Source organism: Burkholderia sp. PAMC 26561, from assembly GCF_001557535.2.
Lineage (GTDB): Bacteria > Pseudomonadota > Gammaproteobacteria > Burkholderiales > Burkholderiaceae > Caballeronia.
This window is the reverse complement of the sequence record NZ_CP014308.1, coordinates 461,370-519,040: the sequence shown is the minus strand read 5'-3', so window position 1 is coordinate 519,040 and position 57,671 is coordinate 461,370. Positions and strand designations below refer to the sequence as shown.

Sequence of the window (57,671 nt, the reverse complement as noted above, 5' to 3'; positions counted from 1 at the left end):
GTGAGTAAGCGGATTTCATTGGGGGCCGCAGCGGTGTGATCAGCTGTAATAAGCCCGGATATACATCTGCAACCATTCTGTCGAATGCTGAACACCGATACTTGTGCAAACGGGGGGCGCTCATATACGTCGCTCATCAACACCGCGCCGGGTTTGATGCCCGCATAGAGCACGGCGGCCTGCGCCGCGCTGCGTGTGGGACTGTAGCTGAACATTCGCACTGGTGGTCCGGTACCGTTCATCTGTGCCCACATGTAGCTCTTGCGTTGTGCAGCACGGCCTGGCTCTTTTAGTACCTGCACCGTCGTTTCATCGCCGTAGACGATGTCGGCCTCGAGCAAGTGGTCGCGCATCAGGTTAATCAGCGGCTGCACTGCCGTACCGACGCGCACTACGCTTGCTGCAAGCGTGCCGCGCGAGAGATCGCCACCGAAACGGTGCAGCAACGCGGCGATTCGGTACAGCGGCAACGCGTCAGCGAACTTACTCACAACCACCCATGCAAGCGCTGATTCAGTGAGTAAGCCCTTCGGGATAATGCGCGCAGGTGCCGGCGTCACCTTGATTCCAAGGTCGCAGCAAAGGCATGCGTATTTGATTCGCTGGTGCTGAATGACGCGAACCTGCTGCGGCACGATATCGAGTTGTTCGCTGATCTCGGCGCCGATCTCGACCAGTGCATGGCCGTCGTGTGCGCAGACGCGTTCTAATTCGGGCAACTCATGGCGCACGACCTCGCGAGGCAGCATTGGGTCCAACGGTTTGCGCCCACGCTTCTTGCGTTCATGCGCGCCGACTTCGACGCTCTGTTCCGTTTCGGTCTCTTGCACCGGCTCGCATCCCATTGCGAGCGCTTCTGCTTCGTTCAAGAAGAGGTCGCGTTGTTCAGCGCCGCGCACTTCGCTCTTGGAGGCAAACAGCTGCCGCTGATAGGCCTTAAGCTTCTCGCGCAGCAAATCGCGTTCGACTGTCACCACACGCAACTTACCCTTCATGGCAGCGAGTTCTGCGCGCAGCGCCTGCAGTTCGTCGGTAGAGGATGAGGATGGCGGCGGCATCGCTGAGTTAGACCAGCGATGCTGGTTCGCGTTTCAGCTCACGCGCTGATAATAGCGCCTCGGATGCGCGCGCATCGCTTCGATGTCGATGCCCTCGAGTAACCAGTGAAGTTGCTCTGTCGCAGTATGAGCGCCGCTTCCTTGCGCGGCCATACGAAGCGGTCCCGCTCAAGGCGCTTCATTAGAAGCCAGAAGCGGTTACGGTCCCACAGCAGCATCTTGATGCGGTCGCGCCGCTGATTGCTGAACACATAAACCGCGCGCGCGAATGGATCGAGCTTCATTGACTGCTCGACGATGGCTGCGAGCCCATTGATGCTCTTGCGGAAGTCAACGGCGTCGCGATGCACATAGACCTTCAGTTCATCGTCCAGGCGGAACATCGCACCGTTCTAGCGTCTCGATCATGGCCGATAGCAACGACGCGTCATTGCCGCTGCATTCAAACCGGAGTGTGACGCCGTTGGGCATCTGCACTGTCAACCGCGCCGACGCCAACGCGGGCGAAAGCGTCCTTGCTGCAGGGGTGTGCCGTTGTGCCTTCGCGGATTCGGGTACAACCACCGCTTCGTGACTATCGACTTCAACTACCGGAACGAAAGATGTGCCAATTGGCGCTAGGGACGTGCCAGCTAGTCGCTGCTGATGCAGCTTGATCCACTTGCGCAGCAAGTTGGCGTTGACCCCATGCTTGAGTGCGAGCCCGGCGACCGAAGCACTCGGCTCAAGACACGCTTCCACCAACTTCTGTTTGGTTTGCCGGTCATATCTGCGCTTGCCATCCCGACCAACGGTGACGACCTTCAGGCCGGTCGTTTCTGAGTGTTCTTCTGTCATGAAGGGTGTCCACTGATTCGAAAACAGTGGACATAGCCTGCACGCTCAAATCAAAGAGTTCCAGACGTCCATTTCTGCGCGCTTACTTCACATGTCGATGCGTGAGCCTGTCCGGTAAGATCCGCAGCAAAAGAACGTCGCGAGCGGCTGCAGCCGTGTTGGTCGCTGCGGTCACCGTTTGCAGTTGCACGCTTTGGGTAGTCAGCGCACGATCGCACCACTGGCAGAATAGGGTTATCCTTCACGCTAGAATTTCTGATCTTGGGAGAGCTGAATGCTGCGAAAAATGGAGGTTGACGGGTACGAGATAGCTGTCACCGCGTCTGAGGTACTCAGACCAATGCAGTCCAGCACGGCCATCGAGGGTTACCGAGTAGCCGCAGTTATCAGTAGAAATGACGGCGGCGGTGTCGTTGGTCATTTCCTCTGCGACGTTATTGCCCAGGGAGAAGTGCATTTAACGCTGGACGCCGCGCTCGACTATGGCGAACGGGAAGCCCGCGCAAGAATCGCAAGCGGTTTTACAGACCAGGTTTAGAGATAATTTTACTTTGACGAGGTCTTGTGCCACCTGTGCTGCTTTGTCTGGGGAGCAGCCCGAGGAACGCAGCGAAATCGCGTCCAGACCTGAACGTCTTCGCGTCTCCGAATTTTGCAACCAGTGCTGTAGCAGTAAGCCGGCCGATGCAAGGGACTTCTGCGATCGCGCGGCTGGCAGCTTCCAGTTTGTGACACGCATCGATGCGCTTCTCTAGAAGCTCAATATCATCCTTAATGCCGTCGATGCGTCGAAGCTGATCCTGCAGGTGCGAAGTTATTGTTTGGCGCTCGCTACGAATTGAGTACAGCACCTGCAGCGACAAAGCTCGCACCAACTTCTCTGTCGCAATGCACGGCCGGCGTCCTTTCGCGTCAGCCTCCTCCATCCGCGCGAACACATCGTCCATGGGGTTAAGGGCGTTATTGAGCCACGTGTGAATCGGACGCGACGGATGGTCCTTTGGCAGGAATACATCCAACTTCAACACCGTGAACGTCGATTTGGTAAACCCGCCTGGACCGCGCGTCCTTTCCATCGCGTTCTCGTTGGTAACATCAGCTCAACGATTACGCCTGCGTCCGGGATGACCGTTCCGCGGGGTATTTCAACAGCCTGCCGAAGTTCAGTGAGCGTTACGCCCTGGATGGTTATAGAGTAGTATGGATAACGCCCGTGTGTTCCAAGGCAAGCGCCGCGAACGCGAATCGCCTGCCGGAACACCGGACCTCCCCCTTGCTTAGATCGCGCAACGAATGAGGAGGTACGGCTCATGATGCATAATTTTCTGGCGAATAACCGTTCTGAATTAATTGAGCGGTGCAAAGCGAAGGTCGCACAGCGGCCCTTGCGTGCTGCAACGCCCAAGCAGCTGCAAAATGGTGTGCCAATGTTCCTGGAGCAACTGATCAAGACGCTCCGTGTCGAGCAGACCACCAGGCCATTGGATAGCCGAGAGATCTCCGGTCCTTCCGATGGTGAAACGTCAATGTCGGAAGTTGGAACATCTGCGGCACAACATGGCCGGGAACTACTCAGTCTTGGGTACACTGTTGATCAGGTCGTACACGACTACGGCGACCTGTGCCAGTCGATCACGGACCTCGCGTTTGAGCGTGATGCACCCTTTCAGATAGACGAGTTCCGAACGCTTAATCGCTGCTTGGATAACGCGATCGCAGACGCGGTGACAGAGTTTAGCTACCAGCGCGACTCTGCTGCAGATGAGAAACGCACTATCGAGGCGAACCAGCAGGCCGGATTTTTTGCGCACGAATTGCGTAACGCGCTCGGAACTGCATCGCTTGCGTTTGTTGCTGCCAAAGCTGGAAATCTGAGTTTTTCGGGAGCAACGGGATCGATATTGGAGCGTAGTCTGATAGCGCTGGGCGAGCTGATCGATCAATCCTTAACTGAGATTTACGTGACGGCTGGGAAAACCGTTCATTCGAAAATGTTTTCATTGGCGGAATTTATCGACGAGGTGAAGCTGGCGGCAGAGCTACTGGCTCAAGTCAAAGGCTGCAAATTCACGGTGTCCCTTGTTGACGAAGAGCTGGCGATCAGCGGGGATCGAAACCTCCTCTATGCAGCGGTTGGGAATCTGGTGCAAAACGCTCTCAAGTTTACGCACGCTCACACCGAAGTGACTCTGAACGCTTACGCAGTCGCTGATCGCATCCTTGTTGATGTCAAGGATCACTGCGGCGGGCTTCCGGCTGGCGAGGCCGAAAAAATGTTCCTTCCATTCACGCAGAACAGTGACGACAAAAGCGGACTGGGGCTTGGTTTGTCGATCGCGCGACGCAGCGTGGAATCGAATGACGGGACTCTGAGCGTAAGAGACGTGCCTGGAACCGGGTGCATCTTTACAATCAACATGCCGCGGTATTCGACGACCGCCCAAAAAAGCTGAACTTCAGCGGGCCTCTGGCAGGTGAAGATGGCTTGCTCCGCTGATTTCATCCTCGCGCCTCTCACCATGACGCTTAGGCTCGCTATACGATTAGCGACGGCCGTTAATTACACAGAGTGAGGCCAAGCATCGTCACGATCTCGTCAGCTGAAACCGGTCGGCTGAAAAGATATCCTTGCGCTTCATCGCACTCGTTCTCGCGTAGGAAAGCCAGTTGCTGTTCAGTCTCAACCCCTTCTGCGATGACCTTGAGGTTCAGCATGTGACCCAACGAGATGACGGCCATCGCAATCGCCTTGTCATCCGGGTTTGCTGGAACGTCACGAATGAAGGACTGGTCAATCTTGAGTCGGCACACCGGAAATTGCTTCAACGCGCTGAGGCTGGAATAGCCTGTTCCGAAATCGTCGATGGACATCTGGACGCCCATGGTCTGCAGCGCCTCCATTTTTATAATCGCCTGCGGCACATCTTGCATGATGAGACTTTCGGTCAGTTCCAATTCAAGGTAGCAGGCTTCCAGACCGCTATCCGCCAAGGCTCTCGCGACACGATGAGTCAGGTTCTTTTCGGCGAATTGGCGTGCGGACACGTTGACCGACAAGCGGATCAACGGCATCCCTGCGTCCTGCCAAGCCTTATTTTGCTTACACGCTGTCTGAAGCACCCATTCGCCGATGGGTACGATCAACCCGGTTTCTTCGGCTAACGGAATAAACCTGTTTGGCGAAATCACGCCTAGCTCGGGATGCTGCCAACGGATTAACGCTTCCACGCCAATGATTCGGCCAGACAGCAGATCGATCTGTGATTGATACAGCAACAAGAACTCGTTGTGCTCAATAGCCCTGCGCAATCCATCCTGCAGCACGAGCTTTTCTTGAACTTTTGCATTCATCTCGCTCGCATAGAACTGGTAGTTATTTCGCCCCATGTCCTTCGCGCAATACATGGCAGCATCTGCGTTCATCAGCAACGTATCGATATCAGTCCCGTTTTCGGGATATATCGCTACGCCCATGCTGCATGTCACCTGAAGTTTCTGTGCACCGACCTGGAAGGGCTGCGCGATCTCGTCCTGGATGCGCTGCAGCGTGTGCGCGATACCTTCCATGTTGTCGGGCGCGTCGAACAGAACGATCACGAATTCATCGCCGCCCAGGCGCGCAACCGTGTCGATGCTTCGTACGCACTTCACCATCCGGTGCGCCGCTGTTTTAAGCAGCTCGTCGCCAGCGCTATGGCCCAAGCTGTCGTTGATTAGTTTGAACTGGTCGAGATCGAGGAAAACTACCGCTACATCGCGACCGTCACGATCGCTGTGAAGCAAGGCTTGTTGGATACGCTCTTCCAGAAGTGCCCGGTTTGGCAAGCCGGTCAGCGCATCGTGAAGGGCCATGTGCCGAATGCTGTCTTCCGTGTTTTTTCGCTCTATCGCGATGCCCGCAATGCGCGTAGCGATATCAATCATCTGGGTTTCAATCGGGGCCGGCTTGCGTACTTCCTTGGCATACAACGCAAATGTCCCCATGACCTTGCCGTGATGCGACAAAATAGGAGTTGACCAGCAGGCGCGAAGGCCATATGCGCCAGCTAGTGCCCGATAGTCATCCCAAAGCGGATCCAGCGAAATATCGGCGACGATGACGGGCTCGCCCCGATGCATTGCCGTACCGCAAGAGCCGACCTTCGGGCCGATTGGAATGCCATCGAGAGCCTGGACGTAGGCGCCTGGAAGACTGGGAGCGGCGCCATGCCGCATATGCGCTCCATCAGCGTCCAGCAGCAAAATCGACGCGGTCATTCCGATCAATTGTGACTCGACAAGACGCGCCAAGCTATCCAAAACTCTGTTGAGAGGCGTGCTCATTGCGATCATCTCCAGGACCCGCCCTTGTTCTTCGCGTAGGACCCCGGCTCTCTTACGTTGATCGATATCGTGCACCACCCAGATCGCGCCCTTGGACAAGGTTGCACGATCGACCGAGATCAGGGTTCGCTCAACCCATAAAACCGTGCCGTCCCGGCGCTTGAGTTGTATGTCGCCCGCGTGCACGCCTTCGAGTTCGATCGCCGCGTAAGCCGAATCTCCATTCTCCTGATATTGCTGGTTCGATGGATGCAATCGATCGGTCGAGACGCCCGTCAGATCATCGACCTGATAGCCAAACATGGTGGCAAACGAATGGTTGCACCGGACAATGTGTCGATCTACGAGAAAGGCAATGCCCACGCCAATATTGTCCAGAATGATCTTCTGTTCCGTCATCAAGGCAACGATTTCCTCCTCTGCTTGCGAGCGAACAAGTGCCTCGTGCTGCAAGTGAGTATTTTGTGTGTCCAATCTTTCCTTGATAACGCTTAACTCAGTTGTTCTTTGCTTGAGCTGATTGCGGTCCTTCAGCAACTCGTCGACCGCGCTCGCCATCTCATCTATTTCATCGACGCGCACCACCTGTGTCGTCACAAGCGTGTCGTCGGTTGATTCTTGACGAAGATGCCGGCTAATGCCGCGCAGCCGCGCAAGTACATGCCGCCCCATGAACAAGTACGCGATGAGCCATGCCAACGTCAGGCTGCAGGTGAGTATGGCCAGCACCCACTGTTGGTTGCGATTCGAGACACCAACAAGCGCTTGGACCGCTTCCTTGTAGTCCAAGGTAAAGTAGTTGGATTGCCGCCGTGCAACTAAAACTAGTGCGATTGACTGCTTCTGCAGTTCATTGTGGAAGCGCAGCAGCCCTTCGTTCTCTTGGATGAGCCTCATCCGTAGCGAAAATAAATCCTTCGCGTAAGGATTGATACTCCCAGCTTTCCTCGACTGAAAATCGTCAGCTTTGGCTCGCACAGTCTTAGGCAAACCGTCTGTCGCCTTACCCGCCTTCTCGAACTGGGAACGCAGTTGCGTTACGTCCTCTGTGCGCTCCGCGCTGTCGAGACGATAGAGCACATTCGCCAGTGCAAATCCCTCTCGCGTGTGGGCCGCCTGAAGATTCGCAATGCGAGCTTTGAGCGTCTGCGCAAAAACGGCCTCGGTTCTCAAGGTGCTCTCGCGCAGTTGCGCCACGATATTGGCGGTACTGCGAAACAACTGGCTCGATTGCTGTAAATCGAGAACGTCTACATTTTCGCTAAACGCGCCTACGCGCGTCACAAGGCGGTCAAGCGTGTTCAACTGCACAACCATGTCGGAATAACTTGAATGCATCGTGTCGAGCGATCCAGTGTTGAGCAACTGATAGGTCGAGCGTTCTATCAACACCGTCTGTTCAAGCAGGTCCTGTACGTCCTGCATGCGCACCAGCCGTTCTTCTGTCAGTTGTCGCGCAGCGATGCTCGAAGTTCGCAGGGTGTAGACAGCCGTCATGGCGCCCGCAAGGATCAGCAATGCCAACACTGAAAGCGCGAGGGCGAACTGGCCGCGAAGCGATCTTGGCGTCATGCGACGGAGCATGCTTGCTACCATGTCGGTCAAGGCCAACCCTAACGTTTCCATATGCGCCGATAGATGTCCCTATAGTCATTTTCAGGGTCGTACTGCAAGCGGTCGCCACCATCGAACGCAATATTATTGGTGTCGACAAGGTGAACCGCCGCCACGAAGCCGCTGACCGGCTTGCCTGCAAATAGGCGGTTCAGCTCATCTACGAGTTGCCATCCTTGCTGATTGAGCGGTTCAGCTACAGTTCCGGTTTGATAGGTTTTCGCCTGGATACGTAGAAACGCGGTGGCGCTACCGTCGCCGGCTGACAACAAGCTTAGTCCGTTGCTGGGCACGCCAGCCTTGGTCAACGCGGGAGCGGCATAATCGAAGTAGATATCGTTGATGGCAAGCGCGACCGTCCAACGCTTCCCATATCGCGCGAGTAACTCTTTTGTTATCGCCGGCACTTTCTCGCCGCTTTCAGAGATGGCAACGTCGCGCACCTCCAGCAAAGTGCATTCTTTACAGGCATGGATGACAGCTGCCATGGCATTCGATTTGGTCAGCGCAATTTCGAATTTGGAATCCGTCAAGATTACGACCCCAGCATGACCGTTTGACTGCGCCACCGCTCCCAAGGCAGTCACGCGAGCGACTTCTACCGGGTCTGTCGTCACATTCATTGCGACGGGCGTGTCGGCAAGAGGACCCGGCTTTGACCCGGCATGCCACGCGACGATCGGAATTCCCCGACTCGCGATCCGTGCGAGCTGACTGTTGCTGTCCTGTGCGTCGGCGCCACATAAGATGAGACCGTCCGGGCTTGACGCCACTGCTCGTTCGAACGCCTTCAGGCGGCCGGCTGATGTGCCTCCGGCGTCGAATATTTTGAGTGACCAGCCCATCGTCCGGGCAGCCTCGCGCACCCCCTGTGCGACCCCGAGGATCCCGCCATTACGCAGATCTTCCGATATGAAAGCGATACTTTTTCCCGGTTGCGCGGATGGACCCGATTCAGGCCCAGCCCACGGAACGCCGTGCAGCGTCGCTTGGGCGATAATCTGTTGCGTTTGGGCAAGGGTTAAGGGAATGGCCGAAGCGGGTTGTCCCGAAGCCGACAGCGGGTTACTCCGGGCAAGTTGCGGTACGCACAGGAAAAGGCAAATGCCAGCAGTTTTGAGTACGGGCAGAACAGCCAGGATGCGTGGAGCGCGGATGAACAAGGCTTTAAACGATATCAACCAACCAGTACCTTTACTTTGTGGCTTAAATGACATCACACCGCCTTGACTTACTTCGCTTATCTGATCCGGCCCTCGCGCGAAACAGCTTAAATGGGCAATTTTGCTCGTACTAGCACATGCCCCAAGCTTTCCACAAACGACCAACCTACCGACTGCGTTCCGATTTTTAGCCGCAAATAGTTTTCCTAAAAGCGACGGAAGCGATTTACTGAACGAAGCATGCAAATCAGATGCCGTGCGTATACGGTGCCCTATTTCCCGTAGGAATGTTTGCAAAATAGACCCAGGGATGTGAATTAATGTGAAAACGTTGTAAGAAGCACGATTAGCAATTGAGACGGATGCCATTGTGCAGGTTGCGTCGCGGATCGCGTAGGACGACTTGTCTCAACGCGACAAAGGAAACTGCGCCGGCTGAATCGATATGCGATTGCCTGTGGCGTGACAATCTAGTGATGTATGCACTCCATGGCATTAGTCAGCAAATCAGTTGCGACTAACAATTGTGGTCGTCGCTGGTCTCGACGCCTACAATCAAAAGAAAGCGACCTGCGTAAGCGCGCAATTTGGATTAATGTGGTGGTAACGACTGCACCAGATTTCTACCGCTGAAAATCTACTTCTACCTCAATGTGAGTTTCGCATGAAAATCGAAATACTCAAACAAGCAGTGTTGGACTCATGTGACGGCATCACCATATCGGATAATCTTGTTCACGATAATCCTTTGATCTTTGTCAATCCATCATTTGAAAGCATGACTGGATATTCATCTGAAAAAATCATGAACTTAAACTGTTGTTTTTTACAAAACAACGACCGTGATCAAGCCGAATTAAAAATTATCAAACGTGCCTTATAGAAGGCGAATATTGCCTTGTAATAGTGCAAAATTACCGAAAGATGGCCCGATGTTTTGTAACGAGCTAAGTATCTCTCCCATCTACGATGCTAACGGAGTCGTAACCAATTTTATCGGAATTCAAAAGGATGTGTCAGCGCGAGTAATCATCCAGCAACAGTTGCGAGACGAAAATCTGTCGCTGGCGGAGATACGAATTAATCTGGAACAGTGGCAATCAAGGATGGTTTGACGGGGATCTACAACCGACGGTTTTTTGATATGCAGTTGGAAATTCAATGGGAATTTCACGTCGCAGTAGCGAACCATTGACCGTAATCATGATTGACGTCGATCACTTCAAACAATTTTATGATATGCACGGGCATAACGCCGGCGATATCGCATTAAGACGGGTTGCAGAGAGCTTAAACAAATCCTTCCTGCGGAGCTCAGATTTTGTTGCTAGATATGGCGGCGAAGAGTTTGTAGTACTGTCCGTTGGCATGACCCAGGATCAGGCGTAGTTGTTTGCCGCGACACTATGTGAGCGAGTTCGTAGCTTGGAAATCCCGCATGTTGTATCTAGCACAGGATATTTCACTGCCAGCATCGGCGTCTCGGTTCATGCTTCTGCACATGTGATCACGCGAGCACATTACTGGGTCTTGCAGACAAAGACCTCTATGCCGCAAAACAACGAGGCAGAAATCAATTTTTTAGCTTCTAGCTAACAAAGCGGGCCAGTTTGCCGCGTTTAAAAGTATAAAGATGAACTTCTCCTCGAAGCTCGTGCTTTCGCGCTGTCGCTAGTCACGATCCGGCGTGCACACGGGAAATCGAATTTGAGCGCTTTCCGGTCGGAAGCGTTGAGTGCGCGGCAAGAATCGAGGCATGTACTGCCGATGTGATCCGTGCGACTTTGTTGGACCGGCGCGTATTGCCGCGACAAAGCCGATCAAAGCTGACCAAAGCCGGAAATGGCTAGGCTGAAACTATGAACATCAACCGGCCTCCTGCAAGTAAAGTGGGGCTTGTCCCCCTCGCGGCATTTTTGCGCCCCGCACCGTGACGCTGAGGTCCGCTATATGACTAGCTACGATCCTTATTTAACAGGGCAAGACCGAGCAGCGTCGGCTAGGCACGGAAGTCGATCGCTAAATACGTGACGTGGTGCAACAAGGAAAGGCCTCATTCAAGTCTTTCCTACAAGACCCTGGATGAAGCTTACTTCGCGATGCTGCCCGCGATGAAGATGGCAGCGTGACCGCCCAGCGTTCCACTTAAAAATCGCAAAAAACTGTCCGAACAAACGGGGCCACCTCTCTCTCGATCATTGGGCGCAAGCCCCTTTCTGCTCTATAAGCACATTTTCGTGTAGGCGAAGGGATTTTCGGCTTCCAATGGGGTATGGCACAAACGGTGCTCACGACGGTCCAACTTCTGAGCCCCTATGCCTTTCAGCCTCGAAAGTTCAATGCAACCCTATCTCAAAAACTCGCTCGCGCGAGCCTGGACCGACCGGCGCATCGCAGCCTACACCGAACCTCTGCGCATATTAGTGGTTGACGACAACTTAAATGGGGCGGAAGCACTTACTGCCTACCTATTGCTTGACCCTATGGAGTGCAAAATTGCGTCAACTGGCGCTCAAGCCATTGAAATGGCAACGGCTTGGCTGCCAGATGTGATTGTGATGGATATTTCTATGCCCGAGCTGAATGGGCTAGAGGCAACGCATGCGCTAAGGCGTGATCTGCGAACGGGCAGCATCGTGATCATAGCTTTCACCGCACTCGATGAGGCTGAGGTTCTCCGGAACCTATTCCACACGTCGTTCGATGGCTACTGTCAAAAAGGACAGTCGCCGCTGGTGCTAGTGGCACTAATCAATTCTTTTGGACGCCAACCCCGAGGTAGGTAATGTTAGAAATACCTTTTTTCGGCACGGTAACTATTGCTGTCCGCTTGACGTGTCCGTAAGCTCGGACTCTGCTTTTACACAAGTCTTGTCCTGCGGCTTCCAATGATTGATACGCCTATTCACCCGCTGCGCAAGTTTTCCGACTTCATTCGCGAGCATCGGGTTCGACTGACCGAGCAGTGGATGAAGACCGTTTTCGGCGATGTCGACCTCGTCGGTGCTGACAAGCTCACTACGAGCAGCTCGCCGATCACTTGCCGGAAATTCTCGACGGGTTGTGCGCCGCACTCGACGTCGAAGATCTCGAAAGTGTCGAGCCCGCGATCGAGCGAGACGCGCGAAGCCACGGGTTGGTCCGGTGGCGCCAAGGCTATCGGATCGAGGAGCTCGTGCGCGAACTCGATTTATTTCATCGAGCGCTCGCGGACGCACTGGAAGAATTTGCCGACCAGGACAGCACGTTCACTCGCCGCCATGAAGGTCGGGCGCGGCGCCTTGTCGCCGAAACACTCAGCAAGGTAACGCTCACGCCGATCAGAGAAGTGGTCAGCGAACGCGACCGCAAGATCGACGAGTACACAGGCCAACTGGAGCGCGCCAATCACGAGCTGACGCTTAAGCTACGGCTGGTCAGCGATCTCTACGAATCGCGCATGCAGATCACGCGCAGCGTGGTCCACGATCTCCGCAATTTCCTGAATGCGTTTTCGATCGCGCTGCAGCTGGTCAGTCGTGCGCCCTCAAAAGCCGACGTGGCGCTGACGATGGCCACCCGGCAGGCCGCCGACATGAAAGAGCTCGTTGGTCAGATGGTCGAATACTCGGTCGTGCTTGGCGACGCCGCTCCGCTCACGCTCGAACACGTCGAATTGCGAGAACTCTATGATGAACTCGTCACTTCCGCGCAGCCGGCCATCGAGGCGAAAGGGCTGACTTGGCGCACGAGTTTCGACCCTGCGCTGTCCTCTGTCACCTCCAATCGCCTCAAGCTGAAGCAGATTGCCCTCAACCTCTTGTCCAATGCGACGAAATACACGAAGTCGGGGGAAATCAATCTCGGCTTCGCCATGGCGGGCTTGATGCTTTGGTCGATCCACGTGTCGGATACTGGCGTGGGTATCGCGCCTGAGGACTCAGACCGAGTGTTCGACGAGTTCGAACGGGCCGCAGGCCAAGATGTCCCTGGCGCCGGTCTTGGTCTCGCGATCGTCAAGGAGCTTTGTAGAATATTAGGCGGGCAGATCGACTTTGTTTCTCGCGAAGGCGTAGGGACCACAATCGAAATCCGCTTTCCTCTGATCCTGGAAGAACCGGTGAGTGTGCCGCCGACTAAAGATCGGTATGACTGACAGCAATTGAACCGGAAGCGGGCGTTGAGGCCCTGTGGGCCCGATCCGGCTAATGGGTCGATCACGACCGGTCAAAGACACCGCTTGAATGCAGCAGGACCAGAAAATCAACGTAAGCGGTGTTTTCTCCACACTACGAAGGAAGCGTGAGGATCAGCGGTCCGCTAAAACGGCATATCGTCGTCACGCGGCGCGGCCAATGACCGCTTCACAATCTTTAGCCATTCCTTCAGTTGCTTGATGTCTTCGAATACGAGCAGGTCATGTTCAAGGGCGTGGAGGCTCTCCTGCAGCGAGAAGATATCAGAGGCAAGATTGCGCATGATGGTGCCGGGCGACACGTCGATGAAGGGTGGAATTCCGTAGCTGTGCTTGAATCCGTTCTCGACATGCAGGATTTCGTGGTCGAGTTCACCGACCTGTTCCTTTAGTATCTTGTTGTAGTGTTTCAACCGGTCTTCGCCGATGTTGTTGATGGCGCTTTGGTCGATCAGGATGAAGAGCGCTGGCTAGTTTTCGGTAGACCTCGCGAATCGATAAGCTGAGCTCTGCCTGCTCCGCTTGTTCTCGTGCCTCTGCAGCGAGTTGTTTAGGGGTCCTTTTTTCGTTTCGCGCGGCGTTCTATCATCAAACTTGGCGGCAGCTTCACTGTCAAAGTCAGATTCGCTGTAACGGTTGTAAATCGTCTTAAGCTCCGGATCATCGCTCTCGGCGACCAACTCCCCCGCCAAGTCGCTGATCAGGTCGGCAATCGTGCGCCGCTCGGATTTGGTCAGCCCCTTCATATCGTATGTTTGGTCCAGGCGATAAACGAGCTTGGTACGCAAGTCGATGGAAGTTTGCTCAAGGGGCGCGAACTCGCTAAGGTATTTCCGATGGAAGGCAGGCATTGCAGCCTCCCAGGCACTCAGCCGGGCACGCCGCTTTTCGATCTGCTTGATCAGCGTGTTGAATGCCTTTTGCCCCTTCGACAGATGAGCCTTATTGTGGTCGGGAGCAATGCTGATGGCCCTGAGTCATAGGATGATTTCCGCTGGTCGATGCTAGAGAGCGAGCAGCCACTATTTTTCGCTGGCGCTTGAGCACGCCGCGTAAGCGCTTGAATTGTTTTGCGTGCGCATAGCCGCCCGCACGACAACGCAGTTGCGGGCCTTCGCGTGCATAAGTCTGTTTGAGTGTGAGTCCGGCTCGTTGCGCCAGTTGCACAAGCTTGGCACGCGCCACCTCGAGCAGGCGGCTGTCGCTCGGGTAAGCAATGGCTTTCTCCTGCACCGTTGTATCAACAATCACGCGTTCGAATTCGGCAGGCGTCACCGCCTTCATCTGCACAGCGGCCGCGATAGTCGTCGCTAGCAATTCCTCGACACCGGCCTCGCCCAAGGCCTGACGAAAGCGCACTAAATTGGTTGGATCGCACGGCAGACGCGGCTGAAAGTACTCTTCGCCACAGAAGAACTGGAAGTACACGTCCTGTGCCCAGCGCTCGCACACCGAGTCGACACTTTCGTTGTATGCATGTTTCAGATACAGCAGACCCACCATCAGCCGCGTGGACAAACGGGGACGTCCTGCGGCACTGACGCCGCCGGCAAGCTCCAGCGAGTTCACTCCAAACAAATCCACCGCTTCGCTCACCCGGCCCGTCGCGTGAACGCCGCTCTAAAATCGGCGCGAGCGTCGCTTCGATCGACGCCCACGACATCCTCGTCGCCAACACAGCGAGCGGGTGACGAAGATCAATCATCGAGTCCAGGCGACTACGAAAAAAATCAGGCGTGCTCATCGGCGACCGCTCCGAAACTCCCAGGATGTTAATCAGATCGATATTCTTTCTGGGAGTTGTGTTACTAACCAACTAACTGCATTGCCTAACCCAGCGGAGCCTCACGTACTTTCTGCAAGGCTGACTACTTATGGTTTGACGAAGCAAGCGCACGAGAATCGTTGACGCGGTATTCCAGTATTTTTTTGCCCCGGCACACGGGCGTGGGGCAAGACCTTTAAAAAAAGCCCGGCCACGACGGCCAATGGCTAAAACCTTGGCGCAGAAGGTTTCGATTGATATTCTTCTTATACGATGCGCTTTTTTTTGATGAACGGTTGGAAAATAAGCGAATCGGAAAATTAACTGAAAAACGGTGTAGCGAGAAAGAATAGGTTGCCTCACAGAAGCACCGCGCCACTAAAGCTGTAAATTGGAGATGCATTCAGACCAGTCCGCGCCCATTGGGGTGCTCTTTATCACCGGCGGGCACCCCAGTTCAGAATGCACCCTCATAACCTAACGCTAATGGACGGCTAGACGGTCGTGATGGGGTTTGTGCGCAGCTATTGTGGGCTTAGTGTGCTAAATGGCAGATTACGTCGAACCCTCTCACATTCGTCAAATTCTGAAAACCTCAGCCATTGAAAATGAAAACCCTTGGTATACCTGCTGCAATCCCTTTTATGGTCGTTAACAACGAGATACCTAAGGCAATAATATTGGGGTCCGATTGAAAAAACGGCTGTATGCCTGCGCGCTGATATCAAATCAAGTTGAGATGAAATTTTGCCTGGAATTAAAGGGCCAGTACTGTGAGGACAAATTAAAAAAAATTAATTGCATCTGGCATTTTACGACGATTCTTTGATCAAGATCAAAGTAAGACATTAACTACTAGACCCGTCCAGATTTTGGATCATCTAAATATTTTTAACTTCGGAACGTTTATGACTATCAGGAAACGGCTCATCTTCACGCTGGGCGTCGCGCTTTTCGCTTTGATTGTAGTGGGGGGCTTCGGTCTTTGGCGGCTCAGTCAGGCGCAGCAGCGTTTCGAATATGTTCAGGTGAATATTATCCCGAGCGTCAAAGAGATCAATGCTGCGAAGGATAACGTCAGTAGCCTGCGCCGACTGGCTTACATATACTTGGTGAGTGCTGATAAGACCACCCGTGCCTCGACGGAGCAGGAATTTGCCAAGATGGATAAGAGTGTCGATCAGCACCTTGCGACCTACGAACGGGACGACATCTCTGATGACACTGACCGGAAACTCCTGCAGGCAGACAAGGCAGCGTTCGCGACCTACCTGCTATTACGGACAAGCTTCTTCGACAATATGCGGGCGGGCGACACGGATGATGCCAAGTCGATGATTGCGAATGGTGGCGTGCTGAGCAATGCATCCAATGCCCTCAAGACGGCCTTCGATAGTCATAACGATTACAACGAAAAACTCAGCCATGATCTGCGCGAAGCGAACGATGCAGCCAGCTCAAACGCTTTCTGGCTGATGGTTTCGTTCATTGTGATTGCGGTGGTCCTGAGCGCAGGCTTGGGCGTTCTGCTGCTACGCACGTTGATGCGTGCGTTGGGGGCCGAGCCCGATGTGTTGAGAGAGGTCACGCAGCGCGTTGCCAGCGGCGACTTGAGTCCTGTGCCGGGCGCGCATCAAGCACCTGCGGGCAGTGTGCTGGCGTCCATGGGCGAGATGCAAGGAAGTCTGGTCAAGCTGATCGGTCAGGTTCGCAGCGCTGCCGAGAGCATTGCAAGCGGGTCGAGCCAGATCGCGGCAGGCAACGTGGATCTGTCTTCGCGCACCGAAGAACAAGCGGCGGCACTGGAAGAAACGGCAGCCAGCATGGAAGAACTCACTTCGGCTGTGAAGCAGAATTCCGAAAGCGCGCAACAGGCCAGCGGGCTGGCAGCTACTGCATCAAGCGTGGCTCAGAAAGGCAATGCGGTCGTCAGCCAGGTAGTCGCTACGATGGCAGACATCAATCAAAGCTCAACCAAGATTGGGGATATAACTGGGATTATTGAAGGGATCGCGTTCCAAACCAACATTTTGGCGTTGAACGCGGCAGTTGAAGCAGCACGCGCCGGTGAACAGGGACGGGGGTTCGCTGTCGTAGCCAGCGAAGTGCGTAATCTGGCACAACGCTCATCGAGTGCCGCCAAGGACATCAAGGACTTGATTGCGACGTCGGGACAAAAGGTCCGGGATGGCTCGGTGCTGGCCGAGGACGCCGGCAAAACGATGGCCGAAGTGACTCAAGCAGTCGCGCGCGTAACCGACATCATGCAAGAGATCGCAGCGGCCTCCGGGGAACAAAGTCGCGGGATCGAGCAGGTCAATCAGGCCATTACGCAGATGGACGAAGTGACGCAACAAAACGCGGCGCTCGTGGAAGAAGCAGCGGCCGCTTCGCAATCCCTGGAAGATCAGGGTCGGCAATTAAACGAATCGATTTCCTTCTTTCGTCTTGATGGAGCGGCGTCGCACGGGCACGCCTTGAGCGCACCGGTACGCACCACGCTTGCCAAGCGTCCAAGCCCGTCGAGCCTCAAGCGCAGCTCGATCGCGACCAAGCGGCCCACCGCACCTGCTAGCCTCGCCCCTACTAGGCAAGCCGCGCCTGAGACGGCCGCGTGGGAAACGTTTTGAACCTGGCTAACAATGCATACACGGAGGACCCGATCATGGAAGCGATTCAAGAGAGCGTCAGCGCCGCAACGGCGTCGGCAGTGTCCTCCGCGCAAGCGGGGGAACAGCCCCAGGTGGCTGCGTCCCACACGGCTGGCGAGTTCCTGATTTTTAATCTGGGGGCCGAGGAGTACGGCATCGAGATCCTGCACGTTCAGGAGATTCGCTCGTATGACCCCCGACCAGCATCGCAAACGCCCCTGCTTTTATCAAAGGGGTGATCAATCTACGGGGCGTTATCACCCCGATCCTGGATCTGAGGATCAAATTTAATCTCAAGTCGGTGAAATACGATGAGCTTACCGTCGTCATTGTGGTGAATGTCGGCAAGCGTGTCGTCGGCGTCGTGGTGGATTCAGTCAGCGACGTACTCGCTTTGGATAGCGGGCAGATTAGCCCCGTTCCGGAACTCAGCGCCGCAGCCGATGTTGGCTTCATCACGGGTATCGGTTCGGCGCCTGGCGTCGGTCATGAACGGATGCTTATTCTCGTCGATATCGACAACTTGATTTCTTCGGCAGATGTTGGCTTGCCCGAGATGGAATTGCATTGAGCGTATAGGTTTGGACTGGCTTGGGGACGAAGCGTCCCCAAGCATCTTCGCGACAGCCCAGAGGAACGCGTAGGGCCGTCTTGCCGGTTGACGTTCCCATCACAGCCTGATGGCCCAGCTTTCTACCGAGAAGACGCCAGGCTCCGAGTTTAAGCCGCCGCGTCACATAGTGCGCTTAAGGTTCCCGGACTTGTCAGCGTGAAGGGTGTTCGCCCGTGGCACTGGCGATATGCGATGTGTACTGCGTGGAACGGATATGGAAAATGATGTGTTTGTGGCCCGTCAGCCGATATTGGATCGGCGCGGTGCGGTCGTCGCGCAGGAGCTTCTCTTTCGCGATTGCCGGAGCGGCGTGGCGGGTATTCACGACGGCTTCGCATGCACCACGATGGTGGTGAAACGCGTCTTAGGGGTCGTTGGAATCGAGTCGGTGCTCGGCGACGTGGAAGGCTTTCTGAATTGTACCGACGAGTTCCTGTTTTCTGACCTGATCAACCTGCTGCCCGCTTCCCGGTTTGTCCTGGAAGTGTTGGAGGATACGGAACTGACGCCCGAATTAGGCGCGCGATGCGATGCGCTGCGTCAGGTCGGCTTCCGCATCGCTCTAGACGACGTCCGCGAGATCACGCCAGCTTTGAGCGAGTTCCTGACCCACGTTGACATCGTCAAGCTCGACTGGCCGTACATTGCAATGGGCGAGGTCGCGGCCATGGTCGTTCAGCTCAAGCGCGCCGGGAAACTGGTGCTCGCAGAAAAGGTGGAGCAACGCACCGAACACGAAGCTGCCATGCGCGCCGGGTGCGATCTGTTTCAGGGTTTTTATTTTGCCAAGCCGCAATTGTTGGCTGTGAAAAGATCCCATTTATCTTTCGGATCGGTACTTCGTGTGCTTCAGTTGCTGACGGACGAAGCGAGTGACGCTGACTTGGAGCAAGCGCTGAAAAATGCGCCAACGCTCGTTGTCCAGTTACTTCGCTTGGCCAATAGCAGCACTCGGCCTCAGGCGCGCGGGACACCCATCACCTCGATCAGGCAGGCACTTTCCGTCGTCGGCAGCCGGCAGTTGATGCGGTGGTGCTGTCTCCTCTTGTACGGAAGCGCAACTAGCCTATCCTCGGAGATCGATCCGCTCGTGCGACTCGTTGAGCGGCGAGCGGGCTTCATGGAATTGGCGGCCCAGGAATTGACGCCTGCAGATGACCGCTTTCGGCAAGCGGCCTATCTGTCGGGCATGCTTTCGTTAGCGCACGTTTCGCAGGGTGTCGATGTAAAGGCCTTCGTCACGGACTTGCCTGTGGGCGCGACGATTCAGACGGCGATCATCGATCATCACGGAAAATTGGGGAACTTGCTTTCGATTGCTGAGCACCTTGAGGCGGGGCGTTACGACACTGCGCTAGAGCAAAGCCACGCGCTTGGTGCTGCGTTTGCGGCGAAGCTTCCTGTGCTGATGTCGTGACTGCTGGACACGAGTCTCATCCACCGGATTGGCTCGACCGTGATCGTCGGGTCAGGGCAAATATGATCCTCGTCGATATCGAGGTGCTGGTCGGTTTCGCGGACATTGGCGTTGCCGAACACCGCGAATTTATAAGTGTGTGCCGTCACATGGATTGGACTTAAAGTAGGCAATCAAAAGGATGACTGTAACCGAGACGAGAAGTACTGCGATGCATACCTGCGAGCTTGACTGGAGCAAGGCCAGGCGCTGGCGCCACGCTGTTCCGCCAGCGCGCCGATGCCTTGATACTGTACTCGGGTGCGACCGAGACGCTGAGGGACGCGGCTCTTAACGTACAGCGGCGGGCGCAGTTCCGCGATCCCTAGATTCTGGGGACGTGCAATGGAACGGGAAACCGGTTTCAGCCATGGTCGTGAATCGCTGCGTGCCGGATCACGTCGCCAAGATGAGTACATGCCATCGGGATTCTTCCCATGGAGAGAATTTGCAATATGCCGTTAAAGGCATTACGGGCGCTCTTCTGACGTGCGCATTTCGCTAACCCGGCTTTGGGGCCTCAAAGAATGATTTTTCATATTGCTTACTCGTCGTCCCGACGCGCGATCGACCTGGTGCCATGGTCGATTGTCGATTTCGGTGCGCGCGCGGAACCATGATGACTGCGCCTACTCTGCATTTTCGCAGTGCCAAACCAGCGGTTGTCGATACGACGGGCGCGCCTTCCAACGCCTTCGAACACACCCTGCTGCGTGCGCTTGCCGAGAACGTACCGCATCGCATCTATGCGAAGGATTTGGAGGGCCGGTTCACCTTCGCCAACGGGGCAGTGGCACGGGGCATGGGCGTGTCGAACCCCGACGAGTTGCTTGGAAAGACGGATTTCGATTTCTATCCGCTCGGACTGGCGAGCGTCTACTACCAACAGGAACAAGAAGTTTTAAGACACGGGCGCCCGCTCCTTAACTCCGAAGAGCACGCCAGATACCTCTTGCTCGACGAAGAAGCCTGGCTGATTACGACCAAGGTAGCAGTGCGCGACGACGCCGGCCGGATCGTCGGGCTTGTGGGCATCAACTACGAGGTCACTACGCAAAAGGCCGCCGAAGTGGCGCTGCAAGCTGCTCACGCGCAGGCGGCGGAGGCGGCAATCCGCCTGCAGGCCACCGTTGCACGGCTGGATCTCGAAATAAAAGAGCGGCAACGCTTCGAACAGGAGCTGCGCCGCCAAGCGATGCACGATACGCTCACCGGTCTGCCAAACCGGGCGCTGTTAATGGACCGGATTGAACAGGCGATCACGCTCGCGCAGCGCTGCGATCACTCGCTCACGCTGCTGTTCCTCGATCTCGACCGGTTCAAGCTCGTCAACGATAGCCTCGGCCACGCTGCCGGCGACGAACTGCTACGGGTCGTGACGCGGCGGATCCGCCGCTTGGTGCGCTCAGGCGACACGTTCGCTCGCCTTGGTGGCGACGAATTTGTCCTGTTGCTGCGCACTCCCATGTCTGCCAACGCGCTCGCAGACTTGACCATCCGTCTCTCACGAGTTGTCGCCAAGCCGGTGCGAGTCGCTGACCACGAGGTGTCCGTCACATGCAGTCTGGGCTACAGCGTCTATCCGCAGGACGGGGAGGATGCGACGACCTTGCTTAAGCGTGCCGACGCCGCGATGTACGGCGCCAAAGAAGACGGTGGAAACCGAGTGCGGCGCTACACGCCTGAGCTGACCTCGCACGCCGGCGAGCGACTGGATGTCGAAACTCAGTTAAAGCAGGCACTACACCGCGGCGAGTTCCTGTTGCACTACCAGCCGCAGATCGAGATCGCCAGTGGGCGCATTGTCGGCGTAGAGGCGTAGAGGCGTTGGTGCGCTGGCAGCATCCCACGCGCGGATTGGTGCCTCCGATGGAATTCATCCCGATTGCAGAAGAGTTGGGGCGGATCGAGCAGATCGGCGAATGGGTGCTGCGCACGGCTTGCGCCCAGGCGGCTGCGTGGCAGCGCAGCGGATTGCCGGCTCTGCGCATGGCTATCAACGTATCGGCGCGCCAGTTCCATAATCCCGCGCTGGAATCGGTCGTTGCGCAGGTGCTCGCCGAGCACGGGATCGCCGCCGAGCAGCTGGAACTGGAGATCACGGAGAGTCTGTCGATGAAGAACCCGGAAGAGAGCATTCGCATCCTCGCTAGCTTCAAAGCGCTTGGCATCAGCATTGCGATCGACGACTTCGGCACCGGCTACTCCAACCTGGCGTACCTGTGCCAATTCCCTGTGCGTCGCATCAAGCTAGACCGTGCGTTCGTTTGCGCGCTCGGCTCACAATCGAGCAGCCACGTTATCGTCGAGGCAATTGTCGCGATGGCCCACAAACTGGATTTATTGGTCGTCGCTGAGGGAGTCGAGACCGCCGAGCAGCGCGACCAACTGCTGCGCTACGGCTGCGACGAGCTGCAGGGCTACTGGTTTTCGCGACCAGTCGACGCCGATACGTTCGGGGCTCTCCTGCAAAAGCAAACTTGGATTGGGACGTGTTAATACATGGCTGCACCCCGGTTCCTACCCGTTGCTGAATGAAACTTCATAAAAAACGGTGGTCGGGAACTGACTGCGGATTAACGATAATTGATCCAGATCAACGAACGGAGCAATTAAGGTAGCGTTCTATTGCGCTGTTTAATTTTTATCCAGTAATTATAATTCGGATACGAATATGACGGTTTTCGCGCAATTGAAGTGCATTTTCTTCCAAATTTGAGATCACACACGCCGTGCTAATAAGGCCGAATTCCAATCGCCCCTATAGGTCGCTATTTGTACAAAGTTAATTTATAAAATTTATTTAAGTAACGTTTTATCTGGCCGTTAAACAACTTAGTGCGCAAGCGTAGCGACTCTCGGCTAAATCGAGCAGTGTTGAATCCCAACCACGAGTCACCAAACGTTGTGACAACGGAAACAAATACAAATGACTCTCCACAACTTTACGGTTCGCGCGAAACTTGCGTGGGCATTCGGTATCCTGACGCTGCTGGTCATGATTGTCTCCGGGATCTCGTTGAAATCGTTAAGCAGCGCTGATGACCGATTTTCAAGCTATGTCAATGGCTTTGAAGCTCGGGTTAAAATGGCTGAAAGCGTTCGAACAGCCATTGATCGCCGAACTATAGCGGCTCGCAATCTGGTACTCGTGACCGGGGACGCAGACCTAGAAGTAGAAAAGGCTGCGGTTATGAAGGCCGACGAGGACGTGAAATCTCGCTTGCAAAAATTCGACGAACTGGTCGCAACAAATCCCGATGTTCCCTAAAAAGTGCGGACTCTCGCCGCAGCGATTGATCATGTTAAAAGCGCATATTGGTCCCGTGGCGCGAGACATCGTGAGACTTGCCCTTGACCACAAGCATGACGAAGCAATCATCAAAATGAACAATGAGTGCCGCCCCCTTCTTGTGGCGCTGGTGAAAGCCACGGAGGATTATCAAGATTACGCACGTACTCGGACAGCACAAAAAATTGAAGAATCAACGGATGACTACAACAGTCAGGAGAAATCTGCTGTTGGGTATCTGCGTCAGTGCATTGCTGCTCGGCACAACTATCGCCTTTCTTATCACACGGTCTATTGTTTCGCCTATTCGACAGGCAGTACTGATTGCACAGGCCATTGCAAAAGGTGATTTAACGACCCAAATTACCGCCACTGGAAAAGACGAAACGAGTCAATTGCTTGTCGCGCTTCGTGAGATGAATGACGGCCTCGCAGAGGTTGTGGGCCGGGTGCGAAGCAGTAGCGAAAGCGTTGCGACCGGGTCGGCCGAGATTGCAGCAGGCAACATCGATCTCAGCCAGCGTACCGAAGAACAAGCTGCCTCGCTTGAGGAAACTGCGGCGAGCATGGAAGAGCTGACGGCTACCGTTAAGCAAAACGCCGAAAATGCCGCCCAGGGAAACCGGCTTGCACTGAGCGCTTCGGATGTCGCCACGCGCGGCGGAGAGGTTGTAGGTCGAGTGGTTCACACGATGCGCGAAATTACGACCAGTTCCGAGAAGGTCGCCGAGATCATCGCAGTCATTGAGGGCATTGCCTTCCAAACGAATATTCTTGCGTTAAACGCAGCAGTCGAAGCCGCAAGAGCCGGAGAACAAGGCCGGGGCTTTGCTGTCGTAGCAGGTGAAGTTCGTACGCTCGCACAACGAAGCGCTTCGGCTGCAAAAGAAATTAAAGACCTTATTGGGCAGTCGGTCGAACGCGTCAAATTTGGGTCAGCTCTTGTCGATGAAGCGGCCACCACAATCAATGAAGTCGTCGTCTCGGTCAAGCGCGTGACGGACCTCATGGGTGAGATTACTGCGGCATCAAGCGAACAACACACAGGTATTGAACAAGTCAACCAGGCCGTGATGCAAATGGACGAAGTCACTCAGCAAAACGCCGCACTCGTGGAAGAAGCGTCTGCGGCGGCTCAATCGATGGCTGCGCAGTCCTCGACGCTAAAAGAGTTGGTTTCCACCTTCAGGCTGCATCAATCGCTCGGAGAGCCAGTACTGGAGATGGCGAATGAAAGCATACAGGTTCGCCGTCCTAAGTCATCGAAAAACGGCCTCACTTCGGGAAAGAAGATCCTGGCACAGCCATTGGTTGGCAAAGCCGACGCAAATTGGCAAGCTTTCTAACACCGAATGAATTGGTGCATGTGCGAAGTCCTGTTTTCGCCGCGCGCGGGCGGAGAGTTTCTGATTTTTAACCTAGTAGGGGCCGGGGAGTACGGTATCAAGATCCTGCGCGTTCAGAAGATTCGCTCGTATGCCCCCCCGACCAGCATCGCAAACGCCCCTGCTTTCATTAAATGGGTGATCAATCTACGAGGCGTTATTACCCCGATCCAGGATCTGTGGATCAAATTTAATCTCAAGTGAGTGAGATATGACGAACTTACCGTCGTCATTGTTGTGAATGCTGGTAGCGTGTCGTTAGCGTTGTTGTTGGATTCGGTCAGCGACGTACTGGCGCTGGATCGAGCCCAGATCCGCCCCGTTCCAGAACTCAGCGCCGCAGCCAAAGTTGGCTTCATCACGAGTATAGGTTCGGCACCCGGCGACGGTCATGAAAGGATGCTCATTCTCGTCGATATCGAACTTGATATCCTCCGCGGAGGTTGGCTTGCCCGCGATGGAATTGCATTGAACCTATAGGTCTGAATTCGTTTGGGGACGAAGCGTCCCCAAACATCTTCGCGACAGCCGAAGGGATACAGACGACGCAGTCAATCCCGGCTTAACAACGCTGCATCAACGGCCGCAAGCGCGCCTCCATGCTCAAAAAAATCTCTGTGTCGTCTCTGCGCGCCGGAATGTTTATGCAAGCGCTGGATGGTAGCTGGCTTGGTCACCCGTTCTGGAAACGATGCTTCCTGCTGCGCGATGACGACATCAGAAAAATCGTCGCGAGCGGCATCAAGTCGGTCGTGATCGATACGGACAAAGGGTTGGATGACGATACGCTGACAAGCGTCACTGGTCGTTTGTCCCCCGGACCAGATTTAGGCACGGAACAACCGGGTGAGTCGGCTCCTGCTGCTGCACTTGGTATTACTCGAGCGCTTGCGCCTTGGAAGTCGGTCGCGGGTGAAATCGAACATGCAAAGCGTCTGTTCGTCTCGGCTAGCGCCCAAATGAAGTTGGTCTTTCGACAGACTCGCATGGGCAAGGCGGTGTTGACTACGGTGATAATGCCCTTGGTTGAAGCGATCAGCGCTTCGGTCATTCGCAATCCGCATGCGCTCACAAGCGTCGCGCAGCTCAAGCAGCATGACCTATACTTATATGCATTCGGTCGCAGTCTGCGCGTTGATGACGGCTTGGCATGCAAGCTTGAACTTGATGAGCAAACTATCCGCGAGGCGGGGGCAGCCGGCCTGATGCACGACATTGGCAAGTCGCTGATGAGACTCAACGTGCTCAACAAGGCTGGAAAGGTGACCGCTGAAGAGCTTGAGATCGCTAAGACGCACCCGGAAGACGGCCGGAGGTTATTGCAGTGCGCGAATGTGAGCGCCAGTGTGCTGCAAGTGGCTTTGCACCACCATGAAAAGTTCGATGGCAGTGGTTATCCGCATAAGCTCAGGGGCGATGACATTCCATTGCTCGCCCACATGGCAACCAGCAGAAGCACTGCAAAGCATGGCATCCTGAGAAGCACATTTCGATATAACGGTTTTTACCGCTTTCGTCAAAATGTATTGGCATCTATCCCGTGGGCACGTTGGTGCGCCTCGATTCCGGGCATCTCGCTGTCGTGTTGGATCAAAACCGGGGCGCGATCTCAGCTCCCGTTGTGAAGAAGTTCTTTTCCATCAAATCTAACCAGTCTGTTATCCCTCAAGTTTCAAACCTGGAGAAAGCGCAGGGTTTGGACCGGATTGTCCGAGCAGAAGACCCGAAGGCGTGGAATTTCCCTCATCTGACCGATCCGTGGCTGAACCATTTTGTATTGTGAAAAGGTTGTGACGGATCCTTCGTGATCGCCAGGTCCATGTAGTTCGCACAAACTTGTTGGCCAGCGCACAGGCACACACTTGTTTAGCGACGTCGTCGCAAAAGAGTACGACCCACACGGTAAGCGCGCTCCGCTTTGTCGATCGAGTTGCTGTATATGGACGCGAGTGAACCGGACCAAAAAACCTGCTGGATATTTTCGGCTCGCCGCTTGCTAAGAGCAGGTTGCTTTGCCGTCAATGCTGTCTTGGCGTGACAACAGTCCGATCGATGCCGCCGGTTCGGAGCTTAGAGCGGAAACCAATGGGATTAGGACCGCTTAAAGTCTAAAGCTTGGTGCTGTTCTGTCGTTAAATGTGTTACCTGGCGTCTCTATTACGGTGGGTTGCCGATCAGTCTTTCCTCATTAAGGGTTCACCATGTCTATGTCTTCTGGCCAGACCTATTTTGCAGCCATTGCGAATGAAAAGTCGGGCTGTTCAGGATGCAAGTCGGACGTTGTCGCGCCGATATCTCTTGCGTTTGCGTTTCAACCTATCGTCGACACCGCGTCGGCAGCGAACTTCGCGTGTGAAGCATTGGTCCGTGGTCCAAATGGCGAATCTGCCCATTCAGTGTTGTCGCAGATTGACGAAAGTAATCGCTACCAATTCGACCAATTGTGTCGTACGACAGCCATTGCGCAGGCGGTGGACCTTAACATGGAGTCGTTCCTATCGATCAATTTCATGCCGAACGCTGTCTATCGTCCTGAAGCCTGCATCAGAAGCACGTTCGAGGCGGCCGAAAAATATGGGTTCCCGATTGATCGAATTATCTTTGAGACAGTTGAGGGTGAAAACGTGATTAGTCGGCCGCATCTTGTGAACATCTTTAAGGCTTATAAGCGGTTTGGATTTCAGACAGCCATTGATGACTTCGGCGCGGGATATTCAGGGCTCACGCTTCTGGTAGATTTTCAACCCGACTTGATCAAGCTTGATATGGAGTTGGTTCGAGGCATCGATTCCGATTCGATTCGGCAGCACATCGTGCGGGGCGTCTTGGCAATCTGTCGTGATTTGGGGGTGAGGGTGATCGCGGAAGGCATTGAAACCCGGGAAGAGCGCGACTTTTTCGCGGCACACGGGGTAACCCTAATGCAGGGATATTTCTTCGCCAAACCCGCATTCAAGTCTATCCCCGTACTCAGCGGCGAATCATTTCAAACGTAAGGTACGGTATCTATGAAGTGGCTCTGCATCTGAGATCATCGTTCGCTTGATGCCGAGGCGTGTCTTTGGCGAGGTGTTCATAAAGCCGAGTTGGGCAGAGAAGAATCGATTCGTGACAACGTAAAAATCAAGCGTCATTCCTTTAATAGGGCTTAATTCGCCGATAAACGACCATCTTAATACAGCCGCGGGCTCATTTTTTCGACAGCTTTATTTCTAATGGCTTATGCTGGGGTAGTCGGCCGCCGGGGGAGAGTTTGTTGACATCTCAGTACGTCAGCAACAGGGAGGGCTACATTCGGGCCGCTGTTTGCAGCGCTAAATTTTTAGACTCCGGCTGCCGTAAGAGCTAAATGAAACGTTGTTTCGCGTTGGAACAGGATACGGTAAATGACCATGGAAAACGCAGTTAGCGACCAGTTCGATACGGTTTCGTTCGCAGACCTAGTGCTCGCAGGTGAGCGGGAGTCCGACAACTTTAGTTTTGGGGTGATTGGTTTTGGTTCGGATTACCTTGTTTGTCGTTACAACGCTGTCGAATCGATTGGTTCGGGTCTTAGGGCTGCTCACGTAATCGGCAAACATGTGTTCGACGAAGTGGCCATATGCATGAATAATTTTATGATCGCTCAACGATTCCTGGACGAGTCGGAGCTTGACGAGATCGTGCCTTATATCCTTACTTTACGCATGAAACCCACGCCGGTGCGGTTGAGACTGATGAAGTCTTCCCGAGCAGAGACACAATTTTTGTTGATCGAACGCAGGGCGGCAACGTGACACCATGCAAGATCGTAGACGAATCTCTCGAAGCTGAACATGAAGCGCTGCTCTCCTTCATGTATTTGTCGCCAATTGGCATTATTCGCAGCACATTGTCCGGCGAAGTAGACATGCTCAATCCTTTATCAGTCCAATTACTTATGCCGCTCGCCGGGTCTGGAGGTGTCACGAACGTTTTGAAAGCCTCAGTAACGTCGCGCCCGAGTTGCGTAATCTGGTGTCGAGCTTCAAAGCCGAGCGCGGCTCCGTGTGCGAAGGGCACCGCATTGTACTGACGCCCGCTCGGGAGCGCTCAACGGTTCTGTCATGCAACATCCTTAAGGTCAATGACCGTACCTTGATGACGACGTTGACCGATATTTCGCGGCAAGTCGAAGCCGAACGATGGGCAAGACAGAATGAATCCTGGCTCGCTGGAATTTATACCAGTGTAAATGAATTTGCGTTCTTGACCCTTGATGCATCTGGTCGGGTTGATAGTTGGAACACATCGATCGAGCAGCTTACCGGATACGCCGAAGTGGACGTGATGGGCCAGACGCTCGATCAATTCTATGCCCCTGATGACGTGGATGATTATCGCTGCCCAGAGCACATTGCTCTTACACGCGAAGAGGGATGGCACGTTCAAGAGTGCTGGTGTCAAAAAAAGAACGGCCGCCGTTATGCTGCGCAAATTCTAGTTGCCATACTCCGACAAGATGATGGCGAATTTGCCGGCTATTCGGTCGTCCTTCGCGATGTATCGGAACGAAAGATAACAAGCGACGAGCTCACCCGCCTGCTGACAACTGACTATCTCACCGGAGCTATGAATCGCGCGCATTTTTTTAAGCTCGCCGATAAGGAAGTCGAAAGGTCGAAGCGCTCGGGCAAACCGCTCTCGTTTGTGATGATCGATGCGGATCACTTCAAGAGAGTAAACGACACAGCAGGCCATCAGGCAGGCGACAAGGTCCTAACCCAAATAGTCCTCGAGGCCAGGCGATCGCTGCGATCGATCGATGTTATTGCGCGTTTGGGTGGAGAGGAGTTTTGCGTGATGCTTCCTGCGACCGCCGCGGACGGCGCGATGCTGATAGCGGAGAGAATCCGCGCGACCATCGAAGCGCTTCGCATCGAAACCGAGGCGGGTCAACTCGCGGTTACTGTGAGCCTTGGTTGTGCGTCTTTGACAAACGAAATCGCGTCCGTACAAGACGTGCTAGCAGTTGCAGACAAGGCTCTATACACGGCCAAGGAAACCGGTAGAAACCGCGTCGAAGGATAACCTGTGTGATTCGTACACATCGTTTCAACTTGCACGAAGCGGTGGACCGCGAGATCGCGACTCAATTACGGTGGGTGTTGATGTATCACGAGGGCACTGTCACGATATTAAGCTAGAACGAACAGATTTGTACAACCTAGGGAATACTAAGGTATTTGAAAAGACGGCTTAGCAGCGAATGTTCGATCATGTCCCCCATTACCCAAAAGCCTGCGCTCGTGCTGATCGCTTTTCTTGCTGGTTGGTGTTGTAACGACAGAAATGAACAAGTTTTCCACCCGATCGTGGACTGACGTAAATCGTTGCAGGTGTCGAGCTGATTCAAAACAGCGCACCACTATCTCGCGTACATGCTCTGGCTTGTGCGCGGTTTCCGCCCGGTTGTTCAATCCCTTGTGCTGCCGGTGCTCAACGTTCAGGCCTAAGTCCCGATTGCCCGCAGAGTGGCTCTTGAGCTTGTCGGTGATCAGAAAGCGCCTTTCGCGGCCGAGCTTCTTAAGTAGCTATACGGGTTGTGGCGTACCGAATGAAAATCTGTCACGTATCTTCGACCCGTTTTACACGACAAAGGCGGTAGGTAAAGGATCAGGGCTCGGATTGTCATGTCGAACGGCATCGTACAAAAGTATGATGGAACCTTAAGTGTTTGAAAGTGAAGTCGGGCGCTGCATCACTTTTCGGCTGACTCTGCCGGTCAAACGGCGGTGCCATCAGAAAACGGGATTGGTCGAGACGTGAGGCTTGGTCGCTAGGCTCAGCCTTTTGGCTTTTCGGTTTGCCGTAAATGTAAGTGAAGATGGTAGGAACACGGTAGCGCTGGACGAGATTGCAAATTGAGCTTCGTCTGCGGTGTTCGCTTGTACCATAAAGGAGCGTTGTGTCCGCAATAATCATTGAGAAGAGCTGGCCGGGCCGTTATGTCCGTCTGTACGCAGCGTACGCCGGTGTCGCCGTTACGGTCGCGTGTCCTTCAGTCATGGCCACGACGATGGTAAGTCAGATGGCAGTTTCGCTGACAATCGCCGAATCCTGTAGCGTGCGGGCACACGACTTCGAGGTGAGTGTGACTTGTCTTCACCAGAGCTGGAGCAGGATAATTTACGGCCGCCCGTTTGCGGTGGTCCACGACGCTTCCGGTACTGCGACATCGCGCGGTTCTGACGTTACCATTGAAATCGCCTTCTAACGGCGGGTTTGCACCTGCCGGTTCCTCCGAATGATGTGTTCGCGATCCGGGGGAGAGTGAACATTGCTCCTACCACCGATCTTAAAAAACCCGGCCACTTCGCACCGATGCGTGAGCCTGTCCGGTAAGATCCGCAGCAAAAGAAAAGGCGGCGTTAGTGAGCCACGTGTGAATCGAACGCGAAACGGATGGTCATTTGGCACCAATACATCCAACTTCAACGGTAAGCGGCTCGGCTGGGCCGTGTCCTCACGCGCGCGCGAGTGAGGCATGATGGTGATGGCGTGTCGGAGTCCGTGTAGATCAAGGTAGATCGTGTCCACGATCGGCGATCGTGGGCACGATCCATCCAAATCTATCCAGATCTACCCGGTTGAGAGTGTGTGCGGGGTGAGGGGTTTCAGTTTGTCAGCCACATTCCAAGGCAGCAATTCGTCGATGCGGGAGATCTTGTGATCAGCGATGTGGGTCAGGACGTATTCCAGGTAGGCACGCGGGTTGATTCCGTTGAGCTTGCACGACCCGATCAAGCTATACATCGCGGCGGCCCGCTCGCCCCCGCTGTCGGAGCCGACGAACAGATAATTTTTGCGTCCGAGCGCGACACAGCGCAAGGCGTTTTCGGCAAGCACATTGCTTATCTCGGCCCGACCGTCTTCACAGTAGAACGTGAGGGCTGCCCAGTGGTTCAGCGAGTAGTTGATTGCCTTGGCGAGCGCGGACTTCATTGACAGCGTGGTGAGTTTTGCCCTGATCGTCGTTTCGAACTTCACGAGCAATGGCTTACTCTTCTCCCGCCTCACGCGCAGACGCTCGTCCGGTTCCTTGCCGCGGATGTCGGCTTCTATGCTGTAGAGCTCGCCGATCATCTCGAGCAGCTGCTGAGTATCCGCAGTCGGCGTGCGCGCGTGAACATCGTAGATGTACCTCATCGCGTGATCCCAGCATGCCGCTTCGTGGATCTCGCCGCTCGAGTACAGTTGATCGGATCCCGAGTAAGCATTGGCCTGCACGATGCCGTGGAATGCGGCGAGCCGGGTTTGAGGGTGGACGCCTTTGCGATCCGAGGAGAAGTCGAACCATATCGCACCAGGCTCAGCCGAACCCGAGCGACGATCGTCGCGCACGTAGACACAGAAGCGGCAGGTGGGCCAGGTAGCGCGCGTCGGTCTCGTCACCACTGTGCTTGAGCCCCTCGTATTTTTTGATCGCTGTGGTGTTGGCCAGATGTACCACGTAGCCGCCCGCCTGAAGGCCGTCGACAAGCCAGTACCAGTTGTATGTGGATTCGACTACGACGCCGGCCAACTCGGCTTGCCACGGGGCAAGGAACGCCAGAATCTTTGCCAAGTCGTTCGGCAGCCGCTTTTCGGCGACCACACGGTCCATTTCGTCGATCACGCTCACCACGCTGTTGTTCGAATGCAGGTCAATGCCGCTATAGTTCATGATTGCCTCCTTCCGGTTAAAGCGGTTTGGCAAACTCACTTTAACCCCGTCGCCCATCAGGGCGGCGGCAGGGGTCCGCTAGATGATTTTCAACTCGCAACTCCGCCTCGGCTTCACTCTCTCAGCGGCGGCCGAGCCGCAGACTGAGGCCAAGATTAAGGACGATCTGTCGGACATACACGCGAGAATATTTCACGCCAAACTGGCGCTCGATCAATTGCCCGAGCGTGCCGGAGGTCCATCGGGCGCCGGGAAAGCCGTACGCTTGTGGTTCGCCTTGCAGCGCAGCCGCGATCCAATCGAACGCTTCTGGACTCAACGCCGAGGGTCGCCCCCGACCGACATGTTCTCAAGCGCGGCGAGGCCGCCAGCCGCGAATAATTCCTGATACCGCTTGGCTGTTTTAATCGATATGCCGACCTCCTCACAGACAGTTGCGATTGTCTCCCCGCGTAAGAGCATTCGGCCGGCAGCCATGCGGATCTGAACGCTGGGCAACTTGGATTTATGCGTCGGCATTCTGGTTAACAGCTAAGATTGGGTCTGGTTATCTTAAACCTGCGCCGAACGTAACGTCTCGTGTCGGGCAGGTCTAAGGGTTGTGGCGAGCCGTGTTCGGCAGATCGCTGAAAGACCGGGTCCGGCCAGCATGGGTACGTCGACCATCAAAGCCGAATTGTTTACAAGCAAACGTGCTCGGACAGCTTCATCAAATGGGTATCCGGTCAGCGCAAGGCGAACTCGGCGATTCCAGCGAACACACACACGATGACCACGGCGAGCGGCGGTACCTTCCAACGCGTCAGCAGTAGCAGACAGACTGCTGAGATCGCAAAGTCAACGCTTGAAAGAACCGCACTGGTCCATACCGGCGTATACAGAGCTGTAGCCAGCAAGCCGACGACCGCCGCGTTCACGCCGCTCAGCATTGCCGCCGTGGCAGGGCGCGAGCGCAGCGCTTGCCAGTGAGGTAGTGCGGCGATCACCAGTATAAGGCCAGGCAGGAAAATACCGACCGTGGCCAGCGCAGCGCCAGCCCAGCGATGCGGTGCTTCGGACATCATCCATCCGAGAAATGCTGCGAAGGTGAACAGTGGCCCCGGTGCAGCTTGAGCGGCGCCGTAGCCGGCAAGAAAATCGCTAGACGCAATCCATCCCGTCGCGACAGTCCGCTGTTGCAGTAAGGGCAAGACGACATGGCCGCCGCCGAACACCAGCGCGCCAGAACCATAGAAAGCGTCGAACATCTGAATGCTGCGCATGTTATGCAGAGTGAGTAAGGCCGGAAGTCCAAATAGAAGAACGAAAAAAAACGCCAGCGCAACCCACCCGATCACGCGCGAGACGCGCAATGTGACAACGGCCGGGTGCGGCTCATGGGCTCCTTGCGCGCGCTCCGCCCTACAAAAGACGACGCCGAGCAGCGCTCCGAGTGCGATAACCAGCAACTGGGCATATACCGTTGTCAAAACGGCAAGCACACCGATTACGATAAGGGCGATGGCCGCCCGCTGGCGATCCGGGCACAAGCGCCGTGCCATATCCCAGACTGCCTGCGCAACCACCGCGACAGCCACTAGTTTCAGGCCGTGAATTAGGCCTTGCCCAGCGGCACTGCCGAGGTCAGGGGCGACTGCAGCAAAGCCGATGAGAAAAAGCACGGACGGCAACGTGAAACCACACCAGGCAGCTAAACCGCCGAGCCAGCCCGCCCGCATCAGGCCGATGGAAAATCCCACCTGACTGCTGGCGGGGCCTGGGAGAAATTGGCACAGCGCCACCAGGTCGGTGTAGGACTCGTCATCGAGCCAGCGACGCCGCTCGACGAACTCACGACGAAAATACCCGAGATGAGCGATCGGGCCGCCGAACGACGTCAGGCCTAGTTTAATAAAAGCCTTCAGAACATCGAACACATCGAGTAATCGGCTGGAGCGCGGCGATTTCACGGACGGGAGCCCAACAGTCGTATCAATTCTTCGCGAAGCGCGGAGACATCAAGCACGTGTTGGGCGCGGGTGGTGGCTACGTACAAAAGGCGTAATTCGTCGTCGTCCAGAACGAGTCGACCGTTGTCTATCTTGAATAGGAAATCGTTTGTGACCTTCACACGTTTCCACTGAAGCCCTTTCGCCCGGTGAACGGTCGAGATTACGTAGTCCGCTTCAACCTCTGCGGTGATTCGCTTGGCGAGCGAGCGCAGGTAGTCGGTCCCGAGTTCATCCACGATTCGTACGACCGGTAGGAGATCGACGCCGGCGGCACTGCGCGCAAAGTATTGCGCCTCCTTCCAGTCTTCGAACAGCGAAAAGGCCGCGGGTCGGAATGCGCGACGTCCGGCCATTAGCGCATCAGCGCCGTCGGCGTACGCCACGATCTCAGCGGGGCTCATGCGGATCGAGGGTCGATGCCCTGCCTCGATTCCGGCCGCGAGATGCCAGATCGCGGAGACGTTCTTTCGGCACAAGATGGCATCGACAGGCGGTGCAATGGCCGGGTCGTCAGAGATGATGGAGCCGATGCCGGGTTGCCCGCGTAATGGCGTGGGTTCGCCCAGCAGCTGGAGCAGCCTGCTGGCCAGCGCAGCGAACAGTGAGCCGAACCGGAACGACTCGGTCAGTGCAAACTCTGGGGCGTTGATTTCGGACATCGCGTTGAGTGCACCGCGCCACTCGTAAATCTGCTGATAGGGGTCGCCCACATAAATGATCTGCGCGTGAGTTTGACGCGCCAATATTTGAAGCATAACGCCGTCACTATCCTGCGCCTCGTCTAACAGTATGAAGTCCGAGTCAATGCGCGGATCCATCTGTGACCATACCTTCAGGTACACGTCCGGCATGATCGCGCTGCGCCCGCTTTGTACAGTGCTCTCGGTCCACATGCGAGAAACGGAGGGGAGCAGCCCGTCGCGGAGCCAGTCCACGGCGCCCGTGTCGATTTTCTCGTCGACGGGAATGTGGCCCGGCTCAGGTACAGGACTCGCAGAGCGACAGAAGCGTCCAAGTCCGTCGGCGACCATGCGGCCCAGGTCGAAGGGGGTCAACTCGAGAACTTTGCCAGTGACAGATGGCACCTCCACGGAGCTCAGGCCGTACCGCGCCGCAAGCTCATGCGGTGGCTCGGCGGGCAGGCTCACCCGGGAAGTTAAGGCAGGCGGTGTAGAGGCATACGCGAGCGAGTGGACCGTCCGCGCGACGACGTTATCCGGAAAGCCCCGGCGCGCATGCTCAGCGATTTCCCTGTTGAACGCGAGGTAGGTACCGCGCAGTGGAGCGAGCCGATGCGCGACCAGACGGAGCGTTGATGTTTTTCCCGCACCCGCGTACGCCTTGATCTTGAGGTTGTTGCCGCCGCCGGTCGCATCTACGATGGCCTGTTGCTCTGGCGTGGGTCTGAACTGAGCAGGCATAGATTTGATTTGGGCCGAAAGAACGCTAGTTTGCCTCAGTCCCCGGAAAATCTGTGGCGGGAACGAAAAAGCCGGCTGGCGACGGTTGGCGGTGCGGCCAATTGCCGCCATTCGCGATCGCCGCCACGCGATCACTCGAGCGGCGGCTCGGCTCCCGTGGGGGACACTCACGCGAAGCGTCGCAGCCAGCCCGGACGAAGGCGTCAGCCAAATCCGCGATGGCGGATTTGCGAGGCTATTGCTCAAGCAGCGATCCATTCTGGAAGGTTACCTGACGCATCTCAATGGTTTTGATCGATGTTCCGGACGTGGCGTAATATGAGCTGTCTTGTAAATTATCGCCAAACACCATGCGGTCGCCACGACCAATACCATCACTCCTATCGTTGCATGTTTTCGAGGCCGTCGCGAGACATCTGAGTTTCACTGACGCGGCACAAGAGCTCAATGTGACACAGAGCGCCGTCAGCCACCATATCAAGAAACTCGAAGACGAGCTGGGACGGCTATTGTTTGAGCGGCGCACCCGTTCGGTGGCGTTGACCGATTCTGGTCAAGCGTATTACGAACAGGTCCATGAGGCTTTCGAACTCCTGCGTTGTGGCACGGAGGAAATTCGCGGGCCCCTCGGAGCGACCGGCACATTGACAGTCGGGTTATTGGCTTCATTTGCCACGCGCTGGTTGGCGCCCCGGCTGAGTGCGTTCTATGCAGACTATCCCAACATCGACCTTCGCCTGCGCCCTGATATTACACTTGCCAAGGTTTCGCAGGGTGACGTGGACGTTGCGATTCGCTATGGCCGGGGCTCGTGGCCCGGCTTGCATGCGCAAAAGCTAATGTCCGAACGGTTGACGGCGGTGTGCGCCCCGAGCCTGCTCGCCAGCCTGGGGCGTTTTGAGAAACCCAAAGATCTGCTGGGTGTTCCGATTCTGGTCTCACATACCGGCAAGCCCTTCGAGTGGACGACTTGGGCAGATCGCTTTGGCTTGGATATGAGCGACGCCAAAACCGTACAACTGCATGACTACAACATCGTGGTCGAAGCCGCGCTGGCGGGTCAGGGGATCGCCATGGGTCGACATCGCCTGATCGAGACTCAACTGACCAACGGGACGCTGGTTCACGCTCTTCCCGAAGCAACACTCGATGATCCATACATCGGATGGTGGCTCGTCACTCCCCGCGGCCCACGCAGCGAGGCCGCTTCAGCGTTCTGCGACTGGCTGACAGCCGCCACGAACGAGGACGCACGCAAAGACACGGATTAGTTTCGCTCATGCAGGAGCCGCAAGGATTGATTGGTCGCCGACCTTGCCGACCGATAGGATCGTCCTTCTGCAATCTCGCACCGGAGCGACAGATATGAGCCAGTCAATTTCTGCACGTGTGGCCGAATTGGGCCTAAGCCTTGAAGCCCCCGCATCACCCGCCGCGAACTACGTCCCTTTCGCCAAGGAAGGGAATATCGTCCACATCTCCGGCCAAATTGCGCGCCACGGCGGTCAGGTGGCTTACACAGGTCTTCTCGGTGCCGACGTGACGGAAGACGACGGCATCAAGGCGGCCCGTCTCTGCGCACTGGGCATTCTGTCGCAGATTGCAGCCGTCACGGGCGATCGGGTCGATCGCGTGGCGCGCGTAGTGAGGCTTGGCGTTTTCGTGGCCAGCGCGCCCGGCTTCAACAGGCAAAGTGCCGTCGCCGACGGGGCGTCCAACCTGATGGTCCAGATATTCGGCGATGCCGGAAGGCACGCGCGCAGCGCTGTCGGTGTCGCGATGCTTCCTGCCGGTTCGGCGGTAGAAGTCGATGCGATGATCGCCTTGCACCACTTCTAGTATCCATCACCATCGGGAAATGCCATGTCCACTCCTCTCACTCACGCCGCAATCGAAGCGTTACGTGCCCAGACGCCGGGTGCGCACACCAACGTACATTTCAATCATGCCGGTGCGTCGATTCCCTCATCCGCAACGCTACGCGCAATCAGCGAACATCTGGAACGCGAGGCCTCGCTCGGGCCGATGGAAGCTGGCGTGGCCGCAACCGAGGAAGCTGAGCAGGCTCGCACGCTTGCGGCTGTGCTACTCAACGCGCAGCCTGACGAGATCGCGCTGACCGCCGGTAATTCTCAGGGGTGGGGAGCGGCCTTTGCCGCGATGGAGAATTGGCGTCCAGGCGACAGAATTCTGGTCGGCCGACACGAGTGGGGTGGGAATCTTGCTGCCATGTATCTAAGGGCGCGGCGGTCAGGGACATCAATCGAAGTCATCCCGTCTCGGGAAAGCGGAACTGTAGACCCCGACGCGCTGGCTGCCATGCTCGACGAACGGGTCCGGCTCATCGCGCTCACGTGGCTACCGGCAAACGGGGGACTCATCAATCCAGCCGAGACCATCGGCGCGGTGGCTCGGCGTCACGGCATACCGTACTTTGTCGATGCCGCGCAGGCGGTCGGGCAACTGCCGGTCGACGTCACGCGGATTGGCTGCGACGTCTTGAGCACAGCAGGCCGCAAGGCATTACGTGGCCCGAGAGGCACGGGCTTGCTTTACGTTCGGCGCGATTTCCTGCATCGGCTGACGCCCGCTTGCGTCGACCGTTACTCCGCACCTCTCGACGCACATGGCGAGCCGGTCTTGCGAGAGGACGCCGGGAGATTCGAGTCAGCGGAGACGCCCGTCGCACTTCGTTGTGGGCTGGTCAACGCGCTTCGGGAAGCGCTGGCGGGCGGCATTCCGAATATCCGCTACCAAATCGATCGCCTCGCCAACAGGTTGCGCAAGCAACTGTCGGAGATCCCATCTATCAAGCTTCTCGACGATGGAATCGAGCGATCAGGGCTCGTCGCGTTTAACGCAACCGGTCGCGATGCGAAGTGGCTTCAGCGCGGACTGGCCGCACAGGGCATCGCAATCGGGACCAGTGGCATCGCCTACACGCCTTTTGATATGCAGGCTCGGGGACTTAGCGAGGTGGCTCGTGCGTCGGTCAGTTATCTGACCACCGAATCGGAAATTGACCGATTGGTTGACACGCTGCGAGATCTACTGCGCTGACGCGCGAGGGTATTTCTGGCGGGTGAAGTTGCCGCCATACCGCCGAGGACTTTGGCGTTATATCGCAAATAACAAAATTGATCGATGATCTACTGCCGCCGGCAAGCCGTAGAACCCGCTGCTTACGGGGCAATGAGTGGCGGTAGGGCCCCGAAAGCAGCCGTCAGACCCTCACAGAGTCGTATGGCTGAAACGGGTCGATCACGGCCGGTCAGGAAAACGAGCTGCACAAAAACCGGGCTAAAATCTACTAACGGTCTGATCGACTTGTTTCATCATCACAGAACTAGGGACGTGCCTGAATCGGCGATTTGTCATTAATGAGCCGGCAATGCGACGGGGTAGCCGAGAGAAAGATGCGTAGCAGGGCTTTCACGTCTCGGAGTGCTGAACCCGCCAGCAAATCAATAATTGCCTACTCCGTTCGCGTTGCTGCACACAGGTTGATGAGTGCGAGTACGCCACTCCTAGCGAGCGGCTGGGGATCACTCGTCGATGCGCAGGACGGCGTCGCCTACACCTATGCGGCCTCGCGAAATCACCTTCGCCGTTATGCCACCAAAACCTCGTGTGGCGTTATATCCTCCAACGCCAAGCGTTTCCTCAAGGCGCGAGCAGGGATGACACTCGCCTGTCATCTCCAGCACCGCATCACCGATGCGGAACTTCCGGTCTTTCAACGCCAATAGATTAATGCCGCGCGTAACCAGATTGCGACGAAGGACCTCTGGCGCGAGCGTTTCCAGTCCGAGGTGACTTGCGATAGCCGCGAGACTCTCGGCCTGAATGAGGGTGACTTGCCGGTTTCCTGCATCGCGACTGTAGTGATCGCCTTCCAGCCCGACATGCGGGTCCAGCATGGCTTCTTCGACCGGGCGCATGACCAACCGCCGCTCGGGCCGCACGCCGATCCATATGAGCGCTCCGGATCTGACGGGCGCATTGAAGAGCCTGGTGAGCGAGGACTGTGGGTTGAGCGGCATAAATTGGGTAGGCGTTGAGTTGAGGAAGCGTACTACGGCACCTTAAATGCATCCCGAAACTGTCGAGCCCGTTCAACCTCGTCACTGTGCAAATAGGTCGACGTCGTCGTTATAGACGCATGACGCAGGTTATCCCGAACTGAGGTCAGTTGCGCGCCGCGTGTGAGCGCATGGGTCGCGTGCGTGTGCCGCATCCAGTGGGGGCCGGCCAGTCGCAGTTTTACCGCGAACGCCGGTTTTTCCGTTTCGATGAGGGCCGCTGTTGTCTCAAAGAACCGTTTCATAATCGTCCACAGCCGCACGGTGCTCAGCCCTTGGCGATCGCTTTCATTCAGGCTGGCAATCAACGCGATTCCAGGCGTCCAGCGCTCTGGTGAGACGGGTAAGTCGCGTTCCACCAAGTAGCGTTGGAGCGCCCTGCGAGCAAGAGGCGGTAGAACGACTTTTCCCGCTTTCTGGCCCTTGCCGACAAGTTCAACCCAATGATCTCCCTGTGCATCGGTGCGGATGTCTTTGAGCGTCACATTCACGAGCTCGCTGGCGCGCAACCCCGTGGCATAGCCAAAATCCAGCACAAATCGCAGCCGCTGGGCCGATGCAGGTTTCCAGCCATACGACCACTCAAGCCCGTCGGCGATGGTCCGCAACAGTTGCCATTCGCCTTCGGTGAATGCGTGCGACGCATCAAGCGCGGCGCGCTCCGTACCCTTCACCTTGACGCCGGAAAACGGGTTCGCCAGCACATACCGTTGCTCGATCAGCCATCGGTACAGCGCGCCCAGCACCATCAGCGAATAGGCGACCGAGCGCGGCGCCAGGTTGCCCGTGAAAGGCCGCCACTGTGACGATGTTCGCGCACGCGTTGGACCGACCCATCGATCACGGGGCGTGGGCCGGCGCAAGAATGCGCGATACGCAATCGCGTCTTCGGTAGTCAGTGAGGAGAGCGCCCGACCCCGTTCGACGATCGCCCACAGAATGAGTCGCTCGGCTTCCTTCCGATAGGCGCGTTGCGTCGAGGGTGACTCGTGCAGCGACAACCACGTTTGCACTGCGTCGTAGTCATTGTTCGCGTCGAGCGCGCAGCTTTCTCGCGGTGCTCTGAATACGCCACACGACCCGTCGATTTCGTGCGGCAGTCGCACGTTCTCCCAGGGAACCACAATGGGTGAGCCCGTGGACTTGATCAATGCACGGGCGCGATCGGTGAGCGCCGGGTGGGCGGCAAAGAACGCCTCAATCTGTTTGGCGCTGGCTTGTCCAAGCTTGGGAATGGCTGTCCACCATTGCTTGCGGCGTGGAATGCGAAGCGTCAGATCGGCGAGCGTTGTGATGCCGTGAGCATGAAGTGCGTGCACAGCGCGAGGCAACAGCCAGCGGGCAATGTCGTCAGTGATCGAAGGTATCGCCACAGTTGCGACCCGAAGGGCCTCAATGCCCTTGGCAACAAGCCGTGCGTGCTTGACGCGTTCGGCCGTGCGGTGATCGAAGAGTTTGGCAAGGTCGTCGCGATAGCGGGCGAGGGCACAGCGTACGAGTTGCCGCCGAATCTCACTCAGCACGCCGCGTGCGGATGTGCCGTGGGTGAGCCGATGGGGAAGGTAACGAACGACGGCCTCACGTGTGGGCACACCTTCGTACCAACATCGCAAGGCGGCAAGTGCGTCGTCACTCGGCAAATCGCTAGTATGTCCTAATAAGTGGGGGCAGATCAAAGGTTCATTCGTTTCCATAACCATGAGTTTAGCGCACATAAACATCTATTAGGATAAGGATAGTTATCTTAATAGCACTGAAATAGATCTTTATTCTTCGCAATTTTTTTTGCGCTCACGCAGCTAAAGTCGGTTCTAAATTTCAACTAAAGTCGGTACTACGGCGTTCAGGCAATGAGCGCGCCGTCGTCACTGGAGTAAGAGTGGCTTCTATTGCCCGTCTGGCGGCCCTTGCATAGCTTTGCGGGAACGTGCTGCTCGTTTGGTAGGGTTATTGCGTTGAAAGGTTTCTGGCCATTAAGGGCCAACTTTAGGTGAATACGTTCAGAGAGAACCATGTTTAGTTGACAGCCGGGGACGCGATAGGACCAACTTTACTTGAGATGGTTTTTGGCTCTCTGCCTTTTCCGACGGGCGTTTCCAGCGAACAATGGCTGGATTGCTGTAGGACCATCTTTAGTTGTGCAAGCGACTAAAGTCGGTTCTAAATTTCAAGTAAAGTTGGTACTACGCATTTCAGGCAATGAGTGCGCCGTCGCCACTAGGAGTTAGAGTGGCCTCTATTGCCGGCCTGGCGGGACTCGGAGAGTTTTGCGGGGGACGTGCTGCTTGTTCGGTAGGGTAGCTGCGTTGTAAGGTTTCTGGCTATTAAGTGCCAACTTTAGCTGAAATCGTTCAGAGAGAACCAAGTTTAATTGACGGCTAGTGTTCTGTCCCAGAAATAACTTTACATAGATATTTGTTGTTCTACGATAAAGCCATGACCGACAGGGAGGCGATCATGGGACGCAAGGGAATCGAGATTTCGGTGTCGACGCTGGAGCGGGAGCAATTGCTAACAATGAGTCGCTCGCGTTCTCTGCCTCATTCTTTGGTCCGTCGAGCAAAGATTATTTTGATGGCCGCTGACGGTCATACGAGCCAGGAAATCGCTTTGCGGTGCGAGGTGACCCCACCGGCGATCACGCATTGGAAGAAGCGATTTGTCGCACAGGGGCTTGCCGGTCTGCATGATGAAGCCCGCCCGGGCCGTCCGCGCACACATGACGATGAAGCGGTGGCAGAACTGCTGGCCAGGGTGCTGCACGAGAAGCCGGACGGGGCGACACATTGGAGCGTGCGCTCTGCCGCTACGCAGACAGGGATTTCTAAGAGTTCGGTGGCCCGGTATCTGTCGCTATTCGGCGTACAGCCCCATCGTTCAAAGAGCTTCAAGCTGTCTACCGATCCGTACTTTGTTGAGAAGGTGCGCGACATTGTCGGGCTATACCTAAGCCCTCCGACCCATGCACTCGTGCTGTGCGTCGATGAGAAGACCCAGTGTCAGGCACTGGAGCGTACGCAGCCCGTGCTGCCGATGGGGTTAGGCTATCTCGAAGGGGTAACGCATGACTACATCCGGCACGGGACGACGACCCTATTCGCTGCGCTCAATACGGCAACGGGAGAAGTCATCACCCAATGCAAGTCACGCCATAGGCATCAGGAGTTTCTGGCCTTTCTGAATCACGTCGACCAGGCTGTGCCGACTGATCTCGAGATTCATCTGGTGGTCGACAACTATGCGACGCACAAGCATCCGAAGGTCAAGGCCTGGTTAGCCAAACATCCGCGGTACCGCATGCATTTCACACCCACCTATTCGAGCTGGCTCAATCAGGTGGAGCGCTGGTTTGGACTGGTTACACAACAGGCGATTCGGCGCGGGTCATTCAGAAACGTGCGCCAACTGATTACCAGTATCGAGCGCTATGTTCAGCAGTACAACCAGCACAAGCGAGCGTTTGTGTGGACTGCAACAGCCGATTCCATTCTCAAGAAAGTGGCGAAACTATGTAAAGTTATTTCTGGGACAGAACACTAGGGGAGCCTATAGAACCAACTTTGCTTGAAATGGTTTGTGGCTCTCCGCCTTTTCCGACGTGCGTTTCCAGCGAATAATGGCTGGATTGCTGTAGGACCATCTTTAGTTGTGCAAGCGGCATGTATATTTCGGCGCGTAGGCGCCTTGCCGCATCCTCAGACTACTTGTTCATTGCGACTTCGACTGACGAACCGATGGATGACGGCATACTGGGCAAGTTCGTCAAAAGCGCTTTACTAGCTTCTGGGGCGACAGCGGCCGACATCACCCCGCGAATACTCAGTAACACATACGGTCGAAGGCATATTGCATCCGGCTGTACAAATGAGCAAGTCAGCGCCCGGTTAGGACTGTCGAGCCAGCGGACCGCGGTGCGGTTGCGTCATACGCTTGACTTCTTGAATGACGATGAGAATAGCCAATGGTAATTGGCCTTATGCCAGGAACTGAAGCTTGTGGCTGGTTTCTGCAAGTTGGGTGCCATTGCCCAAGCCTGTCTCGAAAAATTCGCATCAATTCAACGCAGGGTCGAGCATATTTAATATTTACCGATACATGCGGCAACGGATTTTTCCGCTTCAAATTTATCCTTACACCACCGCCGTTTCCGGGGCCCCGAGGACGTATGGTGATTGTTAGGAATTTATTAGGGTAACCGATAAATAATGTAAAGCTAAGCGTGGCAGCTTTGGTCGCTACTAGCGCATGTCTCGGACATCAGGTGGTTCTTTGCATATAGCTCGCAATCGTGGGTCGACCTTATTACAAGCAGCATAAACTAAAACGCGTTAATCAACTTGACAGCTAGTCGACAGGCCCTAAACGATTGCGACTTTGACTATGTCTACCTTCCAATTAGTTCTCTCCGAAATGAAAATTTTATTCAAAGGATAGGCAATTGATCTCATTTTACTAAGAGATCTAATGTGTTATGCTGGAGGCCTCTCAGGTTCTGGTAACCGCCCTCGGAAGGCATCAGAACCATTAGCCGACGTCGTTAAGACGCCGGCTTTTTTTCGCCCTAAGATTGCGGTTCGTCGCGGGATTAGCCGCAGGTAACACCCGCATGGCTTGAGCTATCTGGCAACAAGTCAGTGAGTTGCCTTCGAGCCGGTCGATTGGATTCGATGCTAGAACTAGTCATCATTATTGAGCATGACAGCCCGGATAAGGGCGGAGCGATTCCCCACCCCCAGCTTCTGGAACGACCGGTCGACATGTGTGCGAACCGTTGCGTAGGAGATACCAAGCTTGAACGCGATCTGCTTGTCCAGAAGGCCCTCTACAAGCAGTAATACAACCTGTTTTTCCCTAGGCGTAAGCGTGCCGAGAACGTCTTCGGCTATGAGTGCAGACATCGGTGTAGATATCAAACCTAACCCGGCTTCGACTCGAGCCCTCGATAACGCCGCTGTGAATGCGGGACGGATTAGCTCTGCAATCGCGAGTTCGTGGTCCGAGAAATTGTCTCGCTGCTTCGCCCGCCAGATGCGGAGGTCCCCGATGTTTGTATCGCCATTCCAAGCAAAGACATCCATACCCCAATGCAAGCCATCCCGGCGAAGGAAATCATTAAAGAGCTCTGTGCGGACGAGTTCTTGTTGCGGGATGACGTCAGAAACTCGCACTGCTCGTCGGCAGTTTTGGAGGAGGGGGGTAACGGTATCTCGATATTGGTAGTATTTTTCGTATTCGGATAGGTTATCGTCGGACATGTTTAGCGACACGCGGTTGACAAACTCTCGCTTTGTTCCGTCCCATACGTAAGACCCAAGAAAATCGGCCCGCAACAGCTCAAGCATCCGTACGCCGACTTCCTGGCGCATGATATTTTCGGGGAGCGAATCCGCTAGCACCGTGAAAATGTCGGAGACAAGTGCGGTTTCACGACTTGATAGATACATAGTGGCTCAGCGCTTGTCGCAAATGCATCAGAAAGGAGGGAGATGATACGGTCTAATAGCCGCCTCAGCGTCCAACAGCCTACACATTCCAAAATCAGTATTCAAGTCTGTTCTGCATGTTGCCGTTAAACGTTTGCACGCTTAATAAACCACTGCCTTCACACGGATTTTATGGCGATCATTCCAAATCTGCGGCGCCATGTTGGCGCACCGGCTGCTGCGACCGGTCGAACTACCGCACCATCGAGCTTTGGCTATATCGATAACCTGTTCGACTACGGTGCTTATCTGGAGGGCCTACCGAATGCCCTTGGCACCGCACCCACTGCCAGTCCGCAAACAACAATTGCAATTATCGGAGGTGGAATTGCTGGACTTGTCGCGGCGTATGAACTGCTACGGGCAGGAATTTAAAACGTTGTCATCTATGAGGCTTCTAACCGGATTGGCGGACGCACATGGAGCGCAACTTTTCCTAGCCAACCACCCCAGTATCTGGCCGAACTAGGCGCGATGCGCTTTCCGCCAAGCGAATATAGCCTGTTCCACTATCTTGACCAATTTGACTTTGAAGCGACATCGAGTTTTCCAGACCCAGGTAGCGTGCTGACCACTTTGGGCTATCAGGGGCAGACTTATGTGTGGGAAGCTGGCGCAAAGCACCTGAGATGTTCGAGACGGTAAATGACGGGTGGCATGCCTTCATTGAAAACGGATATGCGCCGACAGTTGCCCCTGCGGTGCTTGCCCCGGTGCTATCACGGGACTGCTTCGAAGTGGGCAAACGGATGCGGCCCAGGCCGCCTGGCAAGCTTATATAAACGCGTTTGGCAGTGACAGCTTCTACACAGCGCTGCGAGAGATTTTCGGCAGCGCCAACCCACCTGGTGGGAAGCAGTGGCGATTTCCAGACGACTACGATCTTTTTGGCGCGCTCGGCGTCGGGTCTGGGGGACTTGGCCCAATGTATCCGGTCGCGTTTTTGGAAATCGTTCGTTTGATAGTCGACGAGCTTGAAACGAATCAGTTGTTTATCCCAGGTGGGATCGAATCGCTAGCACGAGCGTTTTCTGCACAGGTATTCAACGGCCAAACAATTGCCCAATGGGTCGTGACCCGAGCTGTTGCGAAAGTGGCTCGCGCGTCCGACGGCGTTATGTTGACATTGGGAGACGAATCTGAAACGTTTGTGGATCGCGTCATTGTGACGGCAAGCACGCGGGCAATGCAGATTGACATGGCGCTGAGCGCGCCTGGTTCGGTCCTAACGGCCCAGCAATGTTCGGCTATTGACGATGTGCACTTGACGAGCTCGTCCAAAGTATTTGTCATGACCGAGCGGAAATTTTGACTCGACAAACAGCTTCCCGTCAACATACAAACAGACACGATGGTCCGTGGCGTGTACTGCCTCGACTACGCACCAAAAGATCCCAACTCGCCCGGCATCGTCTTGTTGAGTTATGCCTGGGAGGACGACGCGGTTAAGCAGCTCGCGCTTGGCGACAACAAACGGCGTGTGCAGCGCCTCGTAGCTGATCTTGCCCAGACGAACGCCGCTTTCGCGAGTTGTGTCGTTCCGCTCGCAGGCGATTATGAGAACAATGTGCACATTATCGATTGGGATACTGAGCAAGGCTACTACGGGGCGTTCAAGCTAAATTACGCAAACGGAGATGCGCAGACCCAGCAGTTGTTTTTTCAGTTCCAGGGTAGCCGGGCTCCTGCTACAGACCCATTCATCTACCTCGCTGGCGATAGCTGCTCATTTACAGGCGGGTGGGTCGAGGGGGCTCTGCAGACGGGAATCAACGCTGTTTGTGCGACGTTGCGCAGCGTGAGCGGATCCTTGTTTGGGTCGAGCAACCCACTGGACAACATGAACCCGAAGTACTTTTACGGTGGTGTGGAAAAATAGATCTCGCCAATATTTGACCCACGGTTGGAACTTGCCACAAAAAAAGGCCCGCTTAACGCGGGCCTTTGGTCTCTCAAGTTCTGCCGAAGCCCTCGGATAACTTAATTTTGGGGGCGTCCCGCGCACGCCGGTTATTTTTTTCGGTCGCGGTCAAAATGTAGCTGATTTCGTAAGGGCGGGCATCCCCAATAAAGGGGATACGCCGGTAGAATGATTGGGCTACTAGCGACGCAACATATCTACGCAACGACGAAAGCCTGCGCAATCCGCCGCCGCCGAAACGATTGACGCATTTCTTGGAGCCGTGACGGACGCGGTAGTTAATGTAATGGATCCGTGGGGATCGTTCTCAGAATAGTCCGCAGATATCGACTTTGTTAGTGCCGGGCACACGTGGCCAGCAGGAGACTTCTCGCCGGAGGATTCGCTTTGTTTGTGGGGGCCGGAAGTGCCGCCATATTTTATATACAACACGGAGGCCGAAAACCGACCGCAACCATGATTTGAACTTGATTCAAAATTCAAGATGGCGGCTGTATTCCCGCCATGCTAAGCAGTGAAAAGCCGCTGGGATCGGTGCCCAGAATCGTAATTTTTTATCGTCACTACTTAAACAATTATGAGCCTTCGGCCGCCTGGCCCGTCACAGCGCGATCTCTATGTAAAGCTCATCGCCTGTGATGGCCGGCCAGGCCGCCGACGTCGGCTGAATCACCAGTTCATATACTGCAAGGCGGCCGGCCGACCCAGCTCGATGAGATGATTCCAGTCGGCACTGATGCAAACTTCGCGAAGCCTCATTTCGCTTGCGCAAAGGCGCAAACGCTCGTAGCGTCCGACCTGCTTCACAAGATGGCACCGTAACCGTACCTGCTCCCCGCCCCGATGTCCTACCTTGCTGATAAGGCAAACCGAGGAGGCAGATCGGCGAGTCAAAGCAGTCGGCGAGCGCGCGAGATGAGATTCGGCAGGAATGCACACGTTGCTTGAGCTCTGGCAAGCGCGAGCCCGCTGGCCCGTTCGCTTTGCCAAGCGCAGGCTGTGTACCCAAGGCTTCGTTTGGTTTCGGTCGCCTGGCACGCTACGCTTGTGCAAAGCGTATCTGCGCTTGCCAGGGGGACGGTGAAAAGACTATCGCGACCAAGCCGTCGGCGCAGGCACTTCGCACGGTCCCTTTACACCGACGCTTGTGAAATCTCCCGGGCCAACAACCTCAAGATATTCCATATCTTCAGAATAGTCGAATAGGAAGTGCCGGATACCTGGTGCCTGATGCACGCAGTCGCCGACTGAGACCAAGGTCTGCTTGTCCTCATACATGAAACGCGCCCAGCCCTTTAACATCAGCACGATGTGAAACTGGGCTTCATGAATGTGCCAGCCGGTGCCTGCCTCGGGCGCGTTCTTCGCTTTGACGAGTTGGGCAATTACCTTTCCTCCCGTCGCTTGCAAAATACCGAGATCACGGTAAGCGAAGAAGTCGCGCAGGCCGTCGCTACGGAAATGTGTGTCGCCTGGTTTGACGTGAGAGAAGCGAGTCTTGAGTTCTGTGGTCATTGCATGCTCGTGTGCGTTGAAGTGATATTGGCTTTCCCTGAATGTAGTGTAGATTTGTGTCGCAAGCTCAACAATACGCAAAATTGCGTATTCGCTATTACACTCGGGTCACCGACCATAGGACGTTGAAAATCTTGCTGTTGTTTCGAGATGCTAATGATCCTTTCCAACGCCGGCGCACGGGAATACATCTGTTTTTGATGCGAGTCGAAATAAATAGGTGCGACTACGAAACAGTGTAGCAATGCTATATCGTCGATGTCGAGGAGCGGATTCGATCTTGAGACGCGCGAGTCCTGATCCTGGCCTCAACGGCGTTGACGTTTCACCGCAAACCGCATGGGGTCCATTTTCCGATAGGTTTACATAACCAAAAGTCTTCCGTAAAGCGTGGTCACAACGATAGGCAATCCTCCACTCTGATCAGTATTGGCAATAGTGATGCCGTCAACATCCGTCAGCCAATGCTAGGTGCCGGGCGTTCTGAGGCCGTAATTTAATTGGGGAGGCTATCGCCGCCACCGACCACGCGAAGCGCAGCGCGGGCAACGTCTGTCCCTTTTAACTATGCCAGTTCAAACCCACCGGCGTTCTATGTGTCGCCTTACGTTTTTGAGCCACGTCTGTGTAGCCGGATCTATCAAAATAGATCATGCCGTACAGCGACGTTTGCGTGGCCCGCCCATGCCGGCCTCGTTGCTTTCAAATTTCCGTTTAGCCAGTCCTTCAAATAAAGTTTGGAGAAATCTGCGCCCTTGTCGCGAAGTTCTTCTTTGCATCCCAGGCTCGCGAGCGCCATGCGCACCGAATTGTCGATGTAACGGCCAGGCTGATTCACCCCGATCCGTAAGGCCTGAATTCCGTGAGCCGACGCACCTTTCAAGAAATCTGCGGCAACCTCGACATCGTCGAAGTTGAACTGGCCTTGCGTTTTCCCATGCTCAAGGTCACGCGACATAAATTGCGCGACAAGGGAGTCTTCCGCCCAGGCCGCTGTGCGAGTAACAAACCCGGCCCATTTGCGATCGAGCAATGCACGAATGAGGAAAAGCCGGAAGCCGACCGAAAATCGCTGCCATGGCTCGGTTAGTACGTTGTACACCGGCAAAATTTCGGTGGTCATCTGATTGCTCAAATCTTGGCCGATCACAATCAGAACTTCGTCAAGCGAGTTGAAATAATTATAGAAGGTCCCCGCGATACCTTTGCCTCGCTGATCACATCATCGATTACCGGGGTTGCGTTCTCACTGTTTCCGTAGACCCGCATCGTTGCATCAATGAGTCGTGTGCGCATTAGCATGCGCTTTTTCTCCGCGACAACGATTCGGTGGTCACGGGCGGGCTGTTTCAATGCCTCGGCGGGTTTTCGCATTTGGGTTCTTCCTCAAAATGACATTTTATCATAATGACACGGCGTCGCGATAAAGCCCTGTTTGATAAGGGAAAGTACCGCCCTGAGGTTGATTGAGTTCAGACGAGAATGAGTATAGATTGAACGAATTCGTCGGAATGACAAAAGCGTTTATTGGGCGACGAAACCAAAGCGTTATGCGCCGTAGCACATCAACGGCTCGCTTGATACGCCGCTATTCCGCTATGGAACAGCGCTGGGCAGAGGGGCCAGCCCAGCGTTACCTGCTTTAACCGAATAACCATGGAGTCTTGAATGACCGCTCAACTACAAGCTGTGCCACGACAGTCTGAACCTACTTCGGACGAACTTATCGATCGGGCTCGCGCGCTCGGACCGTTGTTGTCACTGAACGCGCTGAAGTCAGAGCAAGATCGTCGGGCGCACCAAGACAACATCGATGCCATCAGCGAGGCCGGGTTGTTCCGCCTGATGGTTCCGAAACGTTTCGGGGGCTACCAACAGTCGCTCCGAACGCATCTGGACGTCACGGCAGCTCTGGCTGAATCGTGCGCTGGTACGGCATGGGTCACGGCACTCACGAATGTGTGTGCATGGTTTGTAGGCCTGTATCCCAAGCGAGCTCAAGAAGACGTATTCGGTGCAAACCCGAACGCTCGCGTAGCGGGCGTATTTACGCCGTCCAAGGACTGCCGCAGGGTGGAAGGAGGCCTCGTTGTATCGGGGAAATGGTTCTGGTCCTCGGGTAGCTTGCATGCTGACTGGGTCACAGTGGGCGTTATGGAGCACGACAAGAATGGCGCTTACGTTGGCCAATATCTTGCGTTGCTGCCACGGTCAGACATTACGATCGATGACACCTGGTTCACAGTCGGAATGCGCGCATCCGGAAGCAACTGCGTGGTGGCAAAGGACGTATTCGTGCCCGACCACCGACTGCTCGATATCCGCGCAGCAGTCGCGAGCGACTATCCGACGGAATTTAAGGACGAAGCCGAATACCGGGGCCCATTCGTGCCTGTCGCTGCGTTGGTTCTGGTTGGAGCGCAACTGGGCATAGGCCGCGCGGCGCTGAAGTACGTCATCGAGAAGGCTTCTCAGCGAAACATTGCCTATACGACTTTCGAAAAGCAGACCTCTTCGGTGATGTTCCAGGCGCAAATTGCAGAGGCGGCGCTGAAGATTGACACGGCCCACCTGCATGCTTACCGTGCCGCCGCAGACATTGACGACGCCGCTCAGCGGGGCGAGAAACTGGACTATTTGACTCGAGCCCGTGTGCGAGCCGATTCGGGTGTCGTAGTCACGAACATCACCGATGCGATCAATATTCTTGTCTCGGCGCACGGCGCTGGCACGTTCGCTGAAGGTAGTCCTCTGCAGCGGATGTGGCGAGACTCGAACACGGCCGCTCGCCATGCCGTCGTTTTACCTGCGGTGGGAATCGAGGTCTACGGAAAGGCGCTTCTGGGCGTGGAAAACACGGTAACTCCACTTGTTTGACGCCCGACCATTCATAGGGATACCGAAATGGAATTAGATAACCGATTGTTCCGCTCGGTAATGGGTTTGTTCGCCACGGGTGTGACGGTCATCACCTATGTTGCCGAGGGAAAACCCGCCGGCATGACGGCTAATGCGTTCATGTCTGTGTCGATGGAGCCGCCGCTTGTGCTTGTCTCAGTAAGGAAGCAGTCCCGGTTCAACGACATTGTCCATTTAGGCGTGCGTTACGGCGTGAACTTCCTCGCTGAGCACCAACAGGCCGTCAGTGCGCATTTCGGCGGCAAGCGTGACGAAACGCTGAACGTGCCGTACACATTCAGTGAAGAGACACCATTGATCGTCGGAAGCCTGGCGCACATCGTCGCTAGAACAACCGCAATTCACGAGGCCGGTGACCACTTGCTTTATGTAGCGCAGATCGAAGGCCTGCAACTAGGCGAGCAACGCAAGCCCTTGGTCTTTTTCAGCGGCAAGTACAAACAAGTCGAGGCGCATGCACCTGCGGCCGGGTGGACGGTCAACAACGATTGTTGGTAATCCCGCACTCGCAGAAGTGCGCGGTGGGTCATTGGAGAAGACGATGAATTTTAAAGTAACGCAATCTCGCACCACTACACGCACACAAGGATCGTTAAACGAACGCGCGCTCAACTTGACGAGGGAGGAGCGATCATTTCCGGATGACATGTGGCCCCGGCGGCGAGCGTTGGTTGCCGGCATGTTGGGCGCTGCAGCTTCGTCATTCGGAGCAACGGGATTCGCGTCAGAGGTTGCATCAGGTGCCGACGCCGCGAAAGAGCCGACCGCGAAAGCGAATACAGGGCGTTTCGACGTGCATGCTCACTACCTGCCCGAGCAGTACCGTGCAGCTCTTGCCGCTGCGGGTCATTCAAAACCGTCCGGCATGCCCGGTATTCCCGCCTGGAGCGTGGAACAAGCTTTGAGAATGATGGATCGCGTGGGGATCGACGTCGCCATTCTTTCCATCTCCGCACCGGGGCTGCATTTTGGTGACGACGCCGCTGCACGCAAGCTTGCCCGGTATGTGAACGACGAAGGTGCGAAGGCGACAAGCTCGCATCCAACACGCTTCGGCATGTTCGCCTCCATGCCACTGCCAGATATCGATGGGTCGCTTGCAGAGATCAGCTACGCGTTCGATACGTTGAATGTCGACGGCGTTGTAGTGGAAAGCAACCACAACGGGATATACCTCGGTGATAGAAAGCTCGATCCTGTCTTCGAGGAGCTCAACCGTCGGCACGCAAAGGTTTTCATCCACCCGACCAACCCGCATTGCCCATGCTGTAGCGATCCCACGGCGCTCCCGCCGATTGGATATCCATTTCCAATGCTCGAATTCATGTTCGAAACCACTCGTGCCGTCTTTAACCTGATTCTCTCGGGCACCCTGGACCGTTTTCCAAATCTGAAAATTATCGTGCCGCATGCAGGCGCTACGATTCCGGTGCTCGCCGACCGGGTCGCAGGATTGGCGCCCGCGCTCGGACTGCCTAGGCCGCTGGACAGTGCACGGTTCTACGAGACGCTTCGCGGTCTGTATTACGACCTTGCCGGCTTTCCTTTGCCACGCCAGATTTTGCCGCTTCTCGAGATCGCTGATCCCAAGCACATCATGTACGGAAGCGACTGGCCGTACACGCCTGAACCATTAGTCGCTGATCTTGCGCAAAAACTGGACGTAACACCTCTGATGTCCGCCGCAATGCATCGTGACTTCATGCGTGACAACGCCCTTGCATTGTTTCCCCGATTTGCTCGGGGCGGAAATCAGTAGCGTACCGCCGAGTGAAACGTCTAAAAACAAAAGAGAAACAGGAGACGCCGTGAAGGCAACAAAAAAATCCGGGATGAACCAATCGTCCAGCAACTACCAGTGCGCTTGTTGCGCAACGCCGAGTTTTGGAAGGAGGCAATTCCTGGCAGCATCAGCAGGTCTCGCTGCATCGGCCGCGCTTCCGGCTCTCGCGCGAGCTGCTGTCCGGCCGCAACGTATGATCGATGTACATCATCATTTTGAACCGAGTTTCAAGAATGTCGATGGCAGTCCGTGGTCGATTCAAATGGCCGTCGATCAACTTGATCGTAACGGCGTAGACACCGCTATCGCGTTCGCAGGGGCCATTCCGGAAACCAACGCCGCGGACGGCCGGGCGAGGGCGCGCAAGACGAACGAGTGGAGCACGCAGTATTGCGTCGATCATCCCGGTCGATTCGGATTGTTCGCCTCAATCCCAATGAACGATGTTGAAGGTTCTTTGAGAGAGATCGAGTATGCGTTCGACGTCCTGAAGGCGGATGGTATCGGTCTGGTGACGAACTACCAGGACGCGTGGCTGGGCGATCCGAAGTTTGAACCGATTTTCGAAGAGCTGAATCGCCGTAAAGCGGTCGTATATGTCCATCCGGCTCAAGCTCCGTGCTGCACGCCCGCGACGCTGACGTACGAAACATCGGGAATAACCGCACCTTGGATCGAATTTCCGACCAACACCGCGAGAACAATTTTGAGTCTGTGGGGATCGCAGACGACAAGACGGCTACCCGACATCAAGTTTATCTTCTGCCACGGCGGCGGCGTCATGCCCATTTTGTTGGGACGCATAGCAGGCTTCTCCGATTGGAAATCGGTCGGCCCAGACCGGTTAAAAGTGCTGTTTCCCGAAGGCATCTACGCCGAGTTCGCGAAGCTTTACTTCGAGTGTGCACAGGCCTACGCACCTGAAGCATTCGATCTCGTTCGTAAGGTCGTGCCGTCTACCCATCTTCTTTTCGGCACGGACTATAGCTATTTCCCCGTCTCCCACGCTGTCGATCAGTTCAAGGCACTTGCGTTGCCAGAAGACCTGCGGCGCAGGATCGCGAGCGGCAATGCGTCCGCAATCTTGCCGCGCTGGCACGCGTGAGTGTGAGCGGACCTTCTCCAACTACTCAATCAAGTCGGAACCTACCATGAAGCTTTTACGATTCGGACCGAAAGGCCAAGAGAAACCAGGCGCGATCGACGCGCATGGTCATATCCGTGACCTGTCGACACTTGTTACAGACTGGACCTCGGAGTGGCTGTCCCCTGAGCGCTTACGCGCGATCAACGCTGTCGACCTTGAGCAATTTCCCTGCGTCGAAGGAACGCCTCGTGTGGGCATTCCCGTCGCCGGCGTTCGGCAGTTCATCGCGATTGGCCTCAACTATCGCAAGCATGCTGAAGAGGCGGGCATGGAGATCCCGACGGAACCCGTCGTTTTTATGAAAGCGATTACCTCCTTGTGCGGCCCTAACGACGACACAGTCTTGCCCGAAGACGCGCTTCAGGGCGACTGGGAGGTGGAACTAGGCATCGTCATCGGCTCGGTGGCCCGGCGCGTCAGTACAGACACGGCAATCGAGCATGTGGCGGGCTACTGTCTGGCCAACGATGTTTCGGAGCGGCATTGGCAGACAAAGCGCAACGGGCAGTGGGGAAAAGGCAAAAGCTTCGATACATTCGGACCGGTTGGTCCGTGGCTTGTCACACGCGACGAAATGCCAGCTCCGCAGACGCTCAATATGGAGCTTTCGGTCAACGGCGATATCAGACAGAAAAGCAATACCGCAGACATGATCTTCTCCGTCGTTGAAATAGTGTCTTATCTGAGCCAGTTCATGACCTTGCTTCCGGGGGACATCATCATTACCGGCACCCCATCAGGTGTGGGCTTGGGGATGAAGCCACCGCAGTTTCTCAAACGGGGTGACACAGTCAAGCTAAGTATCGATGGGCTCGGGACGCAACAGCAATTTATCGTCTAAGAAACACCGTATGCCTCTCCAAAAATGCGGAGTGGCTATCGACTGATAATAATCAGGAATACAAAATGAAAATCGAAAATGGATCTCCTCATCCGGCTGTCCACTCGATCCACGAGTTTGTATTCGGCGTTCCCGATTTAGGTGAGGCGGAGAACTTTTTCAGGTCGTTCGGTCTGGACGTGCGGCGGGAATTATCTGGACTGAGCTTATATACCTTCGGCCATGAGCATAGATGGGGGCGAGTCCTAGAGGGCGAACGCAAGCGCCTCTTGTGGTTGACGCTCGGCGTATTTGCCCACGATCGAGAAGCGTTTGAGGAGAGGCTCACGTTGATGAATATTGCCCGTATAGCACCGCCTCACGGCGCCAGTACGGAAGGGATCTGGATCATCGACCCGCAAGGTATCCCGCTCCAGCTGATCGTTGCCGAAAAGACCTCGCCGCAGGTAAAGTCGGCGCGCATCTTTCCACCCGAGTCAAGTGAGTCGGGCAGGGCGCCGTGCCGCAGTGAGGTCACACAAGTGAAGCCGAATCGCTTGTCCCACATACTGCTTTTCACAAGTGACGTAGACCAATCCAGACGCTTTTATTCCGACGTGCTCGGTCTCAGGTTGTCCGACCATTCTGGTTCGATCATCGCATTTATGCATGGCCCTCATGGAAGCGACCACCATCTGATCGCGTTTGCCAAGTCCGATGGGCCGGGATTGCATCATACGAGTTGGGACGTCTCATCGATCGACGATGTTGCGCTTGGCAGTGAGCAAATGGCGCGCGCCGGATACTGTCAAGGATGGGGGTTGGGTCGTCACGTTCTTGGGTCGAACTATTTCCGCTACGTCCGTGATCCGTGGGGCAGTTACGCGGAATACTCGTTCGATATCGACTTTATACCGGCTGGCGTCGACTGGCCTGCTGCCGATTACCTCCCCGAGGATTCGCTTTACGTCTGGGGACCGGCCGTCCCTGAAGATTTCGTGACTAATTTTGAAGGAGATTCAGTATGAGGTGGCGGGCGAAAAGACTTTCAATTGCGCTGCTCTCAATCTCATTCGTTGGCGGCCTGATTGTGGCGTGTGGTCACGGTAGCGACGGGATCTTCGACGTAACACAGGGGACCGTCATTCAAAACACGACCGTCGTTAACACTCGTGACGGGACCCTAAACAATGGGCAAGCAGTGGTCATTGACGGAGGAAAAATTACCAGGATCGCGCCGACCGCGAATGTTCGTGTGAGTGGAAGTGCTACGGCGGTTGATGGGACGGGAAAATTTCTGGTGCCTGGGTTCCTCGACATGCATGCCCATGCGATGGTGCATGTTGACGAGAATCCCAGCTATTTTCCGTTGATGGTCGCCAATGGAATTACGGGCTTTCGGGAAATGGGCGCATTTCCTGGTCAGTTCCCTGACATGGTCTCCCGTGCGCAGCAACTAAACGCAAACAGCGCTGCGGGCCGCATCGACGCGCCGGAAGTTTTATTGATACCGAGCGACATATTTAACGGTACCAATACCGCAGCAAGTGCTGTCCAAGGCGTGGACCAACAGAAGGCGCTTGGCGTGGATTTCATCAAGGTGATCAGCGCAAACCGCGACGCGATGTTGGCGTTCCTGGGTGAATCAAAGCGCTTAGGGCTGCCATTGGCCGGCCATCTCACGCCAGCTGTCAGTGCAAGCGAGTCGTCCCAACTGGGATGGAAATCTATCGAGCATCTTGGCTCCGGAATCGGAATCCTCCTGGATTGCACGACAAACGAAGTTGCAATGCGGCAAACCATGGTCGCCGCTGCGGGGTTAAGTGCGCCAGCGTATGCGTCTGATACCGCTACGCTGCAGGAATTGTTGGCCACTTACAGTAACGAGAAGTGCCTGAACTTGGCAACAACCTTCGTCCAGAACGGGACTTGGAATGTGCCCACTCTTCGCCGCGTGAAAGCACTCGAAACAACGGATGATCCGGCGTTTCAAACCGACCCCGATCTGGCTTACGTTGACAAGATCCGGCTTGCGACCTGGATGCAGTTAGAGCGGACGTTTGCCAACCTTACGCCGTCTAACAAGGCTGCGCTTCGGCAGACTTATGCGTTGCAGCAATCTGTCACCAAGATGCTAAAGCAAAGCGGCGTCAAGATGTTGACGGTCTCCGACTCGGGCGTTGCATCAGTTTGGGTGGTTCCGGGGTTCGGACTGCATGACGAGTTTCATGAGCTTGCGACAGCTGGACTCTCACCGTTGGAAATTCTTCAGATGACCACACTGAACGGCGCTGAGTTTCTCAACCGAGAAGAATCGATGGGCACTGTCGAAACAGGTAAGAACGCTGACCTCGTTTTGTTGGAAGGCAATCCAATCGAGGACGCAGCCAACCTCGACAGGATCTCCGCGGTTCTACTAAAGGGTCGATATCTTGATAAGGCGGTGCTCGCCAAGATGAAAAGCGATGTAGCAACAGCCTACAAGGCGTCAACCACACCCGTCACTGCCGCGGCCATTAAAGCGAGCCTGGACGCCGAATAAACACAAGTAGTAGTACCCACAAAAAAACCAGT

The 57,671-nt window shown here is 55.5% G+C and carries 40 protein-coding genes and 12 pseudogenes; 32 read left to right on the top strand and 20 right to left on the bottom strand.

The window, feature by feature from the left end:
* Positions 1-119: 119 nt before the first annotated feature.
* The 3 genes and pseudogenes from tnpC (AXG89_RS25285) to tnpA form a co-directional block, all read right to left on the bottom strand.
* A pseudogene (gene tnpC / locus AXG89_RS25285) lies at positions 120-1,058 on the bottom strand (IS66 family transposase); the annotation flags it as partial.
* Between the two features lie 38 nt (positions 1,059-1,096).
* Positions 1,097-1,441 carry an IS66 family insertion sequence element accessory protein TnpB gene (gene tnpB / locus AXG89_RS25280; RefSeq protein ID WP_082771619.1) on the bottom strand — a complete coding sequence of 115 codons (345 nt, stop codon included), beginning with the start codon at positions 1,439-1,441 and terminating at the stop codon, positions 1,097-1,099.
* Positions 1,422-1,895, bottom strand: a complete 474-nt coding sequence (tnpA, locus tag AXG89_RS25275) for an IS66-like element accessory protein TnpA (RefSeq protein ID WP_062173632.1) — start codon at positions 1,893-1,895, stop codon at positions 1,422-1,424. Before tnpA ends, tnpB begins: the two co-directional genes overlap by 20 nt.
* Positions 1,896-2,169: 274 nt before the next feature.
* Here tnpA and AXG89_RS25270 point away from each other — a divergent pair, with 274 nt between their 5' ends.
* The gene (locus tag AXG89_RS25270; RefSeq protein ID WP_062173629.1) at positions 2,170-2,433 is read left to right on the top strand and encodes a hypothetical protein; all 264 of its coding nucleotides are present in this window, start codon (positions 2,170-2,172) and stop codon (positions 2,431-2,433) included.
* On the opposite strand, the gene AXG89_RS43265 is transcribed toward AXG89_RS25270, so the two are convergent.
* On the bottom strand, positions 2,417-2,599 hold the full coding sequence (locus tag AXG89_RS43265) for a transposase (RefSeq protein ID WP_256936030.1): 183 nt from the start codon (positions 2,597-2,599) through the stop codon (positions 2,417-2,419). The genes AXG89_RS25270 and AXG89_RS43265 overlap by 17 nt on opposite strands.
* A gap of 117 nt (positions 2,600-2,716) precedes the next feature.
* Positions 2,717-2,971: pseudogene (locus AXG89_RS43260) on the bottom strand (IS5/IS1182 family transposase); the annotation flags it as partial.
* Positions 2,972-3,205: 234 nt separating this feature from the next.
* Here AXG89_RS43260 and AXG89_RS25255 point away from each other — a divergent pair.
* Entirely contained in the window at positions 3,206-4,348 is a 1,143-nt protein-coding gene (locus AXG89_RS25255; protein ID WP_179197487.1) for a sensor histidine kinase, read from the top strand.
* A 103-nt stretch (positions 4,349-4,451) separates the two neighbouring features.
* Here the strand turns inward: AXG89_RS25255 and AXG89_RS44795 are convergent, their stop codons facing one another.
* Entirely contained in the window at positions 4,452-6,617 is a 2,166-nt protein-coding gene (locus tag AXG89_RS44795) for an EAL domain-containing protein (protein ID WP_442861760.1), read from the bottom strand.
* Positions 6,618-7,831: 1,214 nt separating this feature from the next.
* Entirely contained in the window at positions 7,832-9,049 is a 1,218-nt protein-coding gene (locus AXG89_RS25245) for a substrate-binding domain-containing protein (RefSeq protein ID WP_082771618.1), read from the bottom strand.
* Positions 9,050-9,659: 610 nt separating this feature from the next.
* On the opposite strand from AXG89_RS25245, the gene AXG89_RS43255 reads away from it, so the two are divergent.
* The 4 genes and pseudogenes from AXG89_RS43255 (at position 9,660) to AXG89_RS25230 (ending at position 13,130) form a co-directional block, all read left to right on the top strand.
* Positions 9,660-9,878 carry a PAS domain-containing protein gene (locus AXG89_RS43255; protein WP_218778184.1) on the top strand — a complete coding sequence of 73 codons (219 nt, stop codon included), beginning with the start codon at positions 9,660-9,662 and terminating at the stop codon, positions 9,876-9,878.
* 278 nt (positions 9,879-10,156) lie between these two features.
* On the top strand, positions 10,157-10,384 hold the full coding sequence (locus tag AXG89_RS43250; protein ID WP_069638441.1) for a GGDEF domain-containing protein: 228 nt from the start codon (positions 10,157-10,159) through the stop codon (positions 10,382-10,384).
* Between the two features lie 950 nt (positions 10,385-11,334).
* Entirely contained in the window at positions 11,335-11,781 is a 447-nt protein-coding gene (locus AXG89_RS25235) for a response regulator (RefSeq protein ID WP_062173623.1), read from the top strand.
* Between the two features lie 102 nt (positions 11,782-11,883).
* Positions 11,884-13,130: pseudogene (locus tag AXG89_RS25230) on the top strand (sensor histidine kinase).
* 164 nt (positions 13,131-13,294) lie between these two features.
* On the opposite strand, the pseudogene AXG89_RS25225 reads toward AXG89_RS25230, so the two are convergent.
* Both AXG89_RS25225 and AXG89_RS25220 read right to left on the bottom strand, forming a co-directional pair.
* Positions 13,295-14,020, bottom strand: a pseudogene (locus AXG89_RS25225) (hypothetical protein).
* A gap of 169 nt (positions 14,021-14,189) precedes the next feature.
* Positions 14,190-14,913 (bottom strand): annotated as a pseudogene (locus tag AXG89_RS25220) (transposase); the annotation flags it as partial.
* Positions 14,914-15,842: 929 nt separating this feature from the next.
* On the opposite strand from AXG89_RS25220, the gene AXG89_RS25215 reads away from it, so the two are divergent.
* The 11 genes and pseudogenes from AXG89_RS25215 (at position 15,843) to AXG89_RS25160 (ending at position 29,380) form a co-directional block, all read left to right on the top strand.
* Complete coding sequence (locus AXG89_RS25215) at positions 15,843-17,564, top strand: methyl-accepting chemotaxis protein (RefSeq protein ID WP_082771617.1); 1,722 nt, start codon at positions 15,843-15,845, stop codon at positions 17,562-17,564.
* Between the two features lie 35 nt (positions 17,565-17,599).
* Positions 17,600-18,156 (top strand): annotated as a pseudogene (locus AXG89_RS25210) (chemotaxis protein CheW).
* Between the two features lie 256 nt (positions 18,157-18,412).
* Positions 18,413-19,615: an EAL and HDOD domain-containing protein gene (locus AXG89_RS25205; protein WP_062173615.1), complete on the top strand. Its 1,203-nt coding sequence runs from the start codon at positions 18,413-18,415 to the stop codon at positions 19,613-19,615.
* A gap of 655 nt (positions 19,616-20,270) precedes the next feature.
* The gene (locus AXG89_RS25200; protein ID WP_162916125.1) at positions 20,271-21,476 is read left to right on the top strand and encodes a sensor domain-containing protein; all 1,206 of its coding nucleotides are present in this window, start codon (positions 20,271-20,273) and stop codon (positions 21,474-21,476) included.
* A gap of 47 nt (positions 21,477-21,523) precedes the next feature.
* Complete coding sequence (locus AXG89_RS25195) at positions 21,524-22,153, top strand: putative bifunctional diguanylate cyclase/phosphodiesterase (protein WP_062173611.1); 630 nt, start codon at positions 21,524-21,526, stop codon at positions 22,151-22,153.
* Between the two features lie 430 nt (positions 22,154-22,583).
* A pseudogene (locus AXG89_RS44790) lies at positions 22,584-24,292 on the top strand (methyl-accepting chemotaxis protein).
* 6 nt (positions 24,293-24,298) lie between these two features.
* Positions 24,299-24,803: pseudogene (locus AXG89_RS25180) on the top strand (chemotaxis protein CheW).
* Between the two features lie 127 nt (positions 24,804-24,930).
* Positions 24,931-25,956 carry an HD-GYP domain-containing protein gene (locus AXG89_RS25175; protein ID WP_082771612.1) on the top strand — a complete coding sequence of 342 codons (1,026 nt, stop codon included), beginning with the start codon at positions 24,931-24,933 and terminating at the stop codon, positions 25,954-25,956.
* 582 nt (positions 25,957-26,538) lie between these two features.
* Complete coding sequence (locus tag AXG89_RS25170; protein ID WP_062173606.1) at positions 26,539-27,327, top strand: EAL domain-containing protein; 789 nt, start codon at positions 26,539-26,541, stop codon at positions 27,325-27,327.
* 390 nt (positions 27,328-27,717) lie between these two features.
* Complete coding sequence (locus AXG89_RS25165) at positions 27,718-28,107, top strand: phosphonate transporter (RefSeq protein WP_069638439.1); 390 nt, start codon at positions 27,718-27,720, stop codon at positions 28,105-28,107.
* Between the two features lie 343 nt (positions 28,108-28,450).
* Complete coding sequence (locus AXG89_RS25160; protein ID WP_162916124.1) at positions 28,451-29,380, top strand: sensor domain-containing diguanylate cyclase; 930 nt, start codon at positions 28,451-28,453, stop codon at positions 29,378-29,380.
* 1,551 nt (positions 29,381-30,931) lie between these two features.
* On the opposite strand, the pseudogene tnpC (AXG89_RS25145) reads toward AXG89_RS25160, so the two are convergent.
* From tnpC (AXG89_RS25145) to AXG89_RS25120, 6 genes and pseudogenes are all read right to left on the bottom strand, one after another.
* Positions 30,932-31,714: pseudogene (tnpC, locus tag AXG89_RS25145) on the bottom strand (IS66 family transposase); the annotation flags it as partial.
* A pseudogene (locus AXG89_RS25140) lies at positions 31,710-32,015 on the bottom strand (IS110 family transposase); the annotation flags it as partial. The pseudogenes AXG89_RS25140 and tnpC (AXG89_RS25145), both read right to left, overlap by 5 nt.
* 121 nt (positions 32,016-32,136) lie before the next feature.
* Positions 32,137-32,334: a winged helix-turn-helix domain-containing protein gene (locus tag AXG89_RS25135; RefSeq protein ID WP_119024703.1), complete on the bottom strand. Its 198-nt coding sequence runs from the start codon at positions 32,332-32,334 to the stop codon at positions 32,137-32,139.
* A complete protein-coding gene (locus AXG89_RS44785; protein ID WP_119024702.1) occupies positions 32,331-32,534 on the bottom strand; it encodes a helix-turn-helix domain-containing protein in 204 nt (67 codons plus the stop codon). Before AXG89_RS44785 ends, AXG89_RS25135 begins: the two co-directional genes overlap by 4 nt.
* A 206-nt stretch (positions 32,535-32,740) precedes the next feature.
* Positions 32,741-33,964 carry a chromate efflux transporter gene (gene chrA / locus AXG89_RS25125; protein ID WP_062173598.1) on the bottom strand — a complete coding sequence of 408 codons (1,224 nt, stop codon included), beginning with the start codon at positions 33,962-33,964 and terminating at the stop codon, positions 32,741-32,743.
* Entirely contained in the window at positions 33,961-35,427 is a 1,467-nt protein-coding gene (locus AXG89_RS25120; RefSeq protein ID WP_062174104.1) for a UvrD-helicase domain-containing protein, read from the bottom strand. Before AXG89_RS25120 ends, chrA begins: the two co-directional genes overlap by 4 nt.
* A gap of 350 nt (positions 35,428-35,777) precedes the next feature.
* Between AXG89_RS25120 and gcvA the strand changes: the two genes are divergently transcribed.
* The 3 genes from gcvA to AXG89_RS25105 all read left to right on the top strand — a co-directional run bounded on the left by gcvA (position 35,778) and on the right by AXG89_RS25105 (position 38,487).
* A complete protein-coding gene (gcvA, locus tag AXG89_RS25115) occupies positions 35,778-36,698 on the top strand; it encodes a transcriptional regulator GcvA (protein WP_062173596.1) in 921 nt (306 codons plus the stop codon).
* 94 nt (positions 36,699-36,792) lie between these two features.
* On the top strand, positions 36,793-37,266 hold the full coding sequence (locus AXG89_RS25110) for a RidA family protein (protein ID WP_062173594.1): 474 nt from the start codon (positions 36,793-36,795) through the stop codon (positions 37,264-37,266).
* A 24-nt stretch (positions 37,267-37,290) separates the two neighbouring features.
* Complete coding sequence (locus AXG89_RS25105) at positions 37,291-38,487, top strand: aminotransferase class V-fold PLP-dependent enzyme (protein WP_062173592.1); 1,197 nt, start codon at positions 37,291-37,293, stop codon at positions 38,485-38,487.
* A 485-nt stretch (positions 38,488-38,972) separates the two neighbouring features.
* Here the strand turns inward: AXG89_RS25105 and AXG89_RS25100 are convergent, their stop codons facing one another.
* Together AXG89_RS25100 and AXG89_RS25095 are read right to left on the bottom strand one after the other, a co-directional pair.
* Entirely contained in the window at positions 38,973-39,368 is a 396-nt protein-coding gene (locus AXG89_RS25100; protein ID WP_256936052.1) for an MOSC domain-containing protein, read from the bottom strand.
* A 134-nt stretch (positions 39,369-39,502) separates the two neighbouring features.
* On the bottom strand, positions 39,503-41,203 hold the full coding sequence (locus tag AXG89_RS25095; protein WP_062173587.1) for a site-specific integrase: 1,701 nt from the start codon (positions 41,201-41,203) through the stop codon (positions 39,503-39,505).
* A gap of 763 nt (positions 41,204-41,966) precedes the next feature.
* On the opposite strand from AXG89_RS25095, the gene AXG89_RS25090 reads away from it, so the two are divergent.
* Positions 41,967-43,049: an IS630 family transposase gene (locus tag AXG89_RS25090; protein WP_062174103.1), complete on the top strand. Its 1,083-nt coding sequence runs from the start codon at positions 41,967-41,969 to the stop codon at positions 43,047-43,049.
* A 1,136-nt stretch (positions 43,050-44,185) separates the two neighbouring features.
* Here AXG89_RS25090 and AXG89_RS44265 read toward each other — a convergent pair.
* Positions 44,186-44,953, bottom strand: a complete 768-nt coding sequence (locus AXG89_RS44265; protein WP_082771609.1) for a helix-turn-helix transcriptional regulator — start codon at positions 44,951-44,953, stop codon at positions 44,186-44,188.
* Positions 44,954-45,124: 171 nt separating this feature from the next.
* On the opposite strand from AXG89_RS44265, the gene AXG89_RS43240 reads away from it, so the two are divergent.
* The 4 genes and pseudogenes from AXG89_RS43240 to AXG89_RS43235 form a co-directional block, all read left to right on the top strand.
* Positions 45,125-45,367 (top strand): hypothetical protein, encoded by a 243-nt coding sequence (locus tag AXG89_RS43240; RefSeq protein ID WP_236873500.1) that lies wholly within the window; start codon positions 45,125-45,127, stop codon positions 45,365-45,367.
* Positions 45,368-45,376: 9 nt separating this feature from the next.
* Positions 45,377-45,637 (top strand): FAD-dependent oxidoreductase, encoded by a 261-nt coding sequence (locus AXG89_RS44070; RefSeq protein WP_335671987.1) that lies wholly within the window; start codon positions 45,377-45,379, stop codon positions 45,635-45,637.
* A 31-nt stretch (positions 45,638-45,668) separates the two neighbouring features.
* A pseudogene (locus AXG89_RS25075) lies at positions 45,669-46,871 on the top strand (NAD(P)/FAD-dependent oxidoreductase).
* A gap of 325 nt (positions 46,872-47,196) precedes the next feature.
* Positions 47,197-47,373 (top strand): annotated as a pseudogene (locus tag AXG89_RS43235) (VOC family protein); the annotation flags it as partial.
* A gap of 629 nt (positions 47,374-48,002) precedes the next feature.
* On the opposite strand, the gene AXG89_RS25065 reads toward AXG89_RS43235, so the two are convergent.
* Together AXG89_RS25065 and AXG89_RS25060 are read right to left on the bottom strand one after the other, a co-directional pair.
* Complete coding sequence (locus AXG89_RS25065) at positions 48,003-48,428, bottom strand: cupin domain-containing protein (protein WP_062173571.1); 426 nt, start codon at positions 48,426-48,428, stop codon at positions 48,003-48,005.
* Positions 48,429-49,068: 640 nt separating this feature from the next.
* A complete protein-coding gene (locus AXG89_RS25060; protein WP_236873499.1) occupies positions 49,069-49,551 on the bottom strand; it encodes a hypothetical protein in 483 nt (160 codons plus the stop codon).
* Between the two features lie 545 nt (positions 49,552-50,096).
* Here AXG89_RS25060 and AXG89_RS25055 point away from each other — a divergent pair.
* From AXG89_RS25055 to AXG89_RS25025, 7 genes are all read left to right on the top strand, one after another.
* The gene (locus AXG89_RS25055; protein ID WP_062173565.1) at positions 50,097-51,305 is read left to right on the top strand and encodes an acyl-CoA dehydrogenase family protein; all 1,209 of its coding nucleotides are present in this window, start codon (positions 50,097-50,099) and stop codon (positions 51,303-51,305) included.
* A gap of 27 nt (positions 51,306-51,332) precedes the next feature.
* A complete protein-coding gene (locus AXG89_RS25050; protein WP_062173563.1) occupies positions 51,333-51,845 on the top strand; it encodes a flavin reductase family protein in 513 nt (170 codons plus the stop codon).
* Between the two features lie 43 nt (positions 51,846-51,888).
* The gene (locus AXG89_RS25045) at positions 51,889-53,106 is read left to right on the top strand and encodes an amidohydrolase family protein (protein ID WP_236873498.1); all 1,218 of its coding nucleotides are present in this window, start codon (positions 51,889-51,891) and stop codon (positions 53,104-53,106) included.
* Positions 53,107-53,323: 217 nt separating this feature from the next.
* Positions 53,324-54,235 (top strand): amidohydrolase family protein, encoded by a 912-nt coding sequence (locus AXG89_RS25040; protein WP_062173561.1) that lies wholly within the window; start codon positions 53,324-53,326, stop codon positions 54,233-54,235.
* Positions 54,236-54,281: 46 nt separating this feature from the next.
* A complete protein-coding gene (locus AXG89_RS25035; RefSeq protein ID WP_062173560.1) occupies positions 54,282-55,118 on the top strand; it encodes a fumarylacetoacetate hydrolase family protein in 837 nt (278 codons plus the stop codon).
* 65 nt (positions 55,119-55,183) lie between these two features.
* The gene (locus AXG89_RS25030; protein ID WP_062173558.1) at positions 55,184-56,125 is read left to right on the top strand and encodes a VOC family protein; all 942 of its coding nucleotides are present in this window, start codon (positions 55,184-55,186) and stop codon (positions 56,123-56,125) included.
* Positions 56,122-57,639 (top strand): amidohydrolase family protein, encoded by a 1,518-nt coding sequence (locus AXG89_RS25025; RefSeq protein WP_062173556.1) that lies wholly within the window; start codon positions 56,122-56,124, stop codon positions 57,637-57,639. The genes AXG89_RS25030 and AXG89_RS25025 overlap by 4 nt, the downstream gene beginning before the upstream one ends.
* Positions 57,640-57,671 lie beyond the last annotated feature (32 nt).

Bases quoted from the DNA above. Each gene is read 5' to 3' on its own strand.
- tnpB (WP_082771619.1), bottom strand. From the start codon at position 1,441: ATGTTCCGCCTGGACGATGAACTGAAGGTCTATGTGCATCGCGACGCC.
- tnpA (WP_062173632.1), bottom strand. From the start codon at position 1,895: ATGACAGAAGAACACTCAGAAACGACCGGCCTGAAGGTCGTCACCGTT.
- AXG89_RS25270 (WP_062173629.1), top strand. From the start codon at position 2,170: ATGCTGCGAAAAATGGAGGTTGACGGGTACGAGATAGCTGTCACCGCG.
- AXG89_RS25255 (WP_179197487.1), top strand. From the start codon at position 3,206: ATGATGCATAATTTTCTGGCGAATAACCGTTCTGAATTAATTGAGCGG.
- AXG89_RS44795 (WP_442861760.1), bottom strand. From the start codon at position 6,617: ATGACGGAACAGAAGATCATTCTGGACAATATTGGCGTGGGCATTGCC.
- AXG89_RS25245 (WP_082771618.1), bottom strand. From the start codon at position 9,049: ATGTCATTTAAGCCACAAAGTAAAGGTACTGGTTGGTTGATATCGTTT.
- AXG89_RS43255 (WP_218778184.1), top strand. From the start codon at position 9,660: ATGAAAATCGAAATACTCAAACAAGCAGTGTTGGACTCATGTGACGGC.
- AXG89_RS43250 (WP_069638441.1), top strand. From the start codon at position 10,157: ATGGGAATTTCACGTCGCAGTAGCGAACCATTGACCGTAATCATGATT.
- AXG89_RS25235 (WP_062173623.1), top strand. From the start codon at position 11,335: ATGCAACCCTATCTCAAAAACTCGCTCGCGCGAGCCTGGACCGACCGG.
- AXG89_RS25215 (WP_082771617.1), top strand. From the start codon at position 15,843: ATGACTATCAGGAAACGGCTCATCTTCACGCTGGGCGTCGCGCTTTTC.
- AXG89_RS25205 (WP_062173615.1), top strand. From the start codon at position 18,413: ATGGAAAATGATGTGTTTGTGGCCCGTCAGCCGATATTGGATCGGCGC.
- AXG89_RS25200 (WP_162916125.1), top strand. From the start codon at position 20,271: ATGATGACTGCGCCTACTCTGCATTTTCGCAGTGCCAAACCAGCGGTT.
- AXG89_RS25195 (WP_062173611.1), top strand. From the start codon at position 21,524: ATGGAATTCATCCCGATTGCAGAAGAGTTGGGGCGGATCGAGCAGATC.
- AXG89_RS25175 (WP_082771612.1), top strand. From the start codon at position 24,931: ATGCTCAAAAAAATCTCTGTGTCGTCTCTGCGCGCCGGAATGTTTATG.
- AXG89_RS25170 (WP_062173606.1), top strand. From the start codon at position 26,539: ATGTCTTCTGGCCAGACCTATTTTGCAGCCATTGCGAATGAAAAGTCG.
- AXG89_RS25165 (WP_069638439.1), top strand. From the start codon at position 27,718: ATGACCATGGAAAACGCAGTTAGCGACCAGTTCGATACGGTTTCGTTC.
- AXG89_RS25160 (WP_162916124.1), top strand. From the start codon at position 28,451: ATGACGACGTTGACCGATATTTCGCGGCAAGTCGAAGCCGAACGATGG.
- AXG89_RS44785 (WP_119024702.1), bottom strand. From the start codon at position 32,534: ATGCCGACGCATAAATCCAAGTTGCCCAGCGTTCAGATCCGCATGGCT.
- AXG89_RS25120 (WP_062174104.1), bottom strand. From the start codon at position 35,427: ATGCCTGCTCAGTTCAGACCCACGCCAGAGCAACAGGCCATCGTAGAT.
- gcvA (WP_062173596.1), top strand. From the start codon at position 35,778: ATGCGGTCGCCACGACCAATACCATCACTCCTATCGTTGCATGTTTTC.
- AXG89_RS25110 (WP_062173594.1), top strand. From the start codon at position 36,793: ATGAGCCAGTCAATTTCTGCACGTGTGGCCGAATTGGGCCTAAGCCTT.
- AXG89_RS25105 (WP_062173592.1), top strand. From the start codon at position 37,291: ATGTCCACTCCTCTCACTCACGCCGCAATCGAAGCGTTACGTGCCCAG.
- AXG89_RS25100 (WP_256936052.1), bottom strand. From the start codon at position 39,368: ATGCGCCCGGTCGAAGAAGCCATGCTGGACCCGCATGTCGGGCTGGAA.
- AXG89_RS25095 (WP_062173587.1), bottom strand. From the start codon at position 41,203: ATGGAAACGAATGAACCTTTGATCTGCCCCCACTTATTAGGACATACT.
- AXG89_RS25090 (WP_062174103.1), top strand. From the start codon at position 41,967: ATGGGACGCAAGGGAATCGAGATTTCGGTGTCGACGCTGGAGCGGGAG.
- AXG89_RS44265 (WP_082771609.1), bottom strand. From the start codon at position 44,953: ATGTATCTATCAAGTCGTGAAACCGCACTTGTCTCCGACATTTTCACG.
- AXG89_RS43240 (WP_236873500.1), top strand. From the start codon at position 45,125: ATGGCGATCATTCCAAATCTGCGGCGCCATGTTGGCGCACCGGCTGCT.
- AXG89_RS25065 (WP_062173571.1), bottom strand. From the start codon at position 48,428: ATGACCACAGAACTCAAGACTCGCTTCTCTCACGTCAAACCAGGCGAC.
- AXG89_RS25060 (WP_236873499.1), bottom strand. From the start codon at position 49,551: ATGACCACCGAAATTTTGCCGGTGTACAACGTACTAACCGAGCCATGG.
- AXG89_RS25055 (WP_062173565.1), top strand. From the start codon at position 50,097: ATGACCGCTCAACTACAAGCTGTGCCACGACAGTCTGAACCTACTTCG.
- AXG89_RS25050 (WP_062173563.1), top strand. From the start codon at position 51,333: ATGGAATTAGATAACCGATTGTTCCGCTCGGTAATGGGTTTGTTCGCC.
- AXG89_RS25045 (WP_236873498.1), top strand. From the start codon at position 51,889: ATGAATTTTAAAGTAACGCAATCTCGCACCACTACACGCACACAAGGA.
- AXG89_RS25040 (WP_062173561.1), top strand. From the start codon at position 53,324: ATGATCGATGTACATCATCATTTTGAACCGAGTTTCAAGAATGTCGAT.
- AXG89_RS25035 (WP_062173560.1), top strand. From the start codon at position 54,282: ATGAAGCTTTTACGATTCGGACCGAAAGGCCAAGAGAAACCAGGCGCG.
- AXG89_RS25030 (WP_062173558.1), top strand. From the start codon at position 55,184: ATGAAAATCGAAAATGGATCTCCTCATCCGGCTGTCCACTCGATCCAC.
- AXG89_RS25025 (WP_062173556.1), top strand. From the start codon at position 56,122: ATGAGGTGGCGGGCGAAAAGACTTTCAATTGCGCTGCTCTCAATCTCA.